Source organism: Enterobacter cloacae complex sp. HYC003_NIDB, from assembly GCF_056673375.1.
Genome location: NZ_CP114220.1, coordinates 4,067,737 through 4,125,407, shown reverse-complemented (window position 1 = coordinate 4,125,407; position 57,671 = coordinate 4,067,737). Strand labels below are relative to the sequence as shown.

At 55.8% G+C, this 57,671-nt stretch carries 50 protein-coding genes and 1 riboswitch (2 of these 51 only partly in view); of the genes, 22 read left to right on the top strand and 28 right to left on the bottom strand.

Features of this window, described 5'->3' with window-relative positions; all coding sequences use genetic code 11:
- From ileS to O1722_RS19710, 6 genes are all read left to right on the top strand, one after another.
- Positions 1 to 1,329 carry the 3' end of an isoleucine--tRNA ligase gene (gene ileS / locus O1722_RS19735; protein ID WP_033486733.1) on the top strand. It extends 1,488 nt beyond the left edge of the window, so the window shows 1,329 of its 2,817 coding nt (coding positions 1,489–2,817); its start codon lies beyond the left edge, outside the window; the stop codon is at positions 1,327 to 1,329.
- Positions 1,329 to 1,829, top strand: coding sequence for a signal peptidase II (gene lspA / locus O1722_RS19730; protein WP_003856452.1), 501 nt, complete (start codon positions 1,329 to 1,331; stop codon positions 1,827 to 1,829). Before ileS ends, lspA begins: the two co-directional genes overlap by 1 nt.
- A gap of 116 nt (positions 1,830 to 1,945) precedes the next feature.
- Entirely contained in the window at positions 1,946 to 2,395 is a 450-nt protein-coding gene (fkpB, locus tag O1722_RS19725) for an FKBP-type peptidyl-prolyl cis-trans isomerase (RefSeq protein WP_015572634.1), read from the top strand.
- A gap of 1 nt (position 2,396) precedes the next feature.
- The gene (gene ispH, locus O1722_RS19720; RefSeq protein ID WP_017383814.1) at positions 2,397 to 3,347 is read left to right on the top strand and encodes a 4-hydroxy-3-methylbut-2-enyl diphosphate reductase; all 951 of its coding nucleotides are present in this window, start codon (positions 2,397 to 2,399) and stop codon (positions 3,345 to 3,347) included.
- A gap of 156 nt (positions 3,348 to 3,503) precedes the next feature.
- On the top strand, positions 3,504 to 4,058 hold the full coding sequence (locus O1722_RS19715; RefSeq protein WP_017383813.1) for a glucose-6-phosphate isomerase family protein: 555 nt from the start codon (positions 3,504 to 3,506) through the stop codon (positions 4,056 to 4,058).
- Positions 4,051 to 4,821, top strand: coding sequence for a glucose-6-phosphate isomerase family protein (locus tag O1722_RS19710; protein ID WP_015572636.1), 771 nt, complete (start codon positions 4,051 to 4,053; stop codon positions 4,819 to 4,821). Before O1722_RS19715 ends, O1722_RS19710 begins: the two co-directional genes overlap by 8 nt.
- A 27-nt stretch (positions 4,822 to 4,848) precedes the next feature.
- Here O1722_RS19710 and O1722_RS19705 read toward each other — a convergent pair whose 3' ends face one another.
- The 5 genes from O1722_RS19705 to O1722_RS19685 are packed head-to-tail and all read right to left on the bottom strand — an operon-like array spanning position 4,849 to position 9,153.
- Positions 4,849 to 5,667, bottom strand: a complete 819-nt coding sequence (locus O1722_RS19705; RefSeq protein WP_015572637.1) for a PTS system mannose/fructose/sorbose family transporter subunit IID — start codon at positions 5,665 to 5,667, stop codon at positions 4,849 to 4,851.
- Positions 5,667 to 6,464, bottom strand: a complete 798-nt coding sequence (locus O1722_RS19700) for a PTS mannose/fructose/sorbose/N-acetylgalactosamine transporter subunit IIC (protein WP_015572638.1) — start codon at positions 6,462 to 6,464, stop codon at positions 5,667 to 5,669. The genes O1722_RS19705 and O1722_RS19700 overlap by 1 nt, the downstream gene beginning before the upstream one ends.
- A 10-nt stretch (positions 6,465 to 6,474) precedes the next feature.
- On the bottom strand, positions 6,475 to 6,969 hold the full coding sequence (locus O1722_RS19695; RefSeq protein ID WP_015572639.1) for a PTS sugar transporter subunit IIB: 495 nt from the start codon (positions 6,967 to 6,969) through the stop codon (positions 6,475 to 6,477).
- Positions 6,970 to 6,979: 10 nt separating this feature from the next.
- Positions 6,980 to 7,408, bottom strand: a complete 429-nt coding sequence (locus O1722_RS19690; RefSeq protein WP_033486734.1) for a PTS sugar transporter subunit IIA — start codon at positions 7,406 to 7,408, stop codon at positions 6,980 to 6,982.
- A gap of 2 nt (positions 7,409 to 7,410) precedes the next feature.
- Positions 7,411 to 9,153, bottom strand: a complete 1,743-nt coding sequence (locus O1722_RS19685; protein WP_017694537.1) for a class I mannose-6-phosphate isomerase — start codon at positions 9,151 to 9,153, stop codon at positions 7,411 to 7,413.
- A 187-nt stretch (positions 9,154 to 9,340) separates the two neighbouring features.
- On the opposite strand from O1722_RS19685, the gene O1722_RS19680 reads away from it, so the two are divergent.
- From O1722_RS19680 to O1722_RS19660, 5 genes are all read left to right on the top strand, one after another.
- Positions 9,341 to 10,348: a LacI family DNA-binding transcriptional regulator gene (locus tag O1722_RS19680; RefSeq protein ID WP_015572642.1), complete on the top strand. Its 1,008-nt coding sequence runs from the start codon at positions 9,341 to 9,343 to the stop codon at positions 10,346 to 10,348.
- Positions 10,349 to 10,480: 132 nt separating this feature from the next.
- The gene (gene dapB, locus O1722_RS19675; RefSeq protein WP_032671442.1) at positions 10,481 to 11,302 is read left to right on the top strand and encodes a 4-hydroxy-tetrahydrodipicolinate reductase; all 822 of its coding nucleotides are present in this window, start codon (positions 10,481 to 10,483) and stop codon (positions 11,300 to 11,302) included.
- Positions 11,303 to 11,756: 454 nt separating this feature from the next.
- Positions 11,757 to 12,905 (top strand): glutamine-hydrolyzing carbamoyl-phosphate synthase small subunit, encoded by a 1,149-nt coding sequence (gene carA, locus O1722_RS19670; protein WP_023295905.1) that lies wholly within the window; start codon positions 11,757 to 11,759, stop codon positions 12,903 to 12,905.
- Between the two features lie 18 nt (positions 12,906 to 12,923).
- Entirely contained in the window at positions 12,924 to 16,148 is a 3,225-nt protein-coding gene (carB, locus tag O1722_RS19665; RefSeq protein WP_033486735.1) for a carbamoyl-phosphate synthase large subunit, read from the top strand.
- 140 nt (positions 16,149 to 16,288) lie between these two features.
- Positions 16,289 to 16,522, top strand: a complete 234-nt coding sequence (locus O1722_RS19660; RefSeq protein WP_003856439.1) for a YgdI/YgdR family lipoprotein — start codon at positions 16,289 to 16,291, stop codon at positions 16,520 to 16,522.
- A 48-nt stretch (positions 16,523 to 16,570) separates the two neighbouring features.
- Here O1722_RS19660 and O1722_RS19655 read toward each other — a convergent pair whose 3' ends face one another.
- Together O1722_RS19655 and O1722_RS19650 are read right to left on the bottom strand one after the other, a co-directional pair.
- The gene (locus O1722_RS19655; RefSeq protein WP_223230153.1) at positions 16,571 to 19,165 is read right to left on the bottom strand and encodes an autotransporter family protein; all 2,595 of its coding nucleotides are present in this window, start codon (positions 19,163 to 19,165) and stop codon (positions 16,571 to 16,573) included.
- Between the two features lie 6 nt (positions 19,166 to 19,171).
- Positions 19,172 to 19,582 (bottom strand): hypothetical protein, encoded by a 411-nt coding sequence (locus O1722_RS19650; RefSeq protein WP_033486737.1) that lies wholly within the window; start codon positions 19,580 to 19,582, stop codon positions 19,172 to 19,174.
- A 371-nt stretch (positions 19,583 to 19,953) separates the two neighbouring features.
- On the opposite strand from O1722_RS19650, the gene kefF reads away from it, so the two are divergent.
- From kefF to folA, 3 genes are all read left to right on the top strand, one after another.
- On the top strand, positions 19,954 to 20,484 hold the full coding sequence (kefF, locus tag O1722_RS19645) for a glutathione-regulated potassium-efflux system oxidoreductase KefF (RefSeq protein WP_017383806.1): 531 nt from the start codon (positions 19,954 to 19,956) through the stop codon (positions 20,482 to 20,484).
- Positions 20,477 to 22,342 carry a glutathione-regulated potassium-efflux system protein KefC gene (gene kefC, locus O1722_RS19640; RefSeq protein ID WP_033486738.1) on the top strand — a complete coding sequence of 622 codons (1,866 nt, stop codon included), beginning with the start codon at positions 20,477 to 20,479 and terminating at the stop codon, positions 22,340 to 22,342. Before kefF ends, kefC begins: the two co-directional genes overlap by 8 nt.
- 114 nt (positions 22,343 to 22,456) lie before the next feature.
- On the top strand, positions 22,457 to 22,936 hold the full coding sequence (folA, locus tag O1722_RS19635; protein ID WP_003856431.1) for a type 3 dihydrofolate reductase: 480 nt from the start codon (positions 22,457 to 22,459) through the stop codon (positions 22,934 to 22,936).
- Positions 22,937 to 22,975: 39 nt separating this feature from the next.
- Here folA and apaH read toward each other — a convergent pair whose 3' ends face one another.
- The 6 genes from apaH to lptD are packed head-to-tail and all read right to left on the bottom strand — an operon-like array spanning position 22,976 to position 29,705.
- On the bottom strand, positions 22,976 to 23,824 hold the full coding sequence (gene apaH, locus O1722_RS19630; protein ID WP_015572649.1) for a bis(5'-nucleosyl)-tetraphosphatase (symmetrical) ApaH: 849 nt from the start codon (positions 23,822 to 23,824) through the stop codon (positions 22,976 to 22,978).
- Positions 23,825 to 23,828: 4 nt separating this feature from the next.
- On the bottom strand, positions 23,829 to 24,206 hold the full coding sequence (apaG, locus tag O1722_RS19625) for a Co2+/Mg2+ efflux protein ApaG (protein WP_003856425.1): 378 nt from the start codon (positions 24,204 to 24,206) through the stop codon (positions 23,829 to 23,831).
- A gap of 3 nt (positions 24,207 to 24,209) precedes the next feature.
- On the bottom strand, positions 24,210 to 25,031 hold the full coding sequence (gene rsmA / locus O1722_RS19620; protein WP_003856423.1) for a 16S rRNA (adenine(1518)-N(6)/adenine(1519)-N(6))-dimethyltransferase RsmA: 822 nt from the start codon (positions 25,029 to 25,031) through the stop codon (positions 24,210 to 24,212).
- The gene (gene pdxA, locus O1722_RS19615) at positions 25,028 to 26,014 is read right to left on the bottom strand and encodes a 4-hydroxythreonine-4-phosphate dehydrogenase PdxA (protein ID WP_015572650.1); all 987 of its coding nucleotides are present in this window, start codon (positions 26,012 to 26,014) and stop codon (positions 25,028 to 25,030) included. The genes rsmA and pdxA overlap by 4 nt, the downstream gene beginning before the upstream one ends.
- Positions 26,014 to 27,300 carry a peptidylprolyl isomerase SurA gene (surA, locus tag O1722_RS19610; RefSeq protein WP_017383803.1) on the bottom strand — a complete coding sequence of 429 codons (1,287 nt, stop codon included), beginning with the start codon at positions 27,298 to 27,300 and terminating at the stop codon, positions 26,014 to 26,016. The genes pdxA and surA overlap by 1 nt, the downstream gene beginning before the upstream one ends.
- A gap of 53 nt (positions 27,301 to 27,353) precedes the next feature.
- Positions 27,354 to 29,705, bottom strand: a complete 2,352-nt coding sequence (lptD, locus tag O1722_RS19605) for an LPS assembly protein LptD (protein WP_017383802.1) — start codon at positions 29,703 to 29,705, stop codon at positions 27,354 to 27,356.
- 239 nt (positions 29,706 to 29,944) lie between these two features.
- Between lptD and djlA the strand changes: the two genes are divergently transcribed.
- A complete protein-coding gene (djlA, locus tag O1722_RS19600; RefSeq protein WP_015572652.1) occupies positions 29,945 to 30,760 on the top strand; it encodes a co-chaperone DjlA in 816 nt (271 codons plus the stop codon).
- Positions 30,761 to 30,791: 31 nt separating this feature from the next.
- Here the strand turns inward: djlA and rluA are convergent, their stop codons facing one another.
- The 6 genes from rluA to araB form a co-directional block, all read right to left on the bottom strand.
- Positions 30,792 to 31,451, bottom strand: coding sequence for a bifunctional tRNA pseudouridine(32) synthase/23S rRNA pseudouridine(746) synthase RluA (rluA, locus tag O1722_RS19595; RefSeq protein ID WP_003856412.1), 660 nt, complete (start codon positions 31,449 to 31,451; stop codon positions 30,792 to 30,794).
- 12 nt (positions 31,452 to 31,463) lie between these two features.
- Positions 31,464 to 34,370 carry an RNA polymerase-associated protein RapA gene (gene rapA, locus O1722_RS19590; RefSeq protein WP_015572654.1) on the bottom strand — a complete coding sequence of 969 codons (2,907 nt, stop codon included), beginning with the start codon at positions 34,368 to 34,370 and terminating at the stop codon, positions 31,464 to 31,466.
- 127 nt (positions 34,371 to 34,497) lie between these two features.
- Entirely contained in the window at positions 34,498 to 36,855 is a 2,358-nt protein-coding gene (polB, locus tag O1722_RS19585) for a DNA polymerase II (RefSeq protein WP_033486739.1), read from the bottom strand.
- Between the two features lie 155 nt (positions 36,856 to 37,010).
- Positions 37,011 to 37,706: an L-ribulose-5-phosphate 4-epimerase gene (araD, locus tag O1722_RS19580; RefSeq protein WP_023295910.1), complete on the bottom strand. Its 696-nt coding sequence runs from the start codon at positions 37,704 to 37,706 to the stop codon at positions 37,011 to 37,013.
- 86 nt (positions 37,707 to 37,792) lie between these two features.
- The gene (araA, locus tag O1722_RS19575) at positions 37,793 to 39,295 is read right to left on the bottom strand and encodes an L-arabinose isomerase (protein WP_058686584.1); all 1,503 of its coding nucleotides are present in this window, start codon (positions 39,293 to 39,295) and stop codon (positions 37,793 to 37,795) included.
- Between the two features lie 10 nt (positions 39,296 to 39,305).
- Complete coding sequence (araB, locus tag O1722_RS19570) at positions 39,306 to 41,015, bottom strand: ribulokinase (RefSeq protein WP_032670576.1); 1,710 nt, start codon at positions 41,013 to 41,015, stop codon at positions 39,306 to 39,308.
- A gap of 337 nt (positions 41,016 to 41,352) precedes the next feature.
- On the opposite strand from araB, the gene araC reads away from it, so the two are divergent.
- Positions 41,353 to 42,198, top strand: a complete 846-nt coding sequence (gene araC / locus O1722_RS19565) for an arabinose operon transcriptional regulator AraC (protein WP_003856402.1) — start codon at positions 41,353 to 41,355, stop codon at positions 42,196 to 42,198.
- Positions 42,199 to 42,316: 118 nt separating this feature from the next.
- Complete coding sequence (locus tag O1722_RS19560; RefSeq protein WP_017383796.1) at positions 42,317 to 43,084, top strand: DedA family protein; 768 nt, start codon at positions 42,317 to 42,319, stop codon at positions 43,082 to 43,084.
- A 477-nt stretch (positions 43,085 to 43,561) separates the two neighbouring features.
- On the opposite strand, the gene thiQ is transcribed toward O1722_RS19560, so the two are convergent.
- The 4 genes from thiQ to sgrR all read right to left on the bottom strand — a co-directional run bounded on the left by thiQ (position 43,562) and on the right by sgrR (position 48,640).
- The gene (thiQ, locus tag O1722_RS19555) at positions 43,562 to 44,263 is read right to left on the bottom strand and encodes a thiamine ABC transporter ATP-binding protein ThiQ (protein WP_033488173.1); all 702 of its coding nucleotides are present in this window, start codon (positions 44,261 to 44,263) and stop codon (positions 43,562 to 43,564) included.
- Positions 44,247 to 45,857: a thiamine/thiamine pyrophosphate ABC transporter permease ThiP gene (gene thiP, locus O1722_RS19550; protein ID WP_033488172.1), complete on the bottom strand. Its 1,611-nt coding sequence runs from the start codon at positions 45,855 to 45,857 to the stop codon at positions 44,247 to 44,249. The genes thiQ and thiP overlap by 17 nt, the downstream gene beginning before the upstream one ends.
- Positions 45,833 to 46,816, bottom strand: coding sequence for a thiamine ABC transporter substrate binding subunit (thiB, locus tag O1722_RS19545; RefSeq protein ID WP_032647227.1), 984 nt, complete (start codon positions 46,814 to 46,816; stop codon positions 45,833 to 45,835). Before thiB ends, thiP begins: the two co-directional genes overlap by 25 nt.
- Positions 46,817 to 46,847: 31 nt before the next feature.
- Positions 46,848 to 46,948: riboswitch (TPP riboswitch) on the bottom strand.
- Positions 46,949 to 46,984: 36 nt separating this feature from the next.
- Positions 46,985 to 48,640, bottom strand: a complete 1,656-nt coding sequence (sgrR, locus tag O1722_RS19540) for an HTH-type transcriptional regulator SgrR (protein WP_033488171.1) — start codon at positions 48,638 to 48,640, stop codon at positions 46,985 to 46,987.
- A gap of 88 nt (positions 48,641 to 48,728) precedes the next feature.
- On the opposite strand from sgrR, the gene sgrT reads away from it, so the two are divergent.
- The 3 genes from sgrT (at position 48,729) to O1722_RS19525 (ending at position 50,550) form a co-directional block, all read left to right on the top strand.
- Positions 48,729 to 48,881 (top strand): glucose uptake inhibitor SgrT, encoded by a 153-nt coding sequence (gene sgrT, locus O1722_RS19535; protein ID WP_003856388.1) that lies wholly within the window; start codon positions 48,729 to 48,731, stop codon positions 48,879 to 48,881.
- A gap of 121 nt (positions 48,882 to 49,002) precedes the next feature.
- Positions 49,003 to 50,181 carry a sugar efflux transporter gene (locus O1722_RS19530; RefSeq protein WP_033488170.1) on the top strand — a complete coding sequence of 393 codons (1,179 nt, stop codon included), beginning with the start codon at positions 49,003 to 49,005 and terminating at the stop codon, positions 50,179 to 50,181.
- 216 nt (positions 50,182 to 50,397) lie between these two features.
- Positions 50,398 to 50,550, top strand: coding sequence for a Hok/Gef family protein (locus tag O1722_RS19525; RefSeq protein WP_010427008.1), 153 nt, complete (start codon positions 50,398 to 50,400; stop codon positions 50,548 to 50,550).
- A 91-nt stretch (positions 50,551 to 50,641) separates the two neighbouring features.
- Here the strand turns inward: O1722_RS19525 and leuD are convergent, their stop codons facing one another.
- From leuD to leuL, 5 genes are all read right to left on the bottom strand, one after another.
- Entirely contained in the window at positions 50,642 to 51,247 is a 606-nt protein-coding gene (leuD, locus tag O1722_RS19520) for a 3-isopropylmalate dehydratase small subunit (RefSeq protein WP_015572662.1), read from the bottom strand.
- Positions 51,248 to 51,257: 10 nt separating this feature from the next.
- Positions 51,258 to 52,658: a 3-isopropylmalate dehydratase large subunit gene (gene leuC / locus O1722_RS19515; protein ID WP_033486441.1), complete on the bottom strand. Its 1,401-nt coding sequence runs from the start codon at positions 52,656 to 52,658 to the stop codon at positions 51,258 to 51,260.
- 2 nt (positions 52,659 to 52,660) lie between these two features.
- Positions 52,661 to 53,752: a 3-isopropylmalate dehydrogenase gene (leuB, locus tag O1722_RS19510; protein WP_033486442.1), complete on the bottom strand. Its 1,092-nt coding sequence runs from the start codon at positions 53,750 to 53,752 to the stop codon at positions 52,661 to 52,663.
- On the bottom strand, positions 53,752 to 55,323 hold the full coding sequence (leuA, locus tag O1722_RS19505; RefSeq protein ID WP_017383789.1) for a 2-isopropylmalate synthase: 1,572 nt from the start codon (positions 55,321 to 55,323) through the stop codon (positions 53,752 to 53,754). The genes leuB and leuA overlap by 1 nt, the downstream gene beginning before the upstream one ends.
- Positions 55,324 to 55,414: 91 nt before the next feature.
- Complete coding sequence (gene leuL / locus O1722_RS19500; protein WP_057979999.1) at positions 55,415 to 55,501, bottom strand: leu operon leader peptide; 87 nt, start codon at positions 55,499 to 55,501, stop codon at positions 55,415 to 55,417.
- Between the two features lie 628 nt (positions 55,502 to 56,129).
- Between leuL and leuO the strand changes: the two genes are divergently transcribed.
- Positions 56,130 to 57,074, top strand: a complete 945-nt coding sequence (leuO, locus tag O1722_RS19495) for a transcriptional regulator LeuO (RefSeq protein ID WP_017383788.1) — start codon at positions 56,130 to 56,132, stop codon at positions 57,072 to 57,074.
- 376 nt (positions 57,075 to 57,450) lie between these two features.
- Positions 57,451 to 57,671: the 5' end (the start) of an acetolactate synthase 3 large subunit gene (ilvI, locus tag O1722_RS19490; RefSeq protein WP_015572665.1), read on the top strand. It continues 1,504 nt past the right edge of the window; the window shows 221 of its 1,725 coding nt (coding positions 1–221); it begins with the start codon at positions 57,451 to 57,453; its stop codon lies off the right edge, out of view.

The window sequence follows — 57,671 nt, the reverse complement described above, 5'->3', positions numbered from 1 at the left end:
GCGAAGCGCGTCGAAGTTGACGGCATTCAGGCGTGGTGGGATCTCGACGCCCGCGACATCCTGGGCGCTGATGCAGACAACTACGAAAAAGTGCCGGATACCCTGGACGTGTGGTTCGACTCCGGGTCTACCCACTCCTCCGTGGTTGACGTGCGTCCGGAGTTTGCTGGTCACGCTGCCGATATGTATCTGGAAGGGTCTGACCAACACCGCGGCTGGTTCATGTCATCGCTGATGATCTCCACCGCCATGAAGGGTAAAGCACCTTACCGCCAGGTATTGACCCACGGCTTCACCGTGGATGGTCAGGGCCGTAAGATGTCCAAATCTATCGGTAACACCGTTTCTCCGCAGGACGTGATGAACAAACTTGGCGCGGACATTCTGCGTCTGTGGGTGGCCTCTACCGACTACACCGGCGAAATGGCGGTCTCTGATGAGATCCTGAAACGTGCTGCTGACAGCTATCGTCGTATTCGTAACACCGCGCGCTTCCTGCTGGCGAACCTGAACGGGTTCGATCCGGTGAAAGACATGGTGAAGCCGGAAGAGATGGTTGTGCTCGATCGCTGGGCGGTAGGCTGCGCGAAAGCGGCGCAGGAAGATATTCTTAAAGCCTATGAGTCTTACGACTTCCACGAAGTGGTGCAGCGCCTGATGCGCTTCTGCTCCATCGAGATGGGCTCGTTCTACCTCGACATCATCAAAGACCGCCAGTACACCGCGAAAGCGGACAGCGTGGCGCGTCGTAGCTGCCAGACTGCGCTGTTCCACATCGCAGAGGCGCTGGTACGCTGGATGGCGCCGATCATGTCCTTCACCGCGGATGAAATCTGGGGTTATCTGCCGGGCGACCGCGAGAAGTATGTCTTCACTGGCGAGTGGTACGAAGGTCTGTTCGACCTCTCCAGCACTGAAGCAATGAACGATGCCTACTGGGACGAGCTGCTGAAAGTGCGTGGCGAAGTGAACAAGGTTATCGAGCAGGCGCGCGCTGACAAGAAAGTCGGTGGCTCTCTGGAAGCGACGGTGACCCTGTACGCAGAGCCTGAGCTGGCCGCGAAGCTGACCGCGCTGGGCGATGAATTACGATTTGTCCTGTTGACCTCTGGTGCGAAAGTTGCGGATTATGCCGAAGCTACTGCTGATGCTCAGCAGAGTGAACTGCTCAAAGGACTGAAGGTCGCGCTGAGCAAAGCCGACGGTGAAAAATGCCCGCGTTGCTGGCATTACACCACTGATGTCGGTCAGGTGGCGGAACACGCAGACATCTGCGGACGCTGTGTAAGCAACGTCGCCGGTGACGGCGAAAAACGTAAGTTTGCCTGATGAGTAAAACTCTCTGTTCAACAGGACTGCGCTGGCTGTGGCTGGTGGTGGTGGTGCTGATTATTGATTTGGGCAGCAAGTTCCTGATCCTCCAGAATTTCGCTCTGGGGGATACGGTCCCGCTGTTTCCGTCGCTTAACCTGCACTATGCCCGCAACTATGGTGCGGCGTTTAGTTTCCTTGCCGACAGCGGTGGCTGGCAGCGCTGGTTCTTCGCGGGTATCGCTATCGGTATCTGCGTCGTGCTGGCGGTGCTGATGTACCGCTCAAAGGCCACGCAAAAGCTGAATAATATCGCCTACGCGCTGATCATTGGCGGCGCGCTGGGTAACCTGTTTGACCGCCTGTGGCACGGCTTTGTGGTCGATATGATCGACTTCTACGTTGGCGACTGGCACTTCGCGACCTTTAACCTCGCCGATAGCGCAATATGCGTTGGTGCGGCGTTAATCGTGCTGGAAGGCTTCTTGCCTAAACCGGCCGCGAAAGAGCAGGCGTAACAAAACCAGCCGGGTGACGCGTAGCGATCCCGGCCTACAGAATTTGTGGCCCCCGTAGGCCCGGTAAGCGTAGCGCCACCGGGCAACAGGTGACCCAAAACAAGCGAGCAATTTGCATGTCTAAATCCGTACAGAGCAACAGCGCGGTTCTCGTTCATTTCACGCTGAAGCTGGATGACGGCTCCACGGCCGAATCCACCCGCAACAATGGCAAACCGGCGCTGTTTCGTCTGGGTGACACCTCCCTGTCTGAAGGCCTTGAGCAGCAGCTTCTGGGTCTGAAAGAGGGCGAGAAAAAAGCGTTTTCGCTGGAGCCGGATGCGGCATTTGGCGTGCCAAGCCCGGACCTGATCCAGTATTTCTCGCGCCGTGAGTTTATGGATGCGGGTGAACCAGAAATCGGGGCGATTATGCTCTTTACCGCTATGGACGGCAGCGAAATGCCTGGCGTGATCCGAGAAATCAACGGCGATTCTATCACCGTCGATTTCAACCATCCGCTTGCCGGGCGTACCGTTCATTTTGATGTCGAAGTGCTGGAGATCGATCCGGCACTGGAGGAGTAAAATGCAGATCCTGTTGGCTAACCCGCGCGGCTTCTGCGCCGGTGTAGACCGCGCTATCAGCATTGTTGAAAACGCGCTGGAGATTTACGGCGCGCCGATTTACGTGCGTCACGAAGTGGTGCACAACCGTTACGTGGTCGACAGCCTGCGCGAGCGCGGTGCGATTTTTATCGAGCAGATCAGCGAAGTGCCGGACGGCGCAATACTCATCTTCTCCGCGCACGGCGTCTCTCAGGCGGTACGCAACGAGGCGAAAAGCCGCGATCTGACCGTATTCGATGCCACCTGTCCGTTAGTGACAAAAGTGCATATGGAAGTGGCGCGCGCCAGCCGTCGTGGTGAAGAGTCAATTCTGATTGGTCACGCCGGTCACCCGGAAGTTGAAGGCACCATGGGCCAGTACAGCAACCCGGAAGGGGGCATGTACCTGGTCGAATCACCGGAAGATGTCTTTACGCTGGACGTGAAAAACGAAGCCCGTCTGTCGTTTATGACCCAGACGACGCTTTCCGTAGACGACACCTCAGACGTGATTGACGCCCTGCGCCAGCGCTTCCCGAAAATCGTCGGGCCGCGCAAAGATGATATCTGCTATGCAACCACCAACCGTCAGGAAGCCGTACGCGCCCTGGCTGAACAGGCGGATGTGGTGCTGGTGGTCGGCTCGAAAAACTCCTCTAACTCCAACCGACTGGCCGAACTGGCGCAGCGTATGGGGAAAGCGGCGTTCCTGATCGACGACGCAACGGACATTCAGGAAGCGTGGGTGAAAAACGCGGCCTGCGTCGGTGTTACCGCAGGCGCTTCAGCGCCGGATATCCTGGTTCAAAACGTCATTGCCCGCCTGCAAGAGCTGGGCGGTGGCGAAGCGGTGCCGCTGGAAGGCCGTGAAGAGAACATTGTCTTCGAAGTGCCGAAAGAGCTGCGAATCGACGCCCGCGAAGTGGAATAATGTCCTCTCAATCTTCAAAATGCCGGTGGCGAAAGCCTCCGGCATTTTTGTTTCTGGTTAACTGTGATTCACCATCAATATTGACGCTTTTATCACTAGGTTAATCGTTTAATCTGCCATCATGATATTGCTGTTCTCCTCGGGCCGGAGAGCGATATGAATTCAGACATCTTTTTGCCACCTCAGTTGACGTGGGCTACCGGCGCGCTAGCCGGCGGGCCGCTTATCCGCAAAACGACTCGTCTTGCGGATCTTCCTGGGATCTTCGCAGACGGCGAGGCGTGGAAGTGCGGCAATCCTCAAAAAAGTGTGTATGACGTAGACGTACTGGGCTCGCCCGTAGGGGAAGGGGCACTCTTCGTTGGGGTAACTCACCTGCGTGCGGGTAACGTGGGCGATGAGTTCTTTATGACTCGCGGTCATTTTCATCAGCGCCGCGAACAGGGCGAGGTCTATTTTGGCCTGCGCGGATGTGGCTTGTTGCTGCTGCAAACGGAGGCAGGCGACGCGCGGCTTGAGCAGGTGACGGCTGGCTCCGTGCATATTATTCCTCCTTTTACAGCGCATCGTTTGATTAACACTGGCAACGAGACGCTATCCTCCCTTGCCGTCTGGCCGAGCATTGCGGGACACGACTATGCGGCGCTGGCAGAGGGCTTCACCCTGCGGATCTTTGCCTCCGGGGAAGGTTACGAGGTGCGCCATGGCTAACTATGGCCTTGATATGACCATCACCCGCCAGCCGCTCGGTTTTTGCTACGGAGAGGATGTTACCGGGCCGATGCCGGAGATCAGAACGCTGGATCAGATCCGCCCGTCGCTGCGCAATCCGGACTGCGAAGGGCCTGAACAGGTATATGCCATCGCGATGGACGTGGCGCGTCTGGCGGACAGGCCGGAGCTCGAAAAACGCATGCTGCTTTTTGGTGTGGTCACCTACGCGGCAGGCACGCTTGGCGATGAGCCGGTCCGCAGCCAGGGACATGTTCACCGTATTAGCCAGCACAGCGGATGGTCGCCCCCTGAGCTGTACGAAATCTGGCAGGGTAAAGCGATTATCTACATGCAGGAGTATGTGGACGACGATCCGGGACGTTGTTTTGCGGTACTCGCGGGGCCGGGTGAAAAGGTACTGGTCCCTCCCGGATGGGGCCATGCGACGATTTCGGCCTCGCCCAATGAGCCGCTGACGTTTGGTGCGTGGTGCGATCGGGAATATGGCTTTGAGTATGAGGCCGTTCGTGCGCGAAAAGGTCTGGCCTGGTATCCCTTAGTTCAGGGTAATCATATTGTCTGGCAGCATAACAGTCACTACAGACCAGGGCGCTTGCAGATGATTACGCCGAGAAGTTATCCGGAATTTGGCATTACTGATGCGCCTGTTTATCAGCAGTTTATTGATGACCCCGCACGGTTCCAGTTTATTTCGCGTCCGGATAAAGTCGCAGAACTGTGGAATAACTTCCATCCATAAAGAAGCCGGGGCATTGCCCCGGTTTTCTTATCCTGCAAACAAACCGGACGCCACGCCAAGCGCTGCCAGTATAAGCAGCAATATCATGGCTTTTACCGGCGACACGCCGCGTTTTGCCATCAGATACCAGGTCCCCAGCACCACCGCCAGCGGAAGCAGCTGCGGGAAAATACCGTCCAGCATCTGCTGAACGTGAATGTTTACCCCGTCCCGGGTGATGAACTCCAGCCCGGTGCCGAGCTTCACGTAGCTGGCCGCCACGCCGCCCATGACAAATACGCCCAGTAGCGAGAGCGCTTCCCGTAGCCGGGTAGATTTGCTGCTGACCAGCATCTCCACGGAGCCTGATCCCATCTGGTAGCCTTTGAGAAACAGGAACCAGGAGCCAGGGATAATGATGGCCAGCCAGGCAACGGTATAAAACAGTGGACCGAGGATATTTCCGCCTGCCGCCAGCGCCATCCCAATGCTAAGCAGGATCGGGATCAGCATGCCGGGGATCATCGAATCGCCGATCCCGGCAATTGGCCCCATCAGGCCTACCTTCAGGGTATTTATGGTTTCACCGTCAATCGGCTCGCCGTTGGCTTTTTTCTCCTCCAGCCCCAGCGCCATACCGTTAACGATCGCGCCAATCTGTGGCTCCGTGTTGTAGAATGACGCGTGACGGCGCAGCATCTCGGTACGTTGTACCGGGTCGGGATAGAGCTTTTTTGCGACCGGCAGCATGCTCAGGCAAAAGCCGAAGGATTCAAGGCGTTCAAAGCTCATTGAGGAGAGGTTGTGCATCATCCACGCTCGCCAGCAGCGGCGCAGATCCTTGCGGGTGAGTTTACGTTCTTCCATCAGAATTCATCCTCGTCGTCAGGGACAGGTGCTGAAGCCACGGCCTGCGGTGCCTCGGGTTTATAGTTGTAATGAATCAGTGCCAGCAGGGCGCCCACGATCACCAGCGCGACCATATTGAGTTTCAGGAAAACGATGCAGACGAAGCCCACCAGAAAGTAGATAAGCATGGTATAGCTTTTGATGATCTGCTTAAGCAGGATGGCAATACCGACGGCGGGCAAAATGCCGCCCAGCACATTCATGGTGGAGAGGACGATGTGCGGCAGGCTGTCCATAAACCCGCTAATGTACTGTGCGCCAAAAAAGACGGCGATAAAGGTAGGCACAAAGCGCAGCACAAAATTCATCGCCTGCGGCCAGATGGCGCTGTTGAGGTAGATCCCGCGCTCGTCGCCGTTCTCCAGCGCCACATCCGCACGATGGTTCCAGAAGGAGTTCAGCACCATCATCGCATTGAAGAGAATGGTTCCGGCGATCCCAATAGTCGCCGCCAGCGCGACGGCAACCTCAGGTCCTTTGCCGGAAAGTATTCCCAGTGCAATGGCCGGATAAGCCACAAAGTTTAAATCTGCTGGCATCGAGCCGCCGGGTGTCACCATTGCGATATAAACCGCCTGCACCGCTACGCCAATCATAATCCCGGTTTTGATATCGCCCAGTATCAGGCCAACCAGCATCCCGGAAATGAGCGGTCGGGAGATGAGATACCAGCCGCCCGTCAGCCCTAAAAGCCACGGACTACTGAGTGCGCCCAGATAACACAGCAGGCCAATTAAAGCCGCTTCGATAATCATGATCTGCTCCTTATTTCAGCTTTTGTCTGGCATCCTGCCAGGTATAAAAACTGGCATCAGGAACCAGGCGGAATTCAATCGCGTGTCCCTGCCCGGTCAGCCACTCGAACGCCGCCGCTTCATCCTGGGTTACCGATTGATTCGGGCCGATGGTGATCGTGTTAGCCCGGGCGCTCATCGGGCCCACGTTAATTTTTCCATTGCTGTTTTTCAGGCTAATGCCCGCCTGCTCAATGCGCTGTAGCGTGAGTGGAGATTTGCCAATCACGAAATAGCGCTTTTCGCTGGCAATCACTTTTGGCAGTTTTTCGATCGCGGTTGCCGTATCGAACAGCCACACTTTGGTATCTGATACGGCCCCTTTCATGACCGACGATAACAGCGGATCGGCCGCAACGGCATCGTCAATGGCAACGATGCCGTCGCAGGGCAGCTCCCTGGCCCAGCGTGTAATGAGCTGCCCGTGGATCACGCGATCGTCAATGCGTACAAAAGAAATACTCATATGCGGCTCCTTAAAAATCGTCTGTCTGTGCAGTATCTGCCGGTTTCGCCTGTACCAGCGTCGGCAGAGTAAGTTCGATAAGCTGCCCGGCAGCCTGATGAACATCGCGAGCCATCATCACCTCTTCGGTTTGCAGCAGCATCGGGAAGTTGACTCCAGCCACCACGGCGACCGGCGGCTGCGTATATGGGTTAAGCGCGGCCTCACAGGCCACGTTCCACGGCGTGCCGCTTTGCATGTCGCACAGCACCAGCACGCCGTCAGCGTTGACGCTTGCCGCTTCCAGTGTGGAGATGAAATCCTGCCGGAAGCCCTCTATTCCCGCCTGTTCGGTCAGACAAATGGCGTGTACGCCGGGGAGCTCGCCGTATACCATCCGGCCGCTCTCCAGCAGCGCGGCGGCTAACGGCCCATGAGTGGCGACAATAAAATGAATCATCGTTAGCTCCTTACCCAGGCTTTGATAGTCGCGAGGGGGTGTCCGGAAGCACGGGCTGAAGGTGAAATGCGATAGTCACCTACGCTTGCCGGAATGATGAAGGTTTCGGCGTAATGGACGGTAAACGGCTCAAATGCACCGGTTGGGCTGTCGACAATTGCTTCGTCGCCCTCTACCAGATTCAGCACGTTCACACCGCCGCCGGTGTGGTGCAAAACGGGTTCGCTAAACCAGTGGCGGCGGGTTTCGATAAATTCACGCTCGTGCAGGCCAGTACGCTCTTCACGCCAGCCGTTTCCTTCCGCGACAGGTTCGAACTGATTCACCAGATGCTGATGAACCCACTGCGCGTCGCGCTGCCAGTCGATCACCTTTTCACCGTGCTCCAGGTGTACCGGGCGCGGCAGCCCGTCCAGGCCCAGGCGGCCCCAGTCCCACAGTTTGAAGGTGAAAATATACGGCGTAGCGCTGATCTCCAGCACCATGGTACCCGCGCCGGAGCAGTGCACCGTCCCAGCCGGGATCAGGAAATGATCGTGCTTTTTTGCCGGGATCTGATTAACGAAGCGGTCGTCATCAAACGGTTTTTCACCGCGACCCGCGCGCCTGAGATCGTCCATCATGGCCTCAGGGTCTGTGCCGGTTTTGGTCCCCAGATAGACGACGGCACCCGGCTCCGCTTCCAGAATGTAATAACTCTCATCCTGGGTATAGTGCATCCCAAACTGCTGCTGGATGTACTCGGTAATGGGGTGGACCTGGAAGCTCAGATTCTGGCCACCCATGGTGTCGAGGAAGTCAAAACGGATCGGGAATTCCGCGCCGAAACGTGCGTGAACTTTCTCGCCCAGCAGAGCACGGGGCTCAAGCAAAACCAGATCCTGAGAGGGGATCTCGATCCGCACTGCGCCAAAACGCAGTAACAGGCTGTTCTCCTCGGGCACGCAGTCAAAACACCACGCGTAATTGGGTGCAGAGGGATCGAGATCGAATTGCTGTTTCATCCACTGGCCGCCCCAGACGCCAGGATCGAAAAAGGGCGCCACGCGGAAAGGCTGGGTGGTAGTTTGCTTCAGCCCGGCTCGCAGGGCCTCGCCGCTGACCATCGCGGGCTGGTTCGTCTGGGTTGTATCCAGTAAAAAATCGGTGCGCCTGAGCAGCGGCGTTTTGTGGCGATCGAAGACGCGCCATTCGACAAAAAAGGCGCGCTTGTAGCGACGAAGCATATCTTCCTGCTGATTATCTGCGCCCCAGTTCCCAGTCTCACCCCGGCGCATACGCTGCTGGATCTCCCAGCGCGGCAGATCGGCATACACCAGCACATCACCCGGATGGACAAGCGTCGCACCGGGACCGTAGATCACAATCAGCCCCCCAGAACACTGGCTCACCCGAACCTGCAAAGCCTCCAGACGCGCGGGATCGAAAAACTCTCCAAGCTGGTGGCAGGAGAGAACGCCAAAGACGCGATCGTCTGTGAGGTTGCGTGCCAGCATCTCATGAATGGCACACTCATCCCGTCGCGCCTGTTCAGCATTGATCGCCAGCGTCGGGCGTAGACGCGGCAGCACGTTCTCTTCAAGCTCGGTCATGCGCACGCCCGGATAGCAGTCAATCACCAGCACCGTGCGGCTGCGCTGTTGGGTTTTTGACTCAAGAACGCGGGTTATTGCTTCCCAGCCTTGCCAGGCGCTGTCATCAAAACCCTGTATCGCCACCGTGGGGAATTTGTCGTAGGTTGTCATTGTATCCTCCGTAATCGTTATTTAAGGTTATTCGATTAACCGTATTTGAGAAGAGTGGTTAACGCGATTAACCCGCCATAAATGCGAATCGAATCCAGAACAACAGCGGTAATGTGAAGAGTCTCACAGGGAAAAATGCAAAAAACAGGTTATTCGATTAACCTGTAGTGATGATGAAGGAGACAACATGACGGGAATTACACTGGCCGATGTCGCGAAACGCGCCGGCGTGTCAACGGCGACGGTCTCGATGGTGCTCTGCAACAAAGGCCGCATTTCGCAAAGCACGCGCGAACGTGTGCTTAAGGCGCTGGATGAATCCGGCTATGTCTATAACCAGACGGCAGCCAATTTACGTAACCGCAGCAGTAACCAGGTCGGGCTGCTCTTGCACGATATCACCAACCCTTTTTACAGCGAGATGACGGCAGGGCTAAGTCATGAAATGGAGCGCCACGAGCTGATGCTTTTTCTGGCGAATAGCGAGGAATCGGCAGAGCGACAGCAAAAATTTGTTGATTCACTGATGCGTAATAACGTCGGCGGTATGGTGCTGTGTGCGGCTCGGGAAACGCCCCAGGCCTTTTTTGAGGGTCTGAAGCGGCGCAATATTCCGGCTATCATGGTTGTGCGACCGCTGAACGATCCGGATTTTGATTTTGTCGGAACGGATAACTTCTTAGGCACGCAGATGGCGACGGAGCATCTGCTCAGAATGGGCCATCGGCACATTGCGTTCATTGGAGGGAGCCAGAATTCGGGCTCTCGGGCGCAGCGTATCGGGGGCTTTACCAGCAAGCTGCTGGAGTACGGCGTGACGCCGAATCCTGCCTGGATCAGAACCTCTCACGCCAGCCAAAGCGACGGCGCGCGCGTGGCAGAGGCGTTACTTCTCGAGCATCCACACATCAGTGCGGCAATTTGCTATCAGGATGTTGTGGCGCTGGGGGTGATGCAAAGCTTACGCAAGATGGGCCGTGAGCCGGGACGTGATTTTGCGCTGGTCGGTTTCGATGATATTACCGAAGCGGCTCTGGTGCAGCCCGCATTGACCACCGTATCGGTGGCGGCGAAAGAGATTGGTCGTAAGGCAGGGGAGTTACTTTACAGCCGCATACAGGGCAACGACGAACCCGCCAAACGCATCATTCTGCCGCCTGCGCTGGTGGTGCGGGAATCATGTGGTTTTCGCTGACGATCATGTCTTTCACTGATATCTCACCCTGTTTATCATTAAATTCTAATTATCGGCGTTTTCTGTGGCAGCCTGTGCAAAGGCTGGTTAATCTGAAAACGATTTACATCATTTTAACGTAAGAGAATAACTATGCATGATGCACAGATCCGCGTCGCCATTGCGGGCGCGGGTGGACGTATGGGCCGTCAGCTGATTCAGGCGGCACTACAGATGGATGGCGTGGCGCTTGGCGCGGCGCTGGAGCGTGAAGGTTCATCGCTTTTGGGAGCCGATGCAGGCGAGCTGGCGGGCGCAGGTCAGACGGGCGTTACCGTGCAGAGCAGCCTTGAGGCGGTGAAAGAAGACTTTGACGTGTTTATCGATTTTACCCGCCCTGAAGGCACGTTGGCTCACCTGGCGTTTTGCCGTCAGCACGGTAAAGGGATGGTGATTGGCACCACCGGTTTTGACGAGGCCGGTAAGCAAGCCATTCAGGATGCGTCCACTGAGATTGCGATTGTCTTTGCGGCAAACTTTAGCGTGGGGGTAAACGTCATGCTGAAACTGCTGGAGAAGGCGGCGAAGGTGATGGGCGACTACACCGACATTGAAATCGTCGAAGCGCACCATCGCCACAAAGTCGATGCTCCGTCAGGCACGGCGCTGGCAATGGGCGAAGCGATTGCGTGTGCAATGGATAAAGATTTGAAAGACATCGCGGTCTATTCTCGCGAAGGCCACACTGGCGAGCGCGTGCCTGGCACCATTGGGTTTGCCACCGTTCGCGCAGGTGATATCGTCGGTGAACATACCGCTATGTTCGCCGATATTGGCGAAAGGATCGAAATCACTCATAAAGCATCCAGCCGCATGACATTTGCAAACGGGGCGGTACGTTCGGCATTGTGGCTGAAAGGTAAGCGTAATGGTCTTTTTGATATGCGAGATGTCCTCGAACTCAACAATTTGTAAGCATTATTACCCTTCGTGATGTGGTTATTGCAGTCGTAATTACTTGATTGCATAGGGCAATATTTTATTGCCCTTTTATTTTGTCTGTTTTGGGTGTTTATTGTGTCTAACTGATTTAAAGTAAGTGTTTTGTCGATAATTTCTGTTGCTGAACTGTAAATTTTGACCATTTGGTCCACTTTTTATTCCTGCAAGACGTTCCTTTCTATTAAACAGCATACGCAAGCGGTTTCCACAGTGATTTAGTTGATCTTTTTGCCGCTTAATCTGAGTTCAGACCGCCAGGCTTGCAAAAGAATATACAAAACTCCCGTTTTAAGTTGACTTTTACATGGCAAATCCCCAGAATGCCGCCGTTTGCCAAAAATCCGCTGGCAACACATTTGCATTGATCCATGACATGGTTATGAATTAATATGCAAATAAAGTGAGTGAATATTCTCTGGAGGGTGTTTTGATTAAGTCAGCGCTATTGGTTCTGGAAGACGGAACCCAGTTTATCGGTCGGGCCATAGGGGCAACGGGTTCGGCGGTTGGGGAAGTCGTTTTCAATACTTCAATGACCGGTTATCAAGAAATCCTCACTGATCCTTCCTATTCTCGCCAAATCGTTACTCTTACTTATCCTCATATCGGCAATGTCGGCACCAATGCGGCTGACGAAGAATCCTCTCAGGTACATGCGCAAGGCCTGGTCATTCGCGACCTGCCGCTGATTGCCAGCAACTTCCGCAACACCGAAGACCTCTCTTCTTACCTGAAGCGCCACAACATTGTGGCGATTGCCGATATCGATACCCGTAAGCTGACGCGTCTGCTGCGCGAGAAGGGTGCACAAAACGGTTGTATCATCGCAGGGGATAACCTCGATGCGACGCTGGCGCTGGAAAAAGCGAAAGCCTTCCCGGGACTGAACGGTATGGACCTGGCGAAAGAAGTGACCACCGCTGAAGCCTACAGCTGGACGCAGGGAAGCTGGACGCTGGAAGGCGACCTGCCGGAAGCGAAACCGGAAAGCGAGCTGCCGTTCCACGTGGTGGCCTACGATTTTGGCGCCAAGCGCAACATCCTGCGTATGCTGGTTGACCGTGGCTGCCGCCTGACGGTGGTTCCGGCGAAAACCTCTGCTGAAGATGTTCTGAAGATGAACCCGGACGGCATCTTCCTCTCAAACGGTCCTGGCGACCCGGCGCCGTGCGACTACGCTATCGACGCCATCAAGTCCTTCCTTGAAACCGACATCCCGGTATTCGGCATCTGTCTCGGCCATCAGCTGCTGGCGCTGGCGAGCGGAGCGAACACCGTCAAGATGAAGTTTGGCCACCACGGTGGTAACCACCCGGTGAAAGATATCGACAACAACACGGTGATGATCACCGCGCAGAACCACGGCTTCGCTGTGGATGAAGCAACGATGCCAGCTAACCTGCGCGTGACGCATAAGTCACTGTTCGATGGTACCTTGCAGGGTATCCATCGCACCGATAAGCCTGCGTTCAGCTTCCAGGGCCACCCTGAAGCCAGCCCGGGCCCACACGATGCCGCGCCGCTGTTCGATCACTTCATCGAACTTATCGAGCAATACCGTAAGACCGCTAAATAATCAGGAGCTGAGAAGACCATGCCAAAACGTACAGACATAAAAAGCATCCTGATCCTTGGCGCTGGCCCGATTGTCATCGGCCAGGCCTGCGAATTCGACTACTCCGGTGCGCAGGCGTGTAAAGCCCTGCGTGAAGAGGGTTACCGTGTCATCCTGGTAAACTCTAACCCGGCCACCATCATGACCGACCCGGAAATGGCGGATGCGACCTACATCGAGCCGATTCACTGGGAAGTGGTACGCAAAATTATCGAGAAAGAGCGTCCGGACGCGGTGCTGCCGACCATGGGCGGCCAGACGGCGCTGAACTGTGCGCTGGAGCTGGAGCGTCAGGGCGTGCTGGAAGAGTTCGGCGTGACCATGATCGGTGCGACCGCCGACGCGATTGATAAAGCAGAAGACCGTCGCCGCTTCGACGTGGCAATGAAAAAAATTGGCCTTGATACCGCACGTTCCGGTATCGCGCACAATATGGAAGAAGCGCTGGCCGTTGCGGCTGAAGTGGGTTATCCGTGCATCATCCGCCCTTCCTTCACCATGGGTGGCACCGGCGGCGGCATTGCCTACAACCGCGAAGAGTTTGAAGAAATTTGCGAGCGCGGCCTGGATCTCTCCCCAACCAAAGAGTTGCTGATTGATGAATCGCTGATTGGCTGGAAAGAGTACGAGATGGAAGTGGTGCGTGATAAAAACGACAACTGCATCATCGTCTGCTCCATCGAAAACTTCGACGCGATGGGGATCCACACCGGTGACTCCATCACCGTTGCGCCAGCTCAGACGCTGACCGACAAAGAGTACCAAATCATGCGTAACGCCTCGATGGCGGTACTGCGTGAAATCGGCGTGGAAACCGGCGGCTCTAACGTGCAGTTCTCGGTGAACCCGAAAACCGGCCGTCTGATTGTTATCGAAATGAACCCGCGCGTGTCCCGTTCCTCCGCACTGGCCTCCAAAGCCACCGGCTTCCCGATTGCGAAAGTGGCGGCGAAACTGGCGGTGGGTTACACCCTTGACGAGCTGATGAACGATATCACCGGTGGCCGCACGCCAGCGTCCTTCGAACCGTCCATCGACTACGTTGTGACCAAAATTCCACGCTTTAACTTCGAGAAATTCGTCGGTGCCAACGACCGTCTGACTACCCAGATGAAATCCGTTGGTGAAGTCATGGCGATTGGCCGCACGCAGCAGGAATCCCTGCAAAAAGCACTGCGCGGCCTGGAAGTGGGCGCGACCGGCTTTGACCCGAAAGTCAGCCTGGACGACCCGGAAGCGCTGACCAAAATCCGCCGCGAGCTGAAAGACGCGGGCGCAGAGCGTATCTGGTACATCGCCGATGCCTTCCGCGCGGGCCTGTCCGTCGACGGCGTATTTAACCTGACTAACATCGACCGCTGGTTCCTGGTGCAAATTGAAGAGCTGGTGCGTCTGGAAGAGAAAGTGGCGGAGCTGGGCATCAACGGCCTGGACGCAGACTTCCTGCGCATGTTGAAGCGTAAAGGCTTCGCCGATGCGCGTCTGGCTAAGCTGGCGGGCGTGCGTGAAGCGGAAATCCGCAAGCTGCGCGACCAGTACGACCTGCACCCGGTCTACAAGCGCGTGGACACCTGTGCGGCTGAATTCTCGACCGATACCGCATACATGTACTCCACCTATGAAGAGGAGTGCGAAGCGAACCCGTCCGTCGACCGCGACAAGATTATGGTGCTGGGCGGCGGTCCAAACCGTATCGGCCAGGGCATCGAGTTTGACTACTGCTGCGTACACGCCTCACTGGCGCTGCGCGAAGACGGTTACGAGACCATTATGGTCAACTGTAACCCGGAAACCGTCTCGACCGACTACGACACTTCCGACCGCCTCTACTTCGAGCCGGTCACCCTGGAAGACGTGCTGGAAATCGTGCGCATCGAGAAGCCAAAAGGCGTGATCGTGCAGTACGGCGGCCAGACTCCGCTGAAGCTGGCGCGCGCGCTGGAAGCAGCAGGTGTGCCGGTTATCGGCACCAGCCCGGATGCGATTGACCGTGCGGAAGACCGCGAGCGTTTCCAGCAGGCGGTTGACCGTCTCAAACTGAAACAGCCGGCGAACGCCACCGTGACCGCAATTGAAATGGCCGTTGAGAAAGCGAAAGAGATCGGCTACCCGCTGGTGGTGCGTCCATCCTACGTACTGGGCGGCCGCGCGATGGAAATCGTCTACGACGAAGCGGACCTGCGTCGCTACTTCCAGACGGCGGTGAGCGTTTCCAACGATGCGCCAGTGCTGCTCGACCGCTTCCTCGACGACGCGGTTGAAGTCGACGTGGATGCCATCTGCGACGGCGAAAGGGTGCTGATTGGCGGCATCATGGAGCACATCGAGCAGGCGGGCGTGCACTCCGGTGACTCCGCCTGTTCTCTGCCAGCGTACACCCTGAGCCAGGAGATTCAGGACGTAATGCGCCAGCAGGTGCAGAAGCTGGCCTTCGAGCTTCAGGTTCGCGGCCTGATGAACGTTCAGTTCGCGGTAAAAGACAACGAAGTCTATCTGATTGAAGTCAACCCGCGTGCGGCGCGTACCGTACCGTTCGTCTCCAAAGCGACCGGTATTCCGCTGGCGAAAGTGGCGGCGCGCGTGATGGCCGGCCAGACGCTGGCTCAGCAGGGCGTCACGAAAGAAATTATCCCGCCTTACTACTCGGTGAAAGAGGTGGTACTGCCGTTCAACAAATTCCCGGGCGTTGACCCGCTGTTAGGGCCAGAGATGCGCTCTACCGGGGAAGTGATGGGCGTTGGCCGTACCTTCGCAGAAGCGTTTGCGAAAGCGCAGCTGGGCAGTAGCTCCACCATGAGAAAATCTGGCCGTGCGCTGCTCTCCGTTCGCGAAGGCGATAAAGAGCGCGTGGTTGACCTGGCCGCCAAGCTGATGAAACAGGGCTTCGAGCTGGACGCCACTCACGGTACGGCGATTGTGTTGGGTGAAGCGGGTATCAACCCGCGTCTGGTGAACAAAGTGCATGAAGGTCGTCCGCACATTCAGGACCGCATTAAGAATGGCGAGTACACCTACATCATTAATACCACCGCAGGTCGCCAGGCGATTGAAGACTCCAAGCTGATTCGCCGCAGCGCGCTCCAGTACAAAGTGCATTACGACACCACCCTGAACGGCGGTTTCGCGACGGCCATGGCGCTGAATGCGGATGCCACCGAGAAGGTGATTTCGGTGCAGGAAATGCACGCTCAGATTAGCAAGTAACACACATTGCCCGGTGCCATCCGGTTACCGGGCAATTTTCCCATCTTAAGAACCTTCTGGTTTTTCATCCGCTTTCAGTCAGTTAGCCTAAAATAGTTAGGTCGATAACGAAAATTCAACTGAGAGCAAGGGAAAACACCATGCAAAATAAACTACTGATCGCTTCCGTTCTGGCTGCCACCGCAATGTTCACCGTGGCGGGCTGTTCGTCCAATCAGGCCGTAAAAACCACCGATGGCAAAACGATTGTTACTGACGGGAAACCGCAGGTGGATGACGATACCGGTCTGGTATCGTACAAAAACGCCGAAACCGGTCAAACTGAACAGATTAACCGTGACCAGGTTAAATCAATGGGCGAGCTGGATAACTAAAAAAAAGCAGTGGCACATGCCACTGCTTTTTTGCTTCAGGATGATCGATTACCAGCGATGGTTTAACAAAATATGACCGCCGTAGGCGGCATAGCTGTTTTCACCCCACTCGCCGCTGGCACGCAGGGAGATCGTCGTGGTTTCGTTCAGGTTGCCGGTTAAGCCCAACTCTAACTGACCACGATCTTCCGGCGTATCGTTGCTGACGGTCTCGTCGTTGAATGCCAGATCGTTTTGACCAGCACCTTTCAACCAGTTAACCGCAACGTACGGCTGCCAGGCCTTGACGTCCTTCTGCTGGAAGTAGCTTGCTTTAACGCCGAGACGACCAAAGACGCTGTCATTGTCCAGGGTAGTGACGCGTACGCCGTCGCGATCGGTATGATTTTCCTGATCGAGATAGCTGTAAATCACCTGCGCCTGCGGCTCGATCTTCCAGGTGCGTTCATTTTCAGACTGGATTATCCACGCGTGGCCGACTTCAACAGACGCGGCGAAACCTTCACTATCGTAGTCTTCATCGTTGCGATTGCTGGTGACGTTGTTGTTGTACCAGCTGTAAGCGGCCCAGGTATCAACGTAGCTGCCCAGACGTAATTTCTGATCTTCCTGCCAGGTGGCGTACAGCCCAACATTGAAGCCATCAACCTTACTCTGTGCGTCACGTACGTTGTGCTTCGCATCAGAGTGGGTCTTAGCCTGGCCTGCACCGAACATCCCGCCAGCACGCAGGATACCGTTATCCATTGGCTTGCTCATGAAATCGCTGCCGACTTGCAGTACGGTGGTGGTGGTGTCGTAGCTGACTTTATCGCCACCCGCATCGTTCTCGTGATAGCGACCCTTAACGTACATCCAGGTGTTCAGGTCGTCTTCATTGCGGAAGGTGATCTGGTCGCGATCGTCACGCTTATGCAGGAACATGCTCTGTGCGGCAAGGTAGTTACCTAAGTAAGCACCCACTTCAGGTGCCATGACTTCCGGCGTATTATTACCGCCGTTGTCAGTGTTGCTGCCATTATCGGTGCTGCCGCCGTTATCGGTGCTGCCGCCGTTATCGGTGTTGCCGCCGTTGTCGGTTTTGCCGCCGTTGTCGGTGTTGCCACCATCATCGGTGTTGCCGCCGTTGTCGGTGCTGCCGCCGTTGTCGGTGTTGCCACCATCATCGGTATTACCACCATCATCGGTATTACCGCCATCATCAGTATTGCCACCGTCATCGGTATTGCCACCGTCATCGGTATTGCCACCGTCATCGGTGTCATCGGAAGGCTCATCAGAAGGCGTCGCCTTTGATTCCAGATACCAGTTGCCGTCACTGTGCTGGTAGAGGCTATATTCCCAGGCGCCTGCAACGACCGGTTTTGCCAGCGTCAGTTGGGCTTCGGAACTGCCGCCGATGCTGACAATTTCCATACCGTTAATGGTTTGCGCGCCTGCGCCGCCAATGTTGGTGATGCTGATGCCGGACTGACCGAAGCTGCTGCCCGTAATAGTGAGGTGATCAGTTGGTGAATTATCTTCACCCAGGGTGCTGTTCATCACGATCTGGCTACCGTCAGAGCCGGTGTAGTCGCCATTAATCGTAAAATTATTGCCAACGCTATTATTAGCCGCACTGAGTAACAGCGTGCCGCCATTAGTCACGTTGCCGTTGATGGTATCGACGCCGGAAGCGCTGAGCGTGGAGTTACCCTGGACTGCATTCCATGCCGCCAGCGTACCGCCGCTAAGAACCTCGATGTTGTTGTTCACTTCGCCTGCGGTGGCAAAGGTCGCGCCATTTTCAACGGTAACGGTGGCGTTACTGCCCTTGACGCCGAGCGTTGCGCCGGTGGAGACCAGCGTGGTACCGCCGTGCAGAACCGTATCCCCTGTATAGCTATTTTTGCCCGTCAGGGTCAGGGTGTTGGAATCGACTTTTTCGACGTTACCGCTACCGGTCATGTCGGTGGCGAAAGTGAAATCGCTTCCCTGGTTAAAAATGACGGTACCGTTGTTGGTGAGCCCACCGCTGAGGGTCGCGGTTTTTTCGCCATCGCCCAGTTGCAACGAAGCATCTTTGGCCACCCGTGTATTACCGGTATTCGATACCGCGCCTGACAGGGTTAACGCGCCCGTGTCTATCAGCAAGGAATCGCCAGAGCCAATAATATCGAGATCGCCCGACAGCGCCCAATTTTCGCCGTTCATTGTGACGCTGGCAAAGCCGTCGTCTTCATTCAGACCAACAAAGTTACTGTCTTCCGAACCCGTGCCGATCAACGTCAGGGTATTTCCTCTGGAATTTGTGGATATTACGTCACCGATGAGGTTGGAGCCAGTGTCGAGCAGTAGCGTGTTATTTTTATCGCTGGCAAACATAATAGCGTTTGTTTCACCACTAATCGTTCCGCTATTTTTGATATCTAATTTTGCTGTATCTTTTACATTGATTCCGTACTGGGTTCCCTGCACAGTGGCACTGTTAAAAATCTTAGTGTTGCCATCATTTGCCGTAATGGCATCACCGTTTGTACCAATAATTTCGCCACTGTTATTAATGCCAATACCAACCTGAGTACTAAGACCTGTTTTTCCTTTTATCGTTCCGGTGCTGGTATTGGTAATATTTACTGCGGAGGAGTTTTCACTGACAAAAATGCCATTTTACGAGCCAGTAATGTTTCCACTATTATTAAAATCACCGAGTGCTGACTGAATATTCACCGCATTCGCGGTGGTGGAGGAAATGGTTGCGCCTATGTCGTTATTAATTACAATGCGCTGTACACCAGTATTTATATTCAGGCCATTTCCCGTGCCAGAAATATTCCCATTATTAGTGGCGTTAGTGGTAGTAAACCCAGTGACAGATACCGCCGCTTCACTATCTGCGGAAGATATCGTCACGTCTTTATTAATAACATATTCAGCATCGGCTGAGAAATCTTGAGGAACAGAAGTTGATTGGTCAATCGTTGCAGAAAACGCAACCGCAGGGGTGCATATCAACAAGGCAGGAAATATCTTTCCCAGAGTTTTGGTTGTATTATTTAATTGGGAGGGTTTGTTGCTCATGTACACATCCATTTGAGTGAGAAGGAATATTCGACACGTGTGTGAAACGTATATCGACCGCCTAAATAATGAGCTCAAAACAAAGAGCGTAAAATTATTATTTTTTCAATGGGTTATGTACAGACTGTTTTATTAAAGAATGACTTAAGGTCCTCTAAAAATATCTGTTGGCAATATGAGTTGTTACTATTATTTTGCGGCATGAATTTGTCGTACGCGTCGTTTTCTTTCTTTAGCGCCGTAATCGCTGTTAAGGTGGTGATGATTGCCAATACTTGCGATTTACTTTGAAGCGTAAGATGACCCCTTTAAGTCGGGGTGGTAACTGTCTACACTCATTGCTACAAGAAAAGTAAAAGACGGGCATATACATGATTCTGATAATTTATGCGCACCCCTATCCGCAGCACTCGCATGCGAATAAGCGGATGCTTGAGCAGGCAAGGACGCTTGAAAACGTAGAGATACGTTCCCTCTATCAACTCTATCCTGATTTCAATATCGATGTCGCCGCCGAACAGGAGGCGCTCTCCCGTGCCGATCTGATCGTCTGGCAGCATCCGATGCAGTGGTACAGCACGCCTCCGCTGCTGAAATTGTGGATCGACAAAGTTTTCTCCCACGGTTGGGCATATGGACACAACGGCAACGCGCTTCAGGGCAAAAGCCTGATGTGGGCTGTTACCACCGGCGGGGGGGAAAGCCACTTTGAGATTGGCGCCTTCCCCGGATTTGACGTGCTGGCGCAGCCGCTCCAGGCTACTGCCCTTTACTGCGGTCTGAACTGGCTTCCGCCTTTTGCGATGCACTGTACCTTTGTCTGCGACGATGAAACCTTGCAGGCGCAGGCTCGTCACTACAAACAACGTTTACTTGAGTGGCAGGAGACGCACAATGGATAGCCATACGCTGATACAGGCGCTGATTTACCTCGGCGCGGCGGCATTAATTGTGCCCGTGGCGGTTCGTCTGGGGCTGGGCTCGGTGCTCGGCTATCTGATTGCCGGGTGTGTGATTGGCCCCTGGGGCTTTCGGCTGGTGACGGATGCCGAGTCGATCCTGCATTTTGCGGAGATCGGCGTGGTGCTGATGCTGTTTGTGATTGGTCTGGAGCTGGATCCGCAGCGGCTGTGGAAACTGCGCGCCTCGGTGTTTGGCGGAGGCGCCCTGCAAATGCTGGCCTGCGGTCTGCTGTTGGGCGGGTTCTGCATTCTGCTGGGGATGGAGTGGAAAGTCGCAGAGCTGATCGGCATGACGCTGGCGCTCTCCTCGACGGCGATTGCCATGCAGGCAATGAACGAGCGTAACCTGACGGTGTCGCAAATGGGGCGCAGCACCTTCTCCGTACTGTTGTTCCAGGATATTGCCGCCATCCCGCTGGTGGCGATGATCCCGCTGCTGGCAACCAGCGGCGCATCAACGACGCAGGGAGCATTTGCCTTATCAGCGCTGAAGGTTGCCGGTGCGCTGGCGCTGGTTGTTCTGCTTGGTCGCTACGTAACGCGTCCGCTGCTGCGCTTTGTTGCTCGCTCTGGCCTGCGCGAAGTATTCAGCGCCGTTGCGTTATTCCTGGTGTTTGGTTTTGGATTGCTGCTGGAAGAGGCCGGGCTGTCGATGGCAATGGGCGCCTTCCTCGCGGGAGTCTTACTGGCAAGCTCCGAATACCGTCACGCGCTGGAAAGCGATATCGAGCCGTTTAAAGGATTGCTGCTGGGGCTGTTTTTCATCGGCGTCGGGATGTCTATCGACTTCGGGACGCTGGTAACCCATCCGCTGCGCATCATCATTCTGCTGGTGGGTTTCCTGGTCATTAAAATGGCGATGCTGTGGCTGATTGCCCGCCCGTTAAATGTGCCAAAACCGCAACGCCGCTGGTTTGCCGTGCTGCTGGGGCAGGGGAGTGAGTTTGCTTTCGTTGTCTTTGGCGCAGCGCAGATGGCAAATGTACTTGATCCGGAATGGGCAAAAGCGCTGACGCTGGCGGTTGCGCTGTCGATGGCCTCAACGCCGATCCTGCTGGTGCTGCTGACGCGTCTGGAGAAAACGGGAAGCGAACAGGAGCGAGAAGCCGATGAGATCGACGAGGAGCAGCCGCGGGTGATCATCGCCGGATTTGGCCGATTCGGGCAGATTACTGGCCGTTTACTGCTCTCCAGCGGAGTCAAAATGGTTATCCTCGATCACGATCCTGACCATGTCGATACGCTGCGTAAATTCGATATGAAAGTGTTTTACGGTGATGCGACCCGAGTTGATCTGCTGGAATCCGCCGGGGCGGCGAAAGCCGAGGTGTTGATTAATGCCATTGACGATCCAGAGACCAGTATGCAGATGGTTGAGCTGGTTAAAGAGCATTTTCCGCATCTGACCATTATCTCCCGTGCGCGCGATGTGGATCACTACATCCAGCTGCGTCAGGCGGGTGTGGCAGCCCCTGAACGTGAAACCTTCGAAGGGGCGCTCAAATCTGGCCGCATGGCGCTGGAAAGCCTGGGGCTTGGCGCGTATGAGGCACGTGAGCGTGCCGATCTGTTCCGCCGTTTTAATCATGAGATGGTGGAAGAGATGGTGGCGATGGCGAGCAGTACGGCAACCGAACGCGCTGCGGTGTTTAAACGCACCAGCACCATGCTGACGGAGATCATCAACGAGGATCGTAATCATCTGTCGCTGGTTCAGCGCCACGGCTGGCAAGGAACGGAAGAGGGCAAGCATACTGGTGATCCTGCGGATGAACCGGAGAGTAAACCCTCTGCGTGAAGTGGAGTTGCCAGCAATATTAAAAAATTTCTAATTCTTTACCCTGCCGCCAGTCGACGAAAGATTAAGCTTTCCGTATAGTGGCGGCAATTTTTTGCATCCGGGAAATTTTCAATGATCAGTCTGATTGCAGCGCTGGCGGTAGACCGCGTTATCGGCATGGAAAACGCCATGCCGTGGAACCTGCCTGCCGATCTCGCATGGTTTAAACGTACTACGTTAAACAAGCCGGTAGTGATGGGCCGCCTGACCTGGGAGTCGATTGGTCGTCCACTGCCGGGTCGTAAGAATATTGTGATCAGTAGCCAGCCGGGCACTGACGATCGCGTTCAGTGGGTTAAGTCCGTTGATGAAGCAATTGCCGCCTGCGGCGATGCCGAAGAGATCATGGTGATCGGCGGGGGGCGTGTGTATGAGCAGTTCCTGCCTAAAGCGCAGAAACTGTATCTGACGCACATTGATGCGGAAGTGGAAGGGGATACCCATTTCCCGGATTACGATCCGGACGAGTGGGAGTCCGTATTCAGTGAGTTTCACGATGCGGATGCGCAGAACTCACACAGCTACTGCTTCGAAATTCTGGAACGTCGTTAACGGTTTTATCCTCTCCCCGAAGGGAGAGGATAAACATCTTCAGGAGGCGACTGCCTCACCCTCGCCTAAGTCCAGCTGTCGGTTGGATGGCTGCACAAAGTAAGTTTTATCTTCCCAGCGTAAGCAGGTTAAATCCCCGCCCCAGCAGCATCCGGTATCCAGCGCATAGATATTTTCCGGGGTGCCTTTTCCTTCCAGCGATGCCCAGTGTCCAAATACCACACTGTATTCGTTTGTCACGGGGCCCGGAATCGCAAACCATGGCTTAAGCGGCGCAGGGGCATTTTCAGGCGTATCTTTGCAATACATATCCAGTTGCCCGTTCGGGAAGCAGTAGCGCATCCGCGTAAAAGCATTGGTGATAAAACGCAGTCGTGCCAGGCCGCTGAGGTCATCACTCCAGTTATTTGGCATGTCGCCGTACATCGCATCAAGGAAGAACGGGTAGGAGTCGCTCGCCAGCACCGCTTCGGCGTCGCGCGCGCAGGTTTTTGCCGTCTCAAGATCCCACTGAGGCGTGATGCCGGCATGCGCCATCACCAGTTTTTTCTCTTCGTCAATCTGTAGCAGCGGCTGGCGACGCAGCCAGTTGAGCAACTCATCGGCATCCGGTGCTTCCAGCAGGGGGGTAATGCGATCTTTCGGCTTATTACGGCTGATCCCGGCGTATACGGCCAGCAGATGCAGATCGTGGTTGCCCAGCACCATGCGCACGCTGTCACCCAGCGATTTGACATAGCGGAGGACGTCCAGGGAACCGGGACCGCGCGCCACTAAGTCGCCCGTCAGCCAGAGCGTGTCCTGCCCGGGGGTGAAGTCGACCTGTTTTAATAATGCGATCAGTTCATCGTAGCAACCGTGAACGTCGCCAATCAGATATGTAGACATTAGATTAATGAATAAGTGTAGGTACGGCGAGACGGAATACGGGAATAGCAATGCGGAAAGCATTGCCGTCGGCATCGACCATTTCATAATGGCCTTGCATGGTACCCAGCGGCGTTTCAATGACCGCGCCGCTGGTGTACTGATACTCTTCGCCAGGGGCGATATGGGGTTGTTCACCGACCACGCCTTCGCCCTGGACTTCAATTTCACGGCCATTGCCGTTGGTGATAAGCCAGTAGCGCCCGAGCAGTTGCACAGGCATCCGCCCCAGATTGCGAATGGTTACGGTATAAGCAAAGACAAAACGTTCTTCATCCGGTGTGGATTGGGACTCAATGTAGACGCTTTGAACCTGAACACAGACGCGGGGCGAATCAATCATGGCTTAGCTCTCCTTCGGCGGCGCATTGTCGCTGATGTAATTAGCCAGCTTGCAGTACTGCTCTACGGAAATATTTTCCGCACGCATTGCCGGGTCGATGCCCAACTCAGCTAATACGTCAACGGTAAACAGATTGCCAAGGCTGTTACGAATCGTTTTACGGCGCTGGTTAAAGGCTTCTGTCGTGATACGGCTCAGCACGCGCAGGTCTTTGACCGGGTACGGCATCGTTTTATGTGGCACCAGGCGCACAACCGCAGAATCTACCTTTGGCGGTGGCGTGAATGCGGAAGGCGGTACTTCTAATACCGGGATCACGTTGCAGTAATATTGCGCCATCACGCTTAAACGACCATACGCTTTACTGTTCGGCCCTGCAACCAGACGGTTAACGACCTCTTTTTGCAACATGAAGTGCATGTCGGCAATGGCATCAGTATAGCTAAACAGATGGAACATCAGCGGGGTGGAGATGTTGTACGGCAGGTTACCGAACACGCGCAGCGGCTGTCCCATTTTTTCTGACAGTTCGCCAAAGTTCATGGTCATCGCATCCTGCTGATAAATCGTCAGCTTCGGCCCGAGGAACGGGTGCGTTTGCAGACGCGCGGCCAGATCGCGGTCGAGTTCGATAACGGTCAGTTCGTCGAGGCGTTCGCCTACCGGCTCGGTCAGTGCGGCAAGACCCGGGCCGATTTCGACCATGGCCTGACCTTTCTGCGGATTAATGGCAGAAACGATACTGTCGATCACAAACTGATCGTTGAGGAAGTTTTGCCCGAAGCGTTTACGGGCTAAGTGGCCCTGATGGACTCGATTAGTCATTGAGTATTAACAATCATTTTGATGGCGAGATTAAGCGCCGTAATAAAACTGCCGACATCCGCTTTTCCCTGGCCTGCCAGATCCAGCGCAGTACCGTGGTCAACGGACGTTCGAATAAAGGGTAAACCGAGGGTGATATTCACCCCGCGGCCAAAGCCCTGGTATTTTAGCACGGGCAGACCCTGATCGTGGTACATCGCGAGTACGGCGTCGGCATTATCCAGGTATTTGGGCTGGAAAAGGGTGTCGGCAGGCAGAGGCCCGCTGAGGTTCATCCCCTTCGCCCGCATCTCCTCAAGCACCGGAATGATGGTGTCGATCTCTTCGGTGCCCATATGTCCGCCCTCACCCGCGTGCGGATTCAGGCCGCAAACCAGCACATGCGGCTGCGGAATGCCGAATTTGGTTTGCAGATCGTGATGCAAAATGCCAATGATCTCACGCAGGAGTTCAGGCGTAATGGCATCCGGAATGGCTTTGATCGGCAGGTGCGTTGTTACCAGCGCAACGCGCATTGCTTCGGTTGCCAGCATCATCACCACTTTCGGGCTGTGCGAACGCTCTTCGAAAAATTCGGTATGCCCGGTAAACGGAATGCCCGCGTCATTGATCACGCCTTTATGCACCGGACCGGTGATCAGGGCGGCAAATTCGCCCTGAAGGCAACCGTCACAGGCGCGCGCCAGCGTCTCGACAACGTAGTGGCCGTTTTCGGTGTGTAACTCACCGGGGACAACAGGCGCACGGAGCGGAACAGAAAGCAGGGTGAGAGTCCCCGCCTGCTGCGGTGCGGGCTGTTGGCCTTCAACGTAAGGGAGGAGCGTTAAAGGCAGACCGAGCAAAGCTGCCCGGTCTTGTAACAGTGTTGCATCTGCGCAGACAACCAACTCTACCGGCCAGCTGCGCTGGGCGAGCTGAACCACAAGGTCAGGCCCAATCCCGGCGGGTTCGCCGGGGGTGATCACAACACGATGCGGTTTCATCAGTTGCTCAACACTTTCACGTAAGCGCTGGCGCGTTGTTCCTGCATCCAGGTTGCGGCTTCTTCAGAGAACTTACGGTTAAACAGCATGCGATACGCACGGTCTTTCTGCGCCGCGTCGGTTTTATCCACGTTGCGCGTGTCCATCAGCTGGATCAGATGCCAGCCGAAGGAGGAGTGCACCGGCGCGCTCATCTGGCCTTTATTCAGCTTCATTAACGCATCGCGGAAAGCCGGATCGTAAATATCCGCTGCCGCCCAACCCAGGTCACCGCCCTGGTTTGCAGAGCCAGGATCCTGAGAGAACTCTTTTGCCGCTTTATCGAAGGTGGTTTTACCGCTCTTGATGTCTGCCGCGATCTGTTCCAGCTTCGCACGAGCCTGATCGTCAGTCATGATCGGAGACGGCTTAAGCAGGATATGACGCGCATGCACTTCTGTAACCGAAATGTTCTGGCTCTGGCCGCGCAGGTCGTTCACTTTCAGAATGTGGAAGCCCACACCGGAACGGATTGGACCGACGATGTCGCCTTTCTTCGCCGTGCTCAGCGCCTGGGCAAACAGGGATGGCAGCTCCTGAATACGCCCCCAGCCCATCTGGCCGCCTTTCAGCGCCTGCTGGTCAGCGGAATAGGTGATCGCCAGCTTGCCGAAGTCATCGCCATTACGCGCCTGCTCAACGATAGCGCGCGCCTGGCTTTCCGCCTCAGCCGCCTGATCGGAGGTTGGGTTTTCCGGCAGTGGGATCAGGATGTGGCTCAGGTTAAGCTCGGTGCTGGCATCATTCTGATTCCCTACCTGTTTTGCCAGGGCATCCACTTCCTGAGGCAGGATGGTGACGCGGCGACGGACTTCATTGTTACGCACTTCTGAAATCAGCATCTCTTTACGGATCTGATTACGGTAGGTGGCATAGCTGATGCCGTCATAGGCCAGGCGGCTACGCATCTGATCCGGGGTAATGTTGTTCTGCTTTGCAATGTTGGCGATCGCCTGATCGAGCTGCTCGTCAGAGATCGTCACGCCCATTTTCTGGCCCATCTGAAGAACAATCTGATCCATGATCAGACGCTCCAGGATCTGGTGGCGCAGCGTAGCGTCATCCGGAAGCTGTTGACCTGCTTCGCCCGAGTTGAGCTTTACAGATTTCATCAAACCGTCAACGTCACTTTCAAGCACGACGCCGTTGTTAACCACAGCCGCGACTTTATCGACAACCTGTGGGGCCGCGAAGCTGGTATTCGCAACCATAGCGACACCGAGTAGCAGCGTTTTCCAGTTCTTCATACTTTTTCCATTTCAATTAACCGCAAAGCGGATTACGTTGTAAATCAAGCACATTACAATGAACTACGATACGGCAGAATGTTCGAGCGCAGCATCTGCTGCGTGCCCAGACCGTAGTTAGAACTCAGGCCGCGCAACTCGATATTAAAGCCGATCACGTTATCATATTTGCCCTGACTGTTTTGCGTATCCCAGCCGTTAAGTTTGCGTTCGTAACCGACACGTATTGCGTAACAGCAGGAGTTGTATTGCAGACCCAGCATCTGGTCAGCAGGTTTTTGGGCATTCGTGTCATAGTAGTAGGCCCCGACGACTGACCAACGATCGGCGATCGGCCAGCTCGCGGCGGTACCCACCTGTGAAATACCGTCTTTGTATTGGTCTGTATTCGCATAGTTTGGCAGCGTCGCCTGGATATACTCCGGGCTGGCGTAACGGTACGTCAACTGCAACATGCGGTCTTCATCACGACGGTATTCGATGGCTGCGCTGCCCGTCGCGATATTGTCCAGTCGTGTATCGTACTGAACACCACCGCGCAGACCCCAACGATCCGTCATGCGCCAGTAGGTGTCGCCCGCCCATACCAGTGAGCCCGTTTTGTTGTCTTTCTCCCAGTTAATGTCGTCATCACCGGTACGAGACTCGGTGAAATAGTAGATTTGACCAACAGAAACGTTAAAACGTTCAACGGCAGCATCATCATATACGCGCGTTGTGACGCCAGTCGTTAACTGGTTAGCAGACGCAATACGGTCAAGCCCGCCGTAGGTACGGTCACGGAACAGGCCGCTGTAGTCTGATTGCAGGAAGGAAGAGTCGTAGTTTTGAATTTTGCTCTGATCGCGATAAGGCACATACAGATACTGCATACGCGGCTCAAGCGTCTGGGTGTATCCATCGGCGAGAAGGCCCATATCACGTTCGAAGATCAGCTTCCCGTCCATTTTGAATTGCGGAAGCGTACGGTTTACCGACTCTTCAAGATCGGTGCCATAGCGTTTGTTATACCAGTCCAGATTTTTCTGCTGGTAGTGGGTGGCCATCAGCTTAGCTTCGGTATTCAGGCTCGCCCAGTCGTTTGACCACGGCAGATTGATCGTCGGCTCGATATGCAGACGCGTTGATTCCGGCATATCCGAGTTGGTGTTGACGAAATGGACCGCCTGAGCATAAACGCGCGTGTCGAAAGGACCCACATCGTTCTGATACCAGTTCACGTCCAGCTGCGGCTCGGCACCATAGGTACTACGCGATTGTGTATCAAATACCTGGAACTGTTTGGTCGACACCGTCGCGTCAAAGTTCTCAATGGCGTAGCCCACGCTGAATTTCTGCGTGGCGTAACCGTCGGTACTGGAGCCGTATTTAGAATCAAAGTCGTTGAAGTAATACGGATCGCTGACTTTGGTGTAGTCGATGTTGAAGCGCCACACCTGATCCAATACCCCGGCGTGCTTCCAGTAGTACATCCAGCGGTGCTTATCACCTTCGCTCGGATGCTCGTCCTGGAACACCTTATCTGATGGCAGATAATCAAATTCCATCAGACCCGCGCCCGCCTTGGTCAGATAGCGGAATTCGTTCTCCCACATGATGTTACCGCGCTTATGGATATAGTGCGGCGTGATCGTGGCGTCCATGTTGGGCGCAATGTTCCAGTAGTACGGCAGGTAGAACTCAAAGTAGTTCGACGTGCTGTACTTGGCGTTCGGGATCAGGAAACCTGAACGACGTTTGTCACCCACAGGCAGTTGCAGGTAAGGGCTATAGAAAATGGGCACCGGGCCGAGTTTAAAACGGGCGTTCCAGATCTCTGCAACCTGTTCTTCACGGTCGTGGATCACTTCACTGCCCACAACGCTCCAGGTATTTGACCCTGGCAAACAGGAGGTAAACGTGCCGTTTTCGAGAATGGTGTAGCGGTTTTCGCCGCGCTGCTTCATCAGGTCCGCGGTACCGCGCCCCTGACGACCGACCATCTGGTAATCACCTTCCCAGACGTTGGTGTCTTTGGTATTCAGATTCGACCAGGCTTTCGGACCTTTCAGGATGACCTGATTGTCGTCATAGTGCACATTACCCAGCGCATCCACCGTACGGACAGGCGCCTGAGCACCTTCCGGTTGCTTCTGGTGCAATTGCACTTCGTCAGCAAGCAGGCGACTGTTTCCCTGGTTAATATCGACATTGCCCGTAAAGGTCGCATTGTCAGGATAATTACCTTTTGCGCTGTCGGCATTAATGGTGACGGGTAAGTCATTCGTATCGCCTTTCACCAGTGGGCGATTGTAACTTGGGACGCCAAGCATACACTGCGAGGCGAGATCGGCTGCGAGCCCCTGTTGGCTATACAGGGCGGTGCCAATCATTGTGGCCAGAAGGGTGGGGATACGTTTTTTCATACGTTGTATTTTATTGTTCCGTCATCAGTGGCTACGGCTTACAAACGCTCAGAGACTATCTTACTCATCAGCGCAGTACCAGCGTTAATCCTGCCCGTTTGCGCGCCAGAGTGTTAGGCTCGCTATCGAATGACGAGTATGATAATGCAAATTATAGGCGATGTCCCTCAATTGACCGTGGCGCGACCACTGTAATGATGGCGTTGCGTCGGCCAGGAACATGACCATTCGGGGAGTATATGCAGTATTGGGGTAAAATAATCGGCGTTGCGTTCGCAATTATTATGGGTGCCGGATTCTGGGGTGTCGTTCTTGGCCTCATTATCGGCCATATGTTTGATAAAGCACGCAGCCGCAAAATGGCCTGGTTTGCTAACCAGCGCGAGCGCCAGTCACTCTTTTTCTCCACCACCTTCGAGGTGATGGGGCACTTAACCAAATCAAAAGGACGCGTAACGGAAGCCGATATTCAGGTGGCCAGCGTCTTTATGGATCGCATGAATCTGCACGGCGAATCCCGCATCGCGGCGCAGAATGCGTTTCGGATTGGTAAATCAGATCACTACCCGCTGCGTGAAAAAATGCGGCAGTTCCGTAGCATCTGTTTCGGGCGTTTTGATTTAATTCGGATGTTTCTGGAAATTCAAATCCAGGCCGCCTTCGCGGATGGCTCTCTGCATCCGAATGAACGGGACGTCCTGTATGTGATTGCTGAAGAGTTGGGCATTTCCCGCATGCAGTTCGATCAGTTCCTGCGCATGATGCAGGGCGGCGCGCACTTTGGCGGCGGTTATCAGCAGCAATCGTCCGGCGGCGGCTGGCAGCAGGCGCAGCGTGGCCCTACGCTTGAAGATGCCTGTAACGTCCTCGGCGTGAAGCCGTCTGACGATGTTACGACCATCAAACGCGCCTATCGTAAGCTGATGAGCGAGCACCATCCGGATAAGCTGGTGGCGAAAGGCCTGCCGCCAGAGATGATGGAGATGGCGAAACAGAAAGCGCAGGAAATCCAGAAAGCCTACGAGCTAATTAAAGAGCAGAAAGGTTTTAAATAAAAAAATGGCCCGACAGTGCCGGGCCATTTTTTCAGAAGTCCACCGGGGCTTTGAACGTCATGGCGTTGCCGAAAGCAGGGTGGGTGATGGTGAGCGTCTGCGCATGCAGTTGCAGGCGCGGCGCTAACGCCAGCGCTTCCGGCGGCGCATAGAATCTGTCCCCCAGAATGGGGTGACCCATCGCAAGCATATGCACACGCAGCTGGTGGGAGCGCCCGGTAATCGGCTTCAGCAGGACGCGCGCGGTGTTATCCGGCGCGTACTCCAGCACTTCATACTCGGTTTGCGCGGCCTTGCCGGTTTCGTAACACACCTTCTGCTTTGGCCGGTTCGGCCAGTCGCAAATCAGCGGTAAATCCACCAGCCCTTCCGCCTGCGCCGGATGGCCCCAGACGCGCGCGACATACTGTTTCTTCGGCTCGCGCTCGCGGAACTGACGCTTCAGCTCGCGTTCTGCCGCTTTATTCAGAGCCACCACAATCACGCCGCTGGTCGCCATATCCAGACGATGGACAGACTCGGCCTGGGGATAATCACGCTGGATACGCGTCATCACGCTGTCTTTATGCTCTTCCAGACGCCCCGGCACGGATAACAAGCCGCTCGGCTTGTTAACCACCATAATGTGCTCGTCCTGATACAGAATGACCAGCCACGGATCCATCGGGGGATTGTAGGGCTCCATTACCATCTTGCGCTCCGCTTACTGATGCGTCACAACGATAAGACGCAGGGCGTCGAGACGCCATCCCGCCTGATTCAGGCTTTCCAGCACCTGCTGGCGGTTGCTCTCAATGGCGGCCAGCTCATCGTCACGAATGTTAGGGTTCACTGCTTTCAACGCTTCCAGACGCGACAGCTCGGCAGAAAGCTTCTCATCGGCTTCGCTACGCGCCGCATCGATCAGCACTCTGGCCGCTTTTTCGGCCTGGGCTTCACCCAGTTGCAGAATGGCATGCACGTCCTGCTGCACCGCATTCACCAGCTTACTGCCGGTATGGCGGTTCACCGCGCTCAGCTGACGGTTGAAGCTTTCAAACTCCACCTGGCCGGCCAGGTTCGTACCGTTTTTATCCAGCAGCAGACGCACCGGAGTTGGCGGCAGGAAGCGGTTAAGCTGAAGCTGTTTCGGCGCCTGCGCTTCCACAACGTAGATCAGCTCCACCAGCAGCGTGCCCACAGGCAAGGCTTTGTTCTTCAACAGGGAGATGGTGCTGCTGCCGGTATCGCCGGAGAGGATCAGATCCAGACCGTTGCGGATCAGCGGGTGCTCCCAGGTGATGAACTGTGCATCTTCGCGGGAAAGCGCCACATCACGCTCAAAGGTGATGGTGCAGCCGTCTTCCGGCAGGCCCGGGAAATCCGGCACCAGCATATGATCGGACGGGGTCAGCACGATCATGTTCTCGCCGCGATCGTCCTGGTTAATGCCGACGATGTCGAACAGGTTCATGGAGAAGCTGATCAGGCTGGTGTCATCGTCCTGTTCTTCGATACTTTCGGCCAGCTGCTGCGCTTTTTCACCGCCGTTGGAGTGGATCTCCAGCAGGCGATCGCGACCCTGCTCCAGCTGAGCTTTCAGCGCGTCGTGCTTCTCTCGACAGGATTTGATCAGCTCATCAAAGCCCTCGGTGTTTTCCGGAGCCGCGAGGTAACCGATCAGATCGCTATGCACCTGGTCATAAATGGTGCGGCCCGTCGGGCAGGTATGTTCAAACGCATCCAGGCCTTCGTGGTACCAGCGAACCAGAACGGACTGGGCGGTTTTCTCCAGATACGGAACGTGGATCTGAATATCGTGCGCCTGACCGATACGATCCAGACGGCCGATACGCTGCTCCAGCAGATCCGGGTTAAACGGCAGATCGAACATCACCAGATTGCTGGCGAACTGGAAGTTACGGCCTTCAGAACCGATTTCGGAGCACAGCAGAACCTGCGCGCCGCTGTCCTCTTCACTAAACCACGCCGCAGCGCGGTCGCGCTCGATAATAGACATGCCTTCATGGAACACGGCGGCGCGAATACCTTCGCGCTCGCGCAGCACTTGTTCAAGTTGCAGGGCGGTGGCTGCCTTGGCGCAGATCACCAGCACCTTCCGGGAACGGTGCGCGGTCAGATAACCCATTAACCACTCCACGCGCGGATCGAAGTTCCACCAGGTGCCAGTGTCGCCTTCAAATTCCTGATAAATTTGCTCCGGGTAGAGCATATCGCGCGCGCGATCTTCCGCTGATTTACGGGTGCCCATAATGCCGGAGACTTTAATCGCCGTCTGGTACTGGGTCGGCAGCGGCAGTTTGATGGTGTGCAGCTCGCGTTTCGGGAAGCCTTTCACGCCGTTACGGGTGTTGCGGAACAGCACGCGGCTGGTGCCGTGACGGTCCATCAGCATGTCGATCAGCTCTTTACGCGCAGATCCCGCATTATCGCTGTCGCTGTTCGCGGCCTGAAGCAGCGGCTCAATATCCTGCTCGCCGATCAGATCGCTGAGGGTGTTAAGTTCATCATTAGAGAGACGATTACCGGCCAGCAGCAGCGCAACGGCGTCCGCCACCGGACGATAGTTTTTCTGCTCTTCAACAAACTGCTCAAAATCGTGGAATCGGTTCGGATCGAGCAGGCGCAGACGGGCGAAGTGGCTCTCAAGACCCAGCTGCTCCGGGGTGGCGGTCAGAAGCAGAACGCCCGGTACGCGCTCGGCAAGCTGCTCAATCGCCATGTATTCACGGCTTGGCGCATCTTCGCTCCAGACGAGGTGGTGCGCTTCGTCGACGACCATCAGATCCCATTCTGCGTCGCACAGGTGCTCCAGGCGCTGCTTGCTGCGGCGTACGAAGTCCAGGGAGCAGATCACCAGCTGTTCGGTTTCAAACGGGTTGTCCGCGTCGTGCTGGGCTTCGGCATAGCGCTCGTCGTCGAACAGGGAGAAGCGCAGGTTAAAGCGGCGCAGCATCTCGACCAGCCACTGGTGTTGCAGCGTTTCCGGCACCACAATCAGCACGCGCTCGGCAGCGCCAGAGAGCAGCTGCTGGTGCAGGATCATGCCTGCTTCGATGGTTTTACCCAGGCCCACTTCGTCAGCCAGCAGCACGCGAGGCGCATGGCGACGGCCCACGTCATGGGCGATATTCAGCTGATGGGGAATAAGGCTGGTACGCTGGCCGCGCAGGCCGCTCCACGGCATGCGGTACTGTTCACTCTGGAACTTACGCGCGCGGTAGCGCAGGGAGAAGCGATCCATTCGGTCGATTTGCCCGGCAAACAGACGGTCCTGCGGCTTGCTGAAAACCAGTTTGCTGTCGAGCAGCACTTCACGCAGGATAACATTCGTCTCGTCGGTATCAAGACGCGTTCCAATGTAGGCGAGCAGTCCATTCTCTTCTTTTACGTCTTCAACCTTCAGCTGCCAGCCTTCGTGGCTGGTCACGGTGTCGCCCGGATTGAACATTACGCGGGTAACAGGGGAGTCATTGCGAGCGTACAGGCGGTTTTCACCGGTAGCAGGGAAAAGGAGGGTAACCATGCGCGCATCGACGGCAACGACGGTTCCTAATCCAAGTTCGCTTTCTGTATCGCTGATCCAGCGTTGACCAAGTGTAAAAGGCATAGTTGTTCGGCTCTAATCTTTAATTGCAGGCAATAGTTCGACCCCGTCAAAAAAGACGGTCATCGAAAAATGGGTCCGGGAATGGAAAGGGCGCTATGGTACTGGATGGCAACGGTTTCGTCACGCGTCAAAATAGCCCAAGTTGTCCTGTCACTAGTGTAGCAAAGTCGTCATTGATGAACGGTAAAATTCCCTCCGCTACCGGCTGAAGCTGGCGGGTCAGGTAGTGATCGTAATCGAGCGGAGACTGCTGGTAATCAACGGGTTCCGGGCCGTTAGTTGTCCAGACGTATTTGATCGTTCCCCGGTTCTGATACTGCGGCGCACGGCCCCGGCGAACATTCTCTTCATCCGCCAGCCGCGCGGCGCGTACGTGGGGAGGAACGTTACGCTGATATTCCGCCAGCGGGCGGCGCAGGCGCTTGCGATACACCAGCTGGTCATCCAGCTCACCCGCCATCAGGCTGGCGATGGTGTCGCGCACGTAGTCCTGATAGGGCTCGTTGCGAAACACCCGCAGGTAGAGCGTCTGCTGGAACTGCTGTGCCAGCGGCGTCCAGTCGGTGCGCACCGTCTCCAGCCCTTTAAACACCATCCGCTGCGTGTCACCTTCCTGAATCAGCCCGGCGTAGCGCTTCTTGCTGCCCTGGTCGGTTCCGCGAATGGTCGGCATTAAAAAGCGGGCAAAATGGGTTTCAAACTCCAGCTCTAACGCGCTGGTTAACCGCTCTTTTTGCAAATTTTCGCGCCACCAGTCGTTCACGTAGACGACCAGTTCTTTGCCGATTTGCGCGGCGTCGTCTTCTGAATGGACCGCTTTCAGCCAGACAAAGGTGGAGTCGGTATCGCCATAAATAACGTCATAGCCCCGGGATTCAATCAGCGCTTTGGTCTGGCGCATAATGTCGTGCCCGCGCATGGTGATGGAAGACGCCAGACGGGGATCAAAGAAGCGGCAGGCGCTGGTACCCAGCACGCCGTAAAAGGCGTTCATAATGATTTTCAGCGCCTGTGAGAGCGGCTTGTTGCCGTGGCGCTTCGCCTCGTCGCGGCCGTGCCAGATGTTTCCCACAATTTCGGGCAGGCAGTGTTTTTCCCGCGAGAAGCGTGCTCCAAGAAAACCTTCGGTGCTGTGCGCATCGTCTGGCTGCGCCATGCCCTCAACCAACCCGACGGGATCGATCAGGAAGGTGCGGATAATCGACGGGTAGAGGCTTTTGTAATCCAGCACCAGCACCGAGTCATACAATCCTGGCCGGGAGTCCATCACGTACCCACCGGGACTGGCCTGCGGCGGCACGTCCCCGAGGTTGGGGGCAACGTACCCTGCCCGGTGCATTCGCGGAAAATAGAGGTGGCTGAAGGCCGCTACCGAGCCGCCGTGCCTGTCGACCGCGAGACCGTTCACCGTCGCGCGTTCCAGCAGGAACGGCATGATCTCGGTTTTGTGGAAGATCTGCGTCACCAGCTCGCAATCTTTCAGGTTATAGGTAGCGAGCGCCGGTTTATCCTCGTTAAAGCGCCGGTCGATCTCGTCCATTCGGTCCCAGGGATTGTCGATGGATTTACCTTCGCCGAGCAGTTCCTGGGCGACCGCTTCCAGCGAGAAGGAAGAGAAGTTCCAGAAGGCGGATTTCAGCGCCTCGATGCCGTCGATAATCAGGCGACCATTGGCCTGCGCGAAGAAAACACCGTTCTTAAAACCGTGCTCACGCCACTCCAGCTCACTGTTGCCGCGCCCCAGAATCAGCGGGATACGGTAACGCTCGGCATGTTTTTGCAGCACGCGCAGGTCAAACTGCACCACGTTCCAGCCGATCAGCACGTCCGGGTCGTGCTCGGCAAACCACTGGTTAAGCTTCTCCAGCAGTTGCGGGCGGCTGTTGACGTACTCCAGATTAAAATCCAGCGCGGACGCATCGCCGTTCGGCGGCCCGAGCATATAGACAACCCGCTGCCCACAGCCTTCCAGGCCAATGCAGTACAGTTCGCCGTGTCGGGTGGTTTCAATATCCAGCGACACCCACTTTAGCGGCGGGCGATAGTGCGGATTAGGCTTCAGGCGCGCGTTAACGATCCTGCCGTTTTGCGCGGCGCCATCTACCCAGACGGGGGCGGTGATAAACCGCTCCATCAGAAAGCGTTCAGGCGGGCGAATGTCGGCCTCGTAAAGCGTCACGCCTGCTTCACGAAGCAGCTTTTCATAGCGCATCAACTGGCGATGGGCGCGGCAGTAGAGGCCGTAAACCGGCTGGCGGTGGAAATCTTTCAGCTGAAGCGGCGTAAGGCGCCAGTTGTTTTCGCCGCGTAGCAGTTGTTTCACTTTCTCGACGTGAGCTTCAGGAATAAAGGCCACGGACTCCTGCGGCGGGAGCGTAACGTTTCGTGGGCCGTTGTCCGTTGCCAGCCAGAATTCAACCTCAGTACCCTGAGGGGTATCCCGCCAGTGTCTGGTCAGTAAAAAGCCTTCTTGCGCCTGCGTCACGGCGTTATCCCATAAAACAAACCAGGCCTGATTATAGCCTGGTTGAGGGGTGTTTGCTGGGGTTTTATACAGTGCCCGTTCCGCCAGATGGCGCTGCGCTTATCCGGCCTACAGGTTCCGCAGGCCCGGTAAGCGCAGCGTCACCGGGCAAGGGTTTACTGCCCGTAGTAGGCTTTCGCACCGTGCTTACGCAGGTAATGCTTATCCAGCAGGGTTTGCTGCATATCCGGCAGCTGCGGTGCCAGCTGGCGGCAGAAGATCCCCATATAGGCGACTTCCTCCAGCACGATCGCGTTGTGCACCGCGTCCTCCGCGTTTTTACCCCAGGCAAACGGGCCGTGGGAGTGCACCAGCACGCCGGGCATTTGCGCCGCGTCGATTCCCTGTTTTTCGAAGGTTTCGACAATCACGTTCCCCGTTTCCCATTCGTACTCACCGCCGATCTCCGCATCGGTCATCAGACGCGTGCAGGGAATGGTGCCGTAAAAGTAGTCCGCGTGGGTGGTGCCGGTGGCCGGAATAGGCTGGCCCGCCTGCGCCCAGATGGTCGCGTGACGCGAATGGGTATGCACAATCCCGCCGATGGTCGGGAAGGCCTGATACAGCAGGCGATGAGTGGGCGTATCGGAGGAGGGCTTTTTATTGCCTTCAACCACTTCACCCGTTTCGATGCTGACCACCACCATGTCTTCTGCGGTCATTACCGTGTAATCCACGCCGGAAGGCTTGATCACGAACACCCCTTTTTCCCGGTCAACGGCGCTGACGTTGCCCCATGTCAGGGTTACGAGGTTATGTTTTGGCAGCGCCAGGTTGGCTTCGAGTACCTGACGTTTGAGATCTTCTAACATTGTCGTCTCCTGCCGGATGGCGCTACGCTTATCCGGCCTACAGAACCGTAGGCCCGGTAAACGAAGTGCCACCGGGCACTCCGTACTTAGCGTTTTGAACCGTAATAGACTTCGTTCCAGCGCAGCGCGTCTTTAAAGGCTGGCAGACGGGTGTTGTTATCAATTACGGTCAGTTCGATGTCGTGCAGCTCGGCAAACTGACGCATATCGTTCAGGTCCAGCGCGTGGCTGAATACGGTGTGGTGCGCGCCGCCGGCCAGGATCCAGGCTTCCGAGGCGGTTGGCAGGTCAGGCTGCGCTTTCCACAAAGCGTTGGCGACCGGCAGCTTCGGCAGAGAATGCGGGGTTTCAACCGCATCGACGCAGTTCACCAGCAGGCGGAAACGATCGCCGAGGTCAATCAGGCTGGCGTTAATGGCCGGGCCGGTACGGGTGTCGAAGATCAGACGGGCCGGATCCGCTTTGCCGCCAATGCCGAGGTACTGCACGTCGAGGATCGGTTTCTCTTCAACCGCGATGGATGGACACACTTCCAGCATGTGCGAGCCGAGCACCAGATCGTTGCCGTTCTCGAAGTGGTAGGTGTAGTCCTCCATAAAAGAGGTGCCGCCCTGTAGACCGGTCGACATCACCTTCATGATGCGAAGCAGAGCGGCAGTTTTCCAGTCGCCTTCGCCCGCAAAGCCGTAGCCCTGCTGCATCAGACGTTGTACCGCCAGACCCGGGAGCTGTTTCAGGCCGTGGAGATCTTCAAAGGTGGTGGTGAAGGCATGGAAGCCGCCCTGTTCCAGAAAACGCTTCATGCCCAGCTCAATACGTGCGGCATCCAGCACGTTCTGGCGCTTGTCACCGTTGACCTGTGCCGCAGGTGTCAGGCGATAGCTGCTTTCGTACTCGTCCACCAGCGCGTTAACGTCGCCATCGCTGATGTCATTCACCACCTGCACCAGGTCGCCCACCGCCCAGGTGTTGACGGAGAAGCCAAATTTAATCTGCGCGGCCACTTTATCACCGTCGGTGACCGCCACTTCGCGCATGTTGTCGCCGAAACGCACCACTTTCAGGTGGCGGGTATCCTGCTTAGATACCGCCTGACGCATCCAGGAGCCAATACGTTTTTGTGCCTGACCGTCCTGCCAGTGCCCGGTCACCACGGCATGCTGTTGACGCATGCGCGCGCCGATGAAGCCGAACTCGCGGCCGCCGTGCGCGGTCTGGTTCAGGTTCATGAAGTCCATGTCGATGCAGTCCCACGGCAGGGAGGCATTGAACTGCGTGTGGAATTGCAGCAGCGGTTTGTTGAGGATAGCCAGGCCGTTGATCCACATTTTGGCTGGCGAGAAGGTGTGCAGCCACACCACCAGGCCAGCGCATTTGTCATCGTAATTGGCATCGCGGCAAATGTTGGTGATTTCGTCCGGGGTGGTACCCAGCGGCTTCAGCACCAGTTTGCACGGCAGTTTGGCTTCCGCGTTCAGCGCATTCACAACGTGCTCCGCGTGTTTCGTCACCTGCTGCAACGCTTCCGGTCCGTACAAATGCTGGCTGCCAATCACAAACCACACTTCATAATTATTAAAAATGGTCATTATCGTGTCCTTAATGTGTCAGGGTTGCCGTAGTATCCGCGGTGCTTTTGGCCGGGGCGGCGACAGGGAGATAGTGAAGTTCGGCGCTTTTTGCCCATTGCTGGTAGCGCTGATAAAGCTGTTCAAAGCGTTGTGCCTGCTGAGTCTGCGGCTGGAGCGTACTTTCGACGGCGCTCGCCATATGCTGTTGCGCGGTCGGGATATCCGCATGTACGCCTGCGGCCACGGCAGCGAAAATCGCCGCGCCCAGCGCACAGCACTGATCGGAGGCCACAATTTGCAGCGGCCGGTTCAGCACGTCGCAGCAGGCCTGCATGATCACCGGGTTTTTACGGGCGATGCCGCCCAGCGCCATCACGTTGTTCACGTCAATGCCCTGCCCGGTGAAGCACTCCATAATGGCGCGCGCGCCGAATGCGGTGGCGGCGATCAGGCCGCCAAACAGCGCGGGCGCGTCGGTCGCGAGGTTGAGATCGGTAATCACCCCTTTCAGACGCTGGTTGGCAAACGGCGTACGACGCCCGTTGAACCAGTCCAGCACCACCGGCAGGTGGTCGAGAGACGGATTTTTTGCCCAGGCTTCGGTGAGCTGCGGCAGGAGCTGTTTTTTGCTGTCGGCAATCTGCGTTTTCAGTTCAGGACGCGCGGCAGCCAGCTGATCCAGCGGCCAGCCGAGCACGCGGCCAAACCAGGCGTAGATATCGCCGAAGGCGGACTGACCCGCTTCGAGGCCGATAAAATCGGGTACCACGCTGCCGTCAACCTGACCGCAGATGCCTTTCACCGCGCGGTCGCCGACGCTGGCTTTATCTGCCGTCAGAATGTCACAGGTGGAGGTGCCGATAACTTTCACCAGCGTGTTGGGCTGCGCACCCGCGCCCACGGCACCCATATGGCAGTCGAACGCGCCGCCGGAAATGGTCACGTTTTGCGGCAGACCTAGGCGTTTCGCCCACTCTTCGCAGAGCGTGCCGACCGGAATATCGGCGGTGAAGGTGTCGGTAAACAGCGGGTATGTCAGGTTTTTGTTGATGATCGGGTCGAGTTCATCGAAGAACGCTGCCGGAGGCAGCCCCCCCCAGCTTTCATGCCACAGCGATTTATGCCCGGCGCTGCAACGGCCACGGCGGATATCCTGCGGGCGAGTGGTGCCGGAGAGCAGGGCGGGAACCCAGTCGCATAGCTCAATCCATGATGCCGCTGCCTGTGCGACCGACGCGTCCGCGCGGGTAACGTGCAGGATCTTGGCCCAGAACCACTCGCTGGAGTAAATCCCGCCGATGTAGCGGGAGTAGTCAGTTTTGCCCGGCTGATGGCATAAGCGGGTGATGGCTTCCGCCTCTTCCACGGCGGTATGGTCTTTCCACAGCACAAACATGGCGTTCGGGTTGTCGGCAAACTCCGGTCGCAGCGCCAGTACGCGGCCTTCGGCATCGACAGGAGCAGGCGTTGAGCCGGTGCTGTCAACGCCAATCCCCACGACATCGGCCCGCTGGGCGTCCGTCAACTCCGCCAGCACGGTTTTGATCGCCGCTTCCATTGATTCAATGTAATCACGCGGGTGGTGGCGGAACTGGTTGTTCGGCGCATCGCAGTAGCGCCCCTCTTGCCAGCGCGGATACCACTCAACGCTGGTTGCTATCTCCAGGCCAGTCGTACAGTCCACTGCCAGCGCGCGAACTGAGTCGCTGCCAAAATCGAGGCCAATTGCAATTGCCATGGTGTTGCTCCATCCAAAAAACAGGTATGGAAGAACATTAGAGACTGGGGACAAAAATCGTCAGGCAGGATCCGCTAATCTTATGGACTAAATTGCTGTGGCCACGCAAAGTGTGACGCCGTGCAAATATTCTATGTGGACATTTCTGCCGCACTTATAGACACTTTTGTTACTGCTTATCTGCCCGTACTGGCGGACAAATCAGGGGGAAAGGCTGAAACATGGCGGACGTAAAAGAGGCGTGATGCTTTTTGGATCTTTTCGCGGGCCATTTTTATACTGCTTTTATCGATATGGACAATTGGTTTCCTTCAGGACCCTTGGGAGAACTGAATCTATGGCCGAACCGCAAAACGATCCCTTACTGCCGGGCTACTCATTTAACGCCCATCTGGTGGCGGGGCTGACGCCAATTGAGGCCGAGGGATATCTCGATTTTTACGTCGATCGCCCTCTTGGCATGAAGGGATATATCCTCAACCTGACCGTACGCGGAGAAGGGGTCGTCAAAAACGGGGATCAGCAGTTTATCTGCCGCCCCGGTGATATGCTGCTGTTCCCGCCGGGGGAGATCCACCACTACGGGCGCCATCCGGATGCCAAAGAGTGGTATCACCAGTGGGTCTATTTCCGTCCGCGCGCCTACTGGCAGGAGTGGCTCTCGTGGCCGGCCATTTTCGCCCATACCGGTTTATATCGCCCGGATGAGGCGCATCTGGCGCAGTTCCGTGAGCTGTTCGCACAGATTATTGAGGCAGGGCAGGCGGGCGGGCGCTACGCCGAACTGCTGGCCATCAACCTGCTTGAACAGGTGCTGCTGCGCCGCATGGAGGCCATCAACGAGTCGCTTAATCCGCCGCTGGACAACCGCGTCCGCGACGCCTGCCAGTACATCAGCGACCACCTTGCCGACAGCCAGTTTGATATTGCCAGCGTCGCCCAGCATGTGTGTCTGTCGCCGTCACGGCTCTCTCATCTGTTCCGCCAGCAGCTTGGCGTGAGTGTACTCAGCTGGCGTGAGGATCAGCGCATCAGCCAGGCGAAACTGCTGCTCAGCACCACCCGAATGCCTATCGCCACCGTCGGGCGTAACGTCGGCTTTGAAGATCAGCTCTATTTCTCTCGCGTGTTTAAGAAGTGCACCGGTGCCAGCCCGAGCGAATTCCGTGCGGGATGTGAATAATCGGTAAACATTCAGGTGAACTTCAGGCGCATCTTGTAAACTATTCAGACAATTGATGCCTTGACGCGGTGCAGGGCGCTAAGCAGAATCGCTGATTCGTTTTCTGACCGGAATAGTTATGCAGGCATTGCTGGAACATTTTATTACCCAGTCCGTTATGTATTCGCTCATCGCCGTGGCGCTGGTGGCGTTTCTGGAGTCGCTGGCGCTGGTCGGGCTGATCCTGCCCGGCACCGTGATGATGGCAGGGCTTGGGGCGCTTATCGGCAGCGGCGAGGTCAATTTCTGGCAGGCGTGGATGGCCGGTATCATCGGTTGTTTGCTGGGGGACTGGATCTCCTTCTGGCTGGGCTGGCGCTTTAAGAAGCCGCTGCACCGCTGGTCGTTCATGAAAAAAAACAAAGCGCTGCTGGATAAAACCGAGCACGCGCTGCACCAGCACAGCATGTTCACCATCCTCGTGGGGCGCTTTGTTGGCCCAACGCGCCCGCTGGTGCCGATGGTGGCCGGGATGCTGGATCTGCCCGTCGCGAAGTTTGTGGTGCCGAACATCATCGGCTGCGTCTTCTGGCCGCCGTTCTACTTCCTGCCGGGGATCCTGGCGGGCGCGGCCATCGATATTCCTGACGGTATGCAAAGCGGCGAGTTCAAGTGGCTGCTGCTGGGAACGGCGGTCCTGCTGTGGCTGGCGGTCTGGCTCTGCTGGCGCCTGTGGCGCAGCGCGAAAGCCAGTGTTGATCGCCTGACGCGCTATCTTCCGCGCACGCGCCTGCTCTGGCTGGCCCCGCTGACGCTGGGTGTGGCTGTCGTGGCGCTGGTGGCGCTGATTCGCCACCCGCTGATGCCGGTGTACGGTGAGATCCTGTTGAAGGTGGTGAGCCGTTAAGGTGTTTTCCCTCTCCCTGTGGGCTAAGGGTTCCCCACAAAATAATGCCTGCACAGACGGCCACCTCTCCCTTGAGGGAGAGGGCTGGGGTGAGGGGGAACATACGGCTCTGGTGGTCATTCCGTTCACTTTATGTTCCTTGCTACTCTGTCACGACATGACCGGTGAACGTGCCAGGGTGGCTCAGTCGCCACCACCCTGGCGACCCGGGCTTCCGGCGGAAAATCGCCGCTTCGCGGTACCTTCGGCTTATTCCTTCCGGCTTATCGGGGACGGGCGGAGGTAACATCCCTGTAAAGCCCGCCCTCTCGGCGCATCCCTGCGCCTCGCCCCGGCCTACAGGAAACGCCTCAGCGATTTACAGCCGTACCAGGGCATCGCTGAAAGCCCTCAGTTATTCTGAAGGCAACGTTATCGCTTTTGCTTTCAAATTACTGGGGATCCCTCTCCCTGTGGGAGAGGACCAGGGTGAGGGCATCAGACCTCACGAATACCTAAAAGTGAAGATGCCCCCGCCTTACCACTCAGAAGTTCTTCTGTTTCCCCATCCCACAAAATACGTCCCTCCGCGATCACCACCGATCGCGGCGCGATGCGTGCGGCATCTTCGATGCTATGCGAAACCATCAGCATCGTCAGTTGCTCGCGCTCGCAAACCTCCTCAACCAGCGAGAGCATCTCCTGACGCAGGGCCGGGTCGAGCGCCGAAAAGGGTTCGTCGAGCAGCAGCAGCGGCTGCTTGCGCACCAGACAGCGTGCCAGCGCCACGCGCTGGCGCTGGCCGCCGGAAAGCTCACCCGGTAGTCTGTTGATAAACGCAGCCAGGCCCATTTGTTCGGCGATCGCCTCCAGCGTCTGACGCTGCGCAACACTGAGTTTTAACCCCGGATCCATACCCAGCGCGATGTTCTGCCACACCGTAAGATGATTGAACAGATTATTTTCCTGGAACAGCATCGACACCGGGCGCGTAGCCGGCGGAGCGTAGGTATATTCGCCATTATCAATGACGATCGACCCGCTGGCAGGCTGCAAAAAACCGGCAATCAGATTGAGCAGAGTACTTTTTCCGGCCCCGCTAGGGCCAAGCACTGCGATTCGCTCTCCCTGACGAACGGAGAGGGTAAAACGCATTGGCAGGTGCTCATAAAGCCAGGTTACATCAGTCAGTTTTAACATCACGCCCCGGAAGTTTTTCGATAACGGTAAATAACGCAAAGCACAGCAGCAACAGGAGCAGCGCCGTGACGGCGCCGTCCTGGCTACGATAGGAGCCAATTTGCTGATAAAGCCAGAACGGCAGCGTGCGGAAATCCTCGTTGCCAAAGAGGGCCACAACGCCAAAATCGCCAATCGACAGCACGCAGGCAAACGCCAGCGCCTGAGCCAGCGGACGCTTTAGCGCGCGCAGTTCGACCACCTTCAGACGCTGCCAGCCCTGCATGCCCAGCGACTGACACAGCAAACTGTAGCGGCTGTTGACGTCGCGCATCGGGTTTTCCAGCACCTTGAGCGCGTAAGGGATAGCCATCAGCGCGTTGGTAAAAATGACGATGCCGTCGGCGCTTTCCGGCAGGCCGATGGTGCTGTTGAACAGTAAAAAGAATCCGGTCGCCAGCACAATACCCGGCATCGCCAGGATCAGCATACCCGTCAGTTCCAGCGCGTGTCCGGCTTTACGGGCATGACGCGCGTACAGCTCGCGGCTGCTCCAGAGCAGCATCATGGTCAGGATCACGCACAGCAGCCCGGCTGCCAGCGCGATGCGCAATGAGATCCACGTCGCCTGCCACAGGACAGGCTGTTGCAGTACCGACAACACATTGCGATTCAGGCCATCAACGATAACGGCCAGCAGCGGGGGCAGCAGAAGCAGGAGGGCCAGCGCGATCAGCATAAAATCCGCGACGCGGCTGTGCAGGCTGTCCTGCGGATCGCGCCAGCCTGTCAAGTGATTGCTGCCTGTGGGGATCGCTTTACTCAGCCGCTGGCTGAGTAACACCAGCGCCAGGCAGCAGACCATCTGCACCATCGCCAGCAGCGCGGCGCGGCCCGGATCGTAGTCGTAACTTAAGGCCTGATAGATCGCCAGCTCAATGGTGGTGGCCTGCGGCCCGCCGCCGAGAGAAAGCACGGTCGCGAAGCTGGCGAAGCAGAGCATAAAGATTAGCGCGGCCACCGGGGCAATCTGGCGTCGCAGCCACGGCCATTCGACAAAGCGGAAGAACGACCAGCCGCGCATGCCAAGCTGGGCGGCAATCTGACGCTGCTCTCCGGGAATGTTTTCCAGCGCCTGTAAAAAGAGACGCGTCGCCATCGGCATATTGAAAAAAATATGCGCCAGCAGAATGCCTTTCAGGCCGTAAGGGGAGAAGGTCCATTCCAGACCAAGCAGGTTGAAGAGGGATGCCAGCCAGCCCTGCCGACCGTAGACGCTCAGAATACCGAACACCGCCACCAGCACGGGCAGGATCAGCGTCATCGCGCACAGCCGCAGCAGGGCAAGCCTGCCGGGGAAACGTCTGCGATAGAGGGCGCGTGCAAGGAAAATGGCCGGGATCGTCGACAGCAGCGCGGAGAGAAACGCCTGCCAGAAGGAGAAACGGATGACGTGCCAGAGATAGCTGTCGTGCCAGAGGGCGAGCAGATCGCTCTCTGGCGCGTTAAACCACAGCGCAAGGAATGCACCCAGACTGACGACCACCATCAGTATGGCGGCGAGCAGCCCGGGAACTAACCAGCCGGGGATCAGCGGCTGACGGCGCGTTGCCATTCACTAATCCATGCGGCGCGCTGGGCGGCAACCTGCTGCGGCGTAAATTCCAGTGAGGTTTGCGGCTTGTTTAGCTGCTCAAAGCCTGCCGGCAGCGCAACGTCAGTGACCGGGTACATCCAGTTTCCTGTCGGAATAGCATTCTGGAATGCCGGGGAGACCATAAATTTCAGGAATTTTTCGGCAAGCTCCGGCTGTTTGCTCGCGGCGGTGCGGGCGGCCACTTCCACCTGCAAATAATGCCCTTCAGCAAAGTTCGCGGCGGCGTAGTTATCCTTCTTCTCGGCGATAATGTGGTAGGCCGGAGAGGTAGTGTAGCTCAGCACCAGATCGCTTTCGCCTTTCAGGAACAGGCCGTAGGCTTCGCTCCAGCCTTTGGTGACGGTAACGGTTTTCGCGGCCAGCTTCTGCCACGCTTCCGGCGTTTTATCCCCGTAGACTTTCTGCATCCACAATAGCAGCCCCAGACCCGGGGTGCTGGTACGCGGATCTTCATAAATTACGCGCCATTTCTGGTCACTTTCGACCAGCTCTTTCAGGCTTTTGGGCGGATTCTTCAGCTTGTTTTTATCGTAGACAAACGCAAAGTAGCCGTAATCAAAGGGAACGAAGGTGTCGTTTTTCCAGCCGCCCGGTACGTTGACGGCATCTGACGCCACACCGCTTTTGGCGAACAGTCTGGTTTGGGTGGCGGCTTCCAGCAGGTTGTTATCCAGCCCGAGCACCACGTCGGCTTTGCTGTTTTTGCCTTCCATGCGCAGACGGTTGAGCAGCGAGACGCCATCTTCCAGCGCCACGAATTTCAGCTCGCAGTTGCAGTCGGCTTCAAAGGCTTTTTTTACCACCGGGCCGGGGCCCCAGTCGGCGGAGAAGGAGTCGTAGGTGTAGACCGTCAGAACGGGCTTAGCAAAAACAGGCAGCGCAAACAGCGCCAGCAGAGGAAGAACGTTTTTTAACACTTTGCACCTCAGGGTTGAGTGGCAAAGGATTTTGAGAGACAGCCTCAAATCCCTTCGCCGGCGTTATCCGGATCAGGTTCGACGGGTATTATCTCAGCGCACATCAGTGATGCAGCACCCCGTTGAGAACGGCGCTATTGTAATGATTTGGTGAATATTACGAAAGCGTTATGGCTCCGGCGGCGCAAACCAGGCGGATTTAAAATCAAACCAGCCGAGGGTATTCATCCGCAGGCCGCGCATGCTGCGCTGCCCCTGGATCAGCAGCCAGTGGTGAATCAGCGGTACGATCGTCTGCCCGGTCAGTAATTCCTGACACCAGGCGGCCAGATCCATTTCTCCCGCCCGCCACCGCGCGGCGTCCTGCTGCCAGTCCCGGTTGATACAGTGCTGAATCAGGGGCACCTCGTACAGGTGAGAAAAGAGCGAGAAATCAAGCGGCAGCGTAAAGTTTGCGCTGTTGAGCCAGATATCGCTGATGACGTCTCCGCGATGCCATTCATCATAATCGACTTCCTGAATCGCCAGCGTCACGCCTTCGGCTGCCAGCAGCGTGCTCATGATCCTCGCCAGAAAACGGTGCTCAATGTGATCGCGATAGTAGCTGAGGGTGATGATCTCCAGTCCGGCAGGCTTTTCACTGCGGACGGGCTGCGCATGGTGCCAGCGTGGGAGCAGGCCATAGGCCGGGAACCACCAGGTCTGGTATTGCTCCTCTGCGTGATAAATCAGGTTAGCGGGCGCCAGAATATGGCTTATCCACCTGCGGACGTCGTGGTTTGCCCCGCGATGGCTGCGGCCATCAAAGAGCAGGTAGTAGCAGCCCTCCTCCAGGCGGCTTTCGAACGCCTTTTCACCGGCTGTTGGCCCTTCCAGGGTCAGGCCTGCGCTCAGCTCTTCGTTGAGATCCGGTAACACCCAGACGTTCACTTCGTCGATCAACGCCCTATAGCCAAAGTAATCATCAAAGGCGCGGATCTTCAGTTGATTACTGTTGTTCCGTGAAACGGAGTAGGGGCCCGTACCAATCGGCTGGCTGGAAAAATTGTTCAGGGATCGCCACTCGGCAGGCAGGATCATTGATGGCACGTAGCCCAGAAGCCACGGAAGCCATTTGTCCGGCTGCGAAAGCTCAATATCCAGCGTCCAGGCCGTTGGGGAGTGGATCCGCGTGATATGCGAATAGAGCGGCAGCGTGCGGGCGCGCTCTAAAGAGGCGATAACGTCGCGCATCTCCAGCTCGCGTCCATGGTGGAAATGAATGCCGGGGCGTAGAAAGAAGCGCCAGTGCAGCGGAGACACCTGTTGCCAGTGATGGGCAATATCCGCTTCCAGTTCCCCGTTTTCCTCATTTATCCGCGTCAGGCCGCTGAAAATCTGCCGGGCCATGTGGGTTTCAGAGCGACGTAACGCCGTACCGGGCAACAGATTTTTCATTGGGCGGTAGTAAAGTACCCGCAGAATGTGGCGTCCCTGACGAAAGCTGCGTCCCAGATGCGAGACCAGCATCTGGCGCACGGCGGCTTTGTCGCCCACCAGCTGGACCAGCTGATCGATGCGGTCCTGCTCCAGCAGATCCTCCGCTCGCTGTTGCTGTAACGCCAGGCCGGTATAAAGGAAAGTCAGGCGCGAACGCTTGCCGCGTCCGGCTTCGGCCTCCCAGTTTAGCCAGCCCTGCTGCTGCATGGTATTAAGGAGCGTGCGCATATGACGCCGGGAGCAGTTGAGGAGCTCGGCCAGCTCGTTCAGCGTGGTCTCCTGCGATTGCCCCTCGCAGCACTGCCAGAGGCGGATAAATTGTTGTTGCAGACGACCGGAAGGCATAAAAGGGGAACTCCTGACAAAAAATCAGCAATTTATTAATCCCTATATTAAGCCAATAATCCTTTTCGATGAAGCGAGGAGGTAAATTATGAAGAGGTCTACCGCACGTCAGTTTTATCAGCACTATTTTTCAGCGACAAAGGGAGTGTCCTGGCTGGCCCGCCAGTGCGCAGAGCAGCGGCTGAGAATACTGGAAGATCTGATGCAGTGGGACGTTACGAAACCGACCTCTTCTCGCTAACTCGCCTCGATCATGTGTGACTGAGTATTGGTGCTAATCACCTGCCAGCAAAATGTTTTTTGCTGGCTTTTTTCGTTTACTATTTCACCCAATTTCGATTCGCTTTCATAAGGACTTGCGCATGCTCTGGTTGATGACGATGGGGCGACGCCTGAATGGCGTGTACGCCGCTTTTATGCTGGTGGCCTTCATGATGGGCGTGGCCGGCGCGCTACAGGCGCCGACGTTGAGCCTGTTTCTCAGCCGCGAGGTGGGGGCGCAGCCGTTTTGGGTGGGTCTGTTCTACACCGTCAACGCCATTGCCGGGATCCTCGTCAGCCTGTGGCTGGCGAAACGATCCGACAGCCAGGGCGATCGCCGTAAGCTGATCCTCTTTTGTTGCGCCATGGCCGTGGGCAACGCGCTGCTGTTTGCCTTCAACCGCCATTACCTGACGCTCATTACCTGCGGCGTGCTGCTGGCCTCTCTGGCGAACACCGCGATGCCGCAACTGTTCGCCCTGGCCCGGGAGTACGCCGACAGCTCGGCGAGGGAAGTGGTGATGTTCAGCTCGGTGATGCGTGCGCAGCTCTCTCTCGCGTGGGTCATCGGTCCGCCGCTGGCGTTTATGCTGGCGCTGAACTACGGCTTCACCACCATGTTTTCCATCGCGGCGGGGATTTTTGTCATCAGCCTGGCGCTGATAGCCTTTGCGCTGCCATCGGTGGCGCGCGTAGAGCAGGTGACGGACAAGCCCATCACGCAGGTGAGCGGCTGGCAGGATAAAAACGTCCGCATGTTGTTTATCGCCTCCACGCTGATGTGGACCTGCAACACCATGTACATTATTGATATGCCGCTGTGGATCAGCAGCGATCTGGGACTGCCCGACAAGCTGGCGGGTATTCTGATGGGCACCGCTGCCGGGCTGGAGATCCCGGCGATGATTCTGGCGGGTTACTACGTCAAACGTTTCGGAAAGCGTCGGATGATGGTCGTCGCCGTGGCGGCCGGGGTACTGTTCTACGCGGGGCTGAACCTGTTCCATTCGCGTGAAGCCTTGCTGGCGTTACAGCTGTTTAACGCGGTATTTATCGGCATCGTTGCCGGGATAGGCATGCTCTGGTTCCAGGATTTAATGCCGGGGCGCGCAGGCTCCGCGACCACGCTGTTTACCAACAGTATCTCTACCGGCGTGATTCTGGCAGGGGTAATTCAGGGGGCGCTGTCGCAAAGCTATGGGCATGCATCCGTGTACTGGGTGATCGCAGCGATTTCGCTTGTCACGCTGATACTGACGTGCCGGGTAAAAGACGTTTGATTCTGGAAGGCGGCTTCACGAAATGAAACGATTTTCTGACAGGCGCCGAGAAGGCGCATAGAGTGCGTGGCGGGTGCTTGAGGCTGTTTGCCTCAGGCTTTCGCAAGAGGCAAACAGTGGAGAGTCCCACATCAAAAAACTGATGGGGAGACAAACTTCACAACGATCATTGCGAGGTTAGTCTCTTCATTGCCGAAAAGCAATAAGGAGGCTGGAATGCCAAAACGTACTCTGCTGTTAGGTTTGTTTCTGATCTGTACGACGCTGTTGATCTTCACCTGGATGGTGCGCGACTCGCTGTGTGAGCTGCACTTCAGACAGGAGAAAACAGAGCTGGCGGCAGTGTTGGCTTACGAAGCAAAACGTTAGCAGTATTGGCGGGGAGTTTTCCCCGCCTCTCCAGAGTGGTTGAGCCTCAACGCACCCTTATCAATGGCCCGCGCCCTGCGGGCCATTGCCTTTAACCCATAAACGCAGGCTGTTTTTTCTCGTAAGCGGAGATAGCCTCTTCGTGTTGCAGCGTCAGGCCAATGCTATCCAGACCGTTCAGCATGCAGTGGCGGCGGAACGCATCAATGCTGAAGCTGTAGATCTTATCCCCTGCTTTCACCACTTCCGCTTCCAGATCCACCTCAAACGAAATCCCCGGATTCGCCTGCACCAGCGCAAACAGTTCATCGACCTGTTCGTCACTCAGCGTCACCGGCAGCAGCTGGTTGTTGAAGCTGTTGCCGTAGAAGATATCCGCGAAGCTCGGGGCGATAACCACCTTAAAGCCGTAGTCGGTTAATGCCCAGGGCGCATGTTCACGCGACGATCCGCAGCCAAAGTTTTCCCGCGCCAGCAGAATGGAAGCCCCTTTGTATTCCGGAAAGTTCAGGACGAATTCCGGGTTCGGCACTTCGCCTTTATCGTCGAGGAAACGCCAGTCGTTGAACAGATGCGCACCAAAACCCGTGCGCGTCACTTTCTGCAAAAACTGCTTAGGAATGATCGCGTCAGTATCGACGTTAGCGGCGTCCAGAGGGACAACCCGGCCCGTATGTTGGGTAAATTTCTCTGCCATGATTGTCTCCTTATTTCAGGCTGCGAATATCGGCGAAATGACCGGTGACTGCCGCAGCGGCGGCCATTGCCGGGCTGACCAGGTGGGTGCGCCCACCGCGGCCCTGACGGCCTTCAAAGTTACGGTTGCTGGTGGAGGCACAGCGGTCGCCCGGATTCAGGCGGTCGTTGTTCATGGCCAGACACATGGAGCAGCCGGGCAGGCGCCACTCGAAGCCTGCTTCAATAAAGATCTTATCCAGACCCTCCGCTTCCGCCTGGGCTTTCACCGGCCCGGAGCCCGGCACAACCAGCGCCTGCACGCCCGGCGCCACTTTGCGGCCTTTAGCAATTTCTGCCGCTGCGCGTAAATCTTCAATACGGGAGTTGGTACAGGAGCCGATGAACACTTTATCAATGCTCACGTCGGTCAACGGCACGCCGGGCTTCAGCCCCATATAGGCCAGCGCTTTTTCCGCACTGGCACGTTCGACCGGATCGGCAAAGGAGGCCAGGTCAGGAATGCTGTCGTTGACGGAAATCACCTGGCCCGGGTTGGTGCCCCAGGTGACCTGCGGGGCGATCTCTTCCGCCTGTAACGTCACAACGGTATCAAAAATTGCCCCCTCGTCCGTTTTCAGGGTTTTCCAGTACGCTACCGCGTCGTCAAAATTCTGACCTTTCGGCGCATGCAGACGCCCCTTCACATAGTTGAAAGTGGTTTCGTCTGGGGCCACCAGGCCTGCTTTGGCGCCCATCTCAATGGCCATGTTGCACAGGGTCATACGACCTTCCATGCTCAGCGCCTGGATAGCGTCGCCGCAGAATTCCACGACGTGACCGGTGCCGCCTGCGCTGCCGGTTTTGCCGATAATCGCCAGCACGATATCTTTCGCGGTGATACCCGGCGCGGCTTTACCCTTCACTTCAATCTTCATGGTTTTGGCGCGGCCCTGCTTCAGGGTCTGCGTCGCCAGAACGTGTTCAACTTCAGAGGTCCCAATCCCGAACGCCAGGGCGCCAAATGCGCCGTGCGTCGCGGTGTGGGAGTCGCCGCAGACGATGGTCATGCCCGGCAGAGTAATACCCTGCTCAGGCCCCATTACGTGGACGATACCCTGATAGGGGTGGTTCAGATCGTACAGCTCCACGCCAAACTCGTTACAGTTCTTAATCAGCTCCTGCATCTGGATACGCGCCATCTCGCCAGATGCATTGATGTCTTTGGTCTGGGTGGAAACGTTGTGATCCATCGTGGCAAAGGTTTTACCCGGCTGACGCACCGGGCGCTTATGCGCGCGCAGGCCGTCAAATGCCTGAGGAGAGGTCACTTCGTGTACCAGATGACGGTCGATGTACAACAGTGGGGTTTCGTTTGGTGCTTCGTAAACAACGTGCGCATCAAACAACTTCTCATATAACGTCTTAGCCATGATTACACCCCTTCAGCGACATAGCGGGCAATGATGTCGCCCATTTCATCGGTACTGACTGCCGCCGTGCCGCGTGCTAAATCACCGGTACGGACGCCTTCTTCTAATGCCCGGTTAATGGCGTTTTCAATTGCGGTTGCTGCATCGCCTGCATCCAGGCTGTAGCGCAGCAGCAGAGCCAGGGAGAGGATCTGCGCAATCGGGTTGGCGATGTTTTTACCTGCGATATCCGGCGCGGAGCCGCCCGCCGGTTCGTACAGGCCAAAGCCTTCTTCGTTCAGGCTGGCCGAGGGCAGCATGCCCATGGAGCCGGTGATCATGGCGCACTCATCCGAGAGAATATCGCCGAACAGGTTGGAGCACAGCAGCACGTCAAACTGGGACGGATCTTTGATCAGCTGCATCGTTGCGTTGTCGATATACATATGTGACAGCTCAACGTCCGGGTACTGCCTGGCAACTTCACTGACGATTTCGCGCCACAAAATAGACGACTGGAGCACGTTCGCTTTATCAATAGAGGTCACTTTACGGCGGCGTTTGCGCGCTGACTCAAACGCGATATGCGCGATACGTTCAATTTCAAAACGGTGATAGACCTCGGTATCAAACGCTTTCTCATGCTGACCGCTGCCTTCGCGGCCTTTTGGCTGCCCGAAGTAGATCCCGCCGGTCAGCTCACGCACGCAGAGAATGTCGAAACCGTTGGCGGCGATATCGGCGCGCAGCGGGCAAAACTCTTCCAGCCCCGGGTACAGCTTCGCCGGACGCAGGTTGCTGAACAGTTTGAAGTGTTTACGCAGCGGCAGCAGCGCGCCGCGCTCTGGCTGCTCTGCTGGAGGCAAATGTTCCCACTTAGGGCCACCCACGGAACCAAACAGCACGGCATCGGCATTTTCGCAGCCTTCTACAGTCCCTTTCGGCAGTGGCGTACCGTGGTTATCAATCGCAATACCGCCCACGTCGTAGTGGCTGGTGGTAATTTTCATCGCAAAACGCGAACGTACGGCTTCCAGTACTTTCAGCGCCTGTGCCATCACTTCCGGACCAATACCGTCGCCCGGCAACACAGCAATATGGTAATTCTTCGACATTACACGGTTTCCTTGTTGTTCTCTTTATTCTGAGCTTTGCGTTGCAACTCTTTTTCGACTTCGGCGGCGCGCCAGATGTTGTTCAGGACATGCACCATCGCTTTCGCGGAGGATTCAACGATATCTGTCGCCAGACCCACACCGTGGAAACGGCGACCGTTATAGTTGACGACGATATCAACCTGGCCCAGCGCGTCTTTACCGTGCCCTTTAGCCGTCAGGTCATATTTCACCAGTTCAACGTCGTACTCGGTGACGCGGTTAATCGCCTGGTAAATGGCATCCACAGGTCCGTTACCGTTGGCGGCTTCCGCTTTAATTTCATCGCCGCAGGCCAGCTTGACGGAGGCGGTAGCGATATCACTTGAGCCTGACTGAACGGTGAAGTAGTCCAGACGGAAGTGTTCTGGCTCTTCCTGCTGTTTGTTGATGAATGCCAGCGCTTCCAGGTCGTAATCGAAGACCTGGCCTTTCTTGTCAGCCAGCTTCAGGAATGCGTCGTACAGCTGATCCATGTTGTAATCGCTGTCCTGATACCCCATCTCTTCCATACGGTGTTTCACCGCCGCGCGGCCAGAGCGCGAGGTCAGGTTCAGCTGAACCTGGTTCAGACCGATGGATTCCGGAGTCATGATTTCGTAGTTTTCACGGTTCTTCAGCACGCCATCCTGGTGAATACCGGAGGAGTGAGCGAACGCGCCAGTACCAACAATCGCCTTGTTCGCCGGGATCGGCATATTGCAAATCTGGCTCACGGTCTGGCTGGTGCGCCAGATTTCGTTGTGATTGATGCGAGTGTGTACGTTCATAATGTCTTTGCGCACCTTGATCGCCATGATCACTTCTTCCAGCGAGCAGTTGCCGGCGCGTTCACCAATGCCGTTCATTGCCCCTTCTACCTGACGCGCGCCGGCGTGGACGGCAGCGATGGCATTGCCCACTGCCAGACCCAAATCATCGTGGGTGTGAACAGAGATGATGGCTTTATCAATATTAGGTACGCGGTCGTACAGGCCGGTGATGATGTTAGAGAACTCAAACGGCATGGTGTAGCCGACGGTATCCGGGATGTTGATGGTTCTGGCTCCGGCATTAATCGCGGCTTCCACTACACGGGCCAAATCGTCAATCGGCGTGCGGCCTGCATCTTCACAGGAGAATTCGACGTCATCAGTGTAGTTACGCGCGCGTTTAACCATATACACCGCACGTTCGATCACTTCATCCAGCGTGCTGCGCAACTTGGTTGCAATGTGCATGGGGGAGGTGGCAATGAATGTATGGATACGGAAGGCTTCTGCAACTTTCAGGGATTCCGCGGCCACATCAATATCTTTCTCAACGCAGCGAGCCAGACCGCACACGCGGCTGTTTTTGATGGTGCGGGCGATGGTCTGTACTGACTCGAAATCACCCGGCGAGGAGACGGGAAAGCCGACTTCCATTACGTCTACACCCATGCGTTCGAGGGCCAGCGCAATTTGCAGTTTTTCTTTAACACTCAGGCTCGCCTGTAATGCCTGTTCACCGTCACGTAAAGTAGTATCGAAAATAACGACTTGCTGGCTCATGGGTTAGGTCCTTGTCAGTCTTAGGGCGCCTTGCTACGAGCATAAAAAAACCCGCGCAGTGGCGCGGGTTTTTAGTTTTACTGAAGACGATTCAACGCTGAATTTCGCCCGCCAGTCTACCGCGCACAGTGGATGCGTTTAGTAGTAGTAGACCGGTGAAACGAAGGGTGCGAATCATGAATCGTGCTCCAGATGAATGCGATATGCTTTTAGTGGTACTGGATACGCCGACTCATGTCAACCCCTCTCAGGCAAAACGGCCACTCAGCGCAGGATAAACACATTAGCTAATTGTGCTGGTTTTTACGCTGTTAACCGATTTAATTGTCTATTATTGGACTTGAGATTCATCTCTGGAATAATTTGAATATAATTGGTAGCAATTGAACACAGTATTTTTACCGATGTGCTGTGAAATGGAATGTGTTTTATTTCATTGAGTTATAAGTTCTATGAATGAATCATGGGCGGGAAAGTTATCAATATTGATATCATTTTGTTAATGAAATCGTGGTGTATGCTCTTCATAGTTTAATAATACTTAAGTTATTATTAACTAAGGCGGTGATTGTGTATTTGCCAGCTTTATGGTTTCATGCCTGCATTAAAGTTTTAGATATCATTTGAACGATTTTTAGCTCTTCATTCAGGGAATGCTTAATGCCATCTCTTGAATGAGGGTTCTTTATATATTCTGAATTTTAAATAATTTCCTTTCGCTTGTTGTATATGCATGGTAAATCATATTTTTCGAAGTTATTACTGTACTTTGGCAAAGGGAATTTAGCGTGACAGTGGAGTCAGAAATGCCAGAAAATAATATTAACCAACCACAGCCTTATGATGGGGTTAAGCCTCAGTTACGCACAGTGGATCTCAACCTGTTAACTGTATTTGATGCAGTTATGCAGGAGCAGAATATTACGCGAGCAGCGCAATCTCTGGGAATGTCTCAACCTGCCGTGAGTAATGCCGTAGCCAGACTTAAGGTGATGTTTAACGACGAGTTATTCGTCCGGTATGGAAGAGGTATCCAGCCCACGGCGCGTGCATTCCAGCTATTCGGTTCGATTCGTCAGGCGCTACAGCTGGTTCAAAATGAGCTTCCCGGCTCAGGGTTTGAACCTTTAAGCAGTGAGCGGGTTTTCCATCTCTGTGTTTGCAGTCCGTTAGACAATTATTTGACGTCTGTTATATATAATAAAGTTGAACAGATTGCTCCTAATATTCATCTCGTTTTTAAATCATCTTTAAATCAAAACACTGAGCACCAGCTTCGTTATCAGGAAACGGAGTTCGTTCTGGGCTACGAAGAGTTTCGCCGTCCAGAGTTTGCCTGTGTTCCGTTGTTTAAAGATGAAATGGTGTTAGTCGCCAGCAAAAAACATCCACGCATGAATTCGCCGCTGCGTGAAAGCGATGTTTACAGCGAGCAGCATGCCGTTGTTGCTCTGGACAGATATGCTTCGTTCAGTCAGCCGTGGTATGACACTGCCGATAAACAAGCCAGCGTGGCCTATCAGGGGATGGCGATGGTCAGCGTTTTAAATGTCGTTTCTCAGACGCAGCTAGTCGCTATTGCACCGCGCTGGCTTGCTGAAGAGTTCTCCGATTCGCTGAGCCTGCAAATTTTACCTCTGCCGCTCAAGCTGAATAGCCGTACCTGTTATCTTTCCTGGCATGAAGCGGCGGGGCGGGATAAAGGGCACCAGTGGATGGAAGAGTTGCTGATCAATATTTGTCGTCGATAAGTCAGGGTGAATAAACCGCATGGTGCCATGCGGTTTATTCTGTGATTTTTTATGCAGGCAATATTTTGTTCTGTGCGAATTTTTTCAGACGCTCAGGGCGGCTTAAAAATAGATGATTTCCTGATCCATCCTCTTTTTAAGAGATGAATTATTAGCGTCTCCCCTCATACCAGACGAATCCACCATATTCGTGTCTGACAGCTATTTTTTCTGCTTTTATTGCCCATTCCCGCATTCCGTTTGCTAATTGCCTGCCTCATAACGAGCGGTTAAGGTATCCCTCACTCTGCACATTATAAGATGGGTTTACCCTGTCAGAAGACGGCGCGGAAATGAATTCTGTTGACCGTCTATAACAAAAGCCTGGAGGCAAAGCATGGAGATGTTGTCTGGCGCGGAAATGGTCGTCCGATCGCTTATCGATCAGGGCGTGAAACAAGTGTTTGGCTATCCCGGAGGCGCGGTTCTCGATATTTATGACGCGCTGCACACGGTAGGCGGTATTGATCATGTTCTGGTTCGTCATGAACAGGCTGCTGTGCATATGGCTGACGGCCTGGCCCGCGCCACGGGAGAAGTGGGTGTAGTGCTGGTCAC

Excerpts from the sequence above, each read along its gene's own strand:
- lspA (WP_003856452.1), top strand. The coding sequence starts at position 1,329 with ATGAGTAAAACTCTCTGTTCAACAGGACTGCGCTGGCTGTGGCTGGTG.
- fkpB (WP_015572634.1), top strand. The coding sequence starts at position 1,946 with ATGTCTAAATCCGTACAGAGCAACAGCGCGGTTCTCGTTCATTTCACG.
- ispH (WP_017383814.1), top strand. The coding sequence starts at position 2,397 with ATGCAGATCCTGTTGGCTAACCCGCGCGGCTTCTGCGCCGGTGTAGAC.
- O1722_RS19715 (WP_017383813.1), top strand. The coding sequence starts at position 3,504 with ATGAATTCAGACATCTTTTTGCCACCTCAGTTGACGTGGGCTACCGGC.
- O1722_RS19710 (WP_015572636.1), top strand. The coding sequence starts at position 4,051 with ATGGCTAACTATGGCCTTGATATGACCATCACCCGCCAGCCGCTCGGT.
- O1722_RS19705 (WP_015572637.1), bottom strand. The coding sequence starts at position 5,667 with ATGGAAGAACGTAAACTCACCCGCAAGGATCTGCGCCGCTGCTGGCGA.
- O1722_RS19700 (WP_015572638.1), bottom strand. The coding sequence starts at position 6,464 with ATGATTATCGAAGCGGCTTTAATTGGCCTGCTGTGTTATCTGGGCGCA.
- O1722_RS19695 (WP_015572639.1), bottom strand. The coding sequence starts at position 6,969 with ATGAGTATTTCTTTTGTACGCATTGACGATCGCGTGATCCACGGGCAG.
- O1722_RS19690 (WP_033486734.1), bottom strand. The coding sequence starts at position 7,408 with ATGATTCATTTTATTGTCGCCACTCATGGGCCGTTAGCCGCCGCGCTG.
- O1722_RS19685 (WP_017694537.1), bottom strand. The coding sequence starts at position 9,153 with ATGACAACCTACGACAAATTCCCCACGGTGGCGATACAGGGTTTTGAT.
- O1722_RS19680 (WP_015572642.1), top strand. The coding sequence starts at position 9,341 with ATGACGGGAATTACACTGGCCGATGTCGCGAAACGCGCCGGCGTGTCA.
- dapB (WP_032671442.1), top strand. The coding sequence starts at position 10,481 with ATGCATGATGCACAGATCCGCGTCGCCATTGCGGGCGCGGGTGGACGT.
- carB (WP_033486735.1), top strand. The coding sequence starts at position 12,924 with ATGCCAAAACGTACAGACATAAAAAGCATCCTGATCCTTGGCGCTGGC.
- O1722_RS19660 (WP_003856439.1), top strand. The coding sequence starts at position 16,289 with ATGCAAAATAAACTACTGATCGCTTCCGTTCTGGCTGCCACCGCAATG.
- O1722_RS19650 (WP_033486737.1), bottom strand. The coding sequence starts at position 19,582 with ATGAGCAACAAACCCTCCCAATTAAATAATACAACCAAAACTCTGGGA.
- kefF (WP_017383806.1), top strand. The coding sequence starts at position 19,954 with ATGATTCTGATAATTTATGCGCACCCCTATCCGCAGCACTCGCATGCG.
- kefC (WP_033486738.1), top strand. The coding sequence starts at position 20,477 with ATGGATAGCCATACGCTGATACAGGCGCTGATTTACCTCGGCGCGGCG.
- folA (WP_003856431.1), top strand. The coding sequence starts at position 22,457 with ATGATCAGTCTGATTGCAGCGCTGGCGGTAGACCGCGTTATCGGCATG.
- apaH (WP_015572649.1), bottom strand. The coding sequence starts at position 23,824 with ATGTCTACATATCTGATTGGCGACGTTCACGGTTGCTACGATGAACTG.
- apaG (WP_003856425.1), bottom strand. The coding sequence starts at position 24,206 with ATGATTGATTCGCCCCGCGTCTGTGTTCAGGTTCAAAGCGTCTACATT.
- rsmA (WP_003856423.1), bottom strand. The coding sequence starts at position 25,031 with ATGACTAATCGAGTCCATCAGGGCCACTTAGCCCGTAAACGCTTCGGG.
- pdxA (WP_015572650.1), bottom strand. The coding sequence starts at position 26,014 with ATGAAACCGCATCGTGTTGTGATCACCCCCGGCGAACCCGCCGGGATT.
- surA (WP_017383803.1), bottom strand. The coding sequence starts at position 27,300 with ATGAAGAACTGGAAAACGCTGCTACTCGGTGTCGCTATGGTTGCGAAT.
- lptD (WP_017383802.1), bottom strand. The coding sequence starts at position 29,705 with ATGAAAAAACGTATCCCCACCCTTCTGGCCACAATGATTGGCACCGCC.
- djlA (WP_015572652.1), top strand. The coding sequence starts at position 29,945 with ATGCAGTATTGGGGTAAAATAATCGGCGTTGCGTTCGCAATTATTATG.
- rluA (WP_003856412.1), bottom strand. The coding sequence starts at position 31,451 with ATGGTAATGGAGCCCTACAATCCCCCGATGGATCCGTGGCTGGTCATT.
- rapA (WP_015572654.1), bottom strand. The coding sequence starts at position 34,370 with ATGCCTTTTACACTTGGTCAACGCTGGATCAGCGATACAGAAAGCGAA.
- araD (WP_023295910.1), bottom strand. The coding sequence starts at position 37,706 with ATGTTAGAAGATCTCAAACGTCAGGTACTCGAAGCCAACCTGGCGCTG.
- araA (WP_058686584.1), bottom strand. The coding sequence starts at position 39,295 with ATGACCATTTTTAATAATTATGAAGTGTGGTTTGTGATTGGCAGCCAG.
- araB (WP_032670576.1), bottom strand. The coding sequence starts at position 41,015 with ATGGCAATTGCAATTGGCCTCGATTTTGGCAGCGACTCAGTTCGCGCG.
- araC (WP_003856402.1), top strand. The coding sequence starts at position 41,353 with ATGGCCGAACCGCAAAACGATCCCTTACTGCCGGGCTACTCATTTAAC.
- O1722_RS19560 (WP_017383796.1), top strand. The coding sequence starts at position 42,317 with ATGCAGGCATTGCTGGAACATTTTATTACCCAGTCCGTTATGTATTCG.
- thiQ (WP_033488173.1), bottom strand. The coding sequence starts at position 44,263 with ATGTTAAAACTGACTGATGTAACCTGGCTTTATGAGCACCTGCCAATG.
- thiP (WP_033488172.1), bottom strand. The coding sequence starts at position 45,857 with ATGGCAACGCGCCGTCAGCCGCTGATCCCCGGCTGGTTAGTTCCCGGG.
- sgrR (WP_033488171.1), bottom strand. The coding sequence starts at position 48,640 with ATGCCTTCCGGTCGTCTGCAACAACAATTTATCCGCCTCTGGCAGTGC.
- sgrT (WP_003856388.1), top strand. The coding sequence starts at position 48,729 with ATGAAGAGGTCTACCGCACGTCAGTTTTATCAGCACTATTTTTCAGCG.
- O1722_RS19530 (WP_033488170.1), top strand. The coding sequence starts at position 49,003 with ATGCTCTGGTTGATGACGATGGGGCGACGCCTGAATGGCGTGTACGCC.
- O1722_RS19525 (WP_010427008.1), top strand. The coding sequence starts at position 50,398 with ATGCCAAAACGTACTCTGCTGTTAGGTTTGTTTCTGATCTGTACGACG.
- leuD (WP_015572662.1), bottom strand. The coding sequence starts at position 51,247 with ATGGCAGAGAAATTTACCCAACATACGGGCCGGGTTGTCCCTCTGGAC.
- leuC (WP_033486441.1), bottom strand. The coding sequence starts at position 52,658 with ATGGCTAAGACGTTATATGAGAAGTTGTTTGATGCGCACGTTGTTTAC.
- leuB (WP_033486442.1), bottom strand. The coding sequence starts at position 53,752 with ATGTCGAAGAATTACCATATTGCTGTGTTGCCGGGCGACGGTATTGGT.
- leuA (WP_017383789.1), bottom strand. The coding sequence starts at position 55,323 with ATGAGCCAGCAAGTCGTTATTTTCGATACTACTTTACGTGACGGTGAA.
- leuL (WP_057979999.1), bottom strand. The coding sequence starts at position 55,501 with ATGATTCGCACCCTTCGTTTCACCGGTCTACTACTACTAAACGCATCC.
- leuO (WP_017383788.1), top strand. The coding sequence starts at position 56,130 with ATGCCAGAAAATAATATTAACCAACCACAGCCTTATGATGGGGTTAAG.